We start from the raw sequence: 56852 nt of genomic DNA on the forward strand, positions 1-56852 counted from the left end.
CCGCCGAAATCTCCCTGCGGGAGGAGAAGATGAGGCTCAAGGAGCGGGAAGCCTACCTGCAGTCCCAGGTCAACGACCTGTGGCGCACCCTGCCTGCCACCCAGAGTGAAGAGGAGGATAAGCAGGCGCCCAGATTCCCGGCCGATCCCCAGGAGAACCTGCTCTACTTCATCGAAAAGAACGCGCCGCTCCTTGAACCCTGGCAGCGCGAGGTGGTGCGCATCGTTCGCAAGATCTCTCAGTACTTCTACCCTCAGAAGCAGACTCAGGTGATGAACGAGGGGTGGGCCACCTTCTGGCACTACACCATCATGAACCACCTGTATGACGAGGGCCTGGTGACCGACCGCTTCATCATGGAATTTCTCCACAGCCACACCAATGTGGTGATGCAGCCGGAATACAACAGCCCCTACTACAGTGGCATCAATCCTTACGCCCTGGGGTTTGCCATGTTCCAGGACATCCGCCGCATCTGCGAAGATCCGGACGAGGAGGACAAGCGCTGGTTCCCGGACATCGCCGGCTCCAACTGGCTGGATACCCTGCATTTCGCCATGAACAACTTCAAGGATGAGAGCTTCATCTCCCAATACCTGTCGCCCAAGATAATGCGCCAGTTCAAGTTCTTCACCGTGCAGGATGACGATCGCAAGAGTTATCTCGAGGTGGGCGCCATCCACAATGATGAGGGCTACCGGGAGCTGAGGCAGAACCTGTCCGCCCAGTACAACCTCTCCAACCTGGAGCCGAACATCCAGGTGTGGAACGTCAAGGTCCGCGGAGACCGTTCACTGATCCTCCGCTATCAGCCCCACAGCCGCATCCCCCTGGCCGACAGCAAAGATGAGGTGATGAAGCACCTGCACAGGCTGTGGGGGTTCGACGTCTACCTGGAGGAGGAGAAGGACAATGGCAATACGGAGATCATTGCCCGAAGCCTGGCCAAAGCAGAAGAGTAGCCGATCGGACGCCCAGTCGAGCTTGCTGCAATGGCAGCGGCCGTGACGCCATCGGATTCAACAAACCACAAAAAAGCCCGCATCAGCGGGCTTTTTTCAATCAGCGAGTCATGGATTTACTCGGCGATATCCTTGGGCATGTCGGAGCGAATCCTCATCCACAGCTTACCGGACTCAATGCCGTACTTGCGTACGATATGGGGCACCTCATCGGCATCCCCCTGCTCGGCGCACTTAAGCAGGTCCTTGTAGTAGTTGCGGGCCAGATCCCGGGCCGCTTCCTGGCTGAAGTAGTAACGACCAACCCTGCTGTACAAGCCCTTGAACCCGTTCAGGATCAAGGCGTAGATGGGGTTGTCTGAGGCCATGGCCAGAGAGTGGTTCAGGTTGTAGTCGTAATCGGAGAATGCACCGGGATCATCGTGGATGTCGCTCCACTGAGACAACACTTCCTGGGCGCGCACCGGGTTGTAGCGCACTGCGGAGCGGATGTAGATGGCGCTGATGTTGGTGCGGGCTGAGAGCAGTTGATCCATCAGCTCTGGCACCCCGTCCTGATCCAGGCGGGCGATGGTTTCCAGGATATTGAGCCCGGAAGTCTCCCAGAAGTTGTTCACCCGGGTCGGTTTACCGTGCTGAATAGTCAGCCAGCCATCTCTGGCCAGGCGCTGTAAAACTTCCCTCAAAGTGGTTCGGGTTACCCCGATCAGCTCGGACAGTTCGCGCTCCGCTGGCAGTATGGTTCCAGGTGCGAACTTGTTGTTCCATATGGATTTTACGATGTACTCTTCGGCAAATCCTGCTGGACTCTGCGCTTTTATTATCATAGTCACGGGGGCCTTACGACTCTTGAACAAGGTGTAATTGATTTATCTTAGCAAATAAAGAACAAATGCAAAAATGCGATCCATTCCCCAAATATTTAACTAAATTGAGTTCGTTCACAACTTTAACATGCTATCCGGTGGATTCGCAGCCAGATTAACTGTAAAAAAGTGGTCGAACCTTAGCATTATCAAATAATGATAAGGATTTTTGATATTCGGTGTCAGTTAACGTTAACCACAAATCCGAGTATGATCGCCCATCTGTCTGCGACACCACAATAAAATCGATAATATAGTAAGGAAGGGAGCTATGGCACTAAGTCTACGCCAAGCCTTTTTTCACAACTTCTTAGGCCAGGCGCCTAAGTGGTACAAATTGGCAATCATCGCCTTTTTGGTGATCAACCCGATTGTCTTCGCGATCGACCCCTTTATCGCCGGCTGGCTGCTGGTGATTGAGTTCATCTTTACCCTGGCCATGGCTCTGAAGTGCTACCCGCTTCAGCCCGGCGGCCTGCTGGCCATCGAAGCTGTGGCCATAGGCATGACCTCACCGGCAACCGTGCTCCATGAGCTGGAAGCCAACCTGGAAGTGATTCTGCTGCTTATCTTTATGGTGGCGGGTATCTTCTTTATGAAACAGCTGCTGCTGTTCATCTTTACCAAGCTGGTGACCAAGGTCCGTTCCAAAGCCTTGCTCTCCCTTGCCTTCTGTTTCTTCTCTGCGGTACTTTCTGCCTTCCTCGATGCTCTGACTGTAATCGCGGTAATCATTGCAGTTGCCATCGGTTTCTACACCATCTACCACAAGGTGGCGTCGGGTAAGGATTTCACTCAGGATCACGACCACAACAACGACGAACAGGACAACCTGTGTAAGGATGACCTGGAGCAGTTTCGTGGCTTCCTGCGTAACCTGATGATGCATGCCGGTGTGGGTACTGCCCTCGGTGGCGTATGCACCATGGTGGGTGAACCTCAGAACCTGATCATTGCCGCTCAGTCCAACTGGAACTTCGCCGAGTTCTTCATACGCATGTCTCCGGTAACCATGCCTGTGCTGGCTGCCGGCCTGCTGACCTGTGTACTGGTCGAGAAGTTCAAGGTTGTGGGTTACGGCGAGCAGCTGCCTGAAAACGTCCGTAAGATCCTGGTTGACTACGCCGAGTATGAAGATAAGCGCCGTACCAACAAGGACCGTGCCATGCTGATCGTTCAGGGCCTGGTCGGCCTGTGGCTGGTGGTCGGTCTGGCTCTGCACCTGGCGGCGGTAGGTCTGATTGGTCTGTCTGTGATTATTCTGACCACCTCCTTCAACGGCATCATTGACGAGCACTCTCTGGGTAAGGCGTTTGAAGAGGCCCTGCCCTTTACCGCCTTGCTGGCCGTGTTCTTCTCCATCGTTGGCGTGATCATCGAGCAGGGTCTGTTTGCTCCGGTAATCACCTGGGTACTCTCCTACTCCGGTAAGACCCAGGCGGTAATGTTCTTTATCGCCAACGGCCTGCTGTCCATGGTGTCCGACAACGTGTTTGTGGGAACTGTGTACATCAATGAAGTGAAGACCGCCCTGCTGGAAGGCAAGATCACCCGCGACCAGTTCGACATGCTGGCGGTGGCCATCAACACAGGGACCAACCTGCCCTCCGTTGCTACCCCCAACGGCCAGGCTGCCTTCCTGTTCCTGCTGACTTCGGCTCTGGCCCCGCTTATCCGCCTCTCCTACGGCCGCATGGTGATTCTGGCTCTGCCCTACACCATAGTGATGTCTATTGTGGGCCTGGCGACCATCGAGTTTGGCTTGCTGGACAATCTGACCCAGTACTTCTATGAAGTGCACTGGATCAATCACCACTCAGTTGCAGAAGCCGCAGCCGGTGCCATCAGCGGTGGCCACCACTAAACGATAATGATTTAGAACTGCATATTGCCTTCTGATAGAAACGCCCTCACAATTTGAGGGCGTTTTTGTAAGTTTTTCAGGAGTCATCATGCTGGACCAAGCCCGACAATTCACCTCTGAGCGACGCAGTTGGTTGCTGCTGGCAGCCTCAGCCCTGGCATTGGAGCTGATCGCCCTGGTGTTTCAGTACGGCATGGATCTCAAGCCCTGCGTCTACTGCATCTATGTGAGACTGGCGGTGTTTGCCCTGATGCTGGTGGCGCTGATCACCGCCATCCGCCCCGATTTCAAGCCCTTGCGCACTCTGGGCTTTCTCGGCTGGGCCGGCACCAGTGCCTGGGCCCTGTCACTGAACCTGACGCTTCATGCCAAGCAAACCGCCCCACCGACTTTGTTTGGCTCTACCTGTGATGCCATCCCCAACTTCCCGCTTTGGGCGCCTCTGCATGAGTGGATTCCCAGCGTATTCATGCCCACTGGAGACTGCAGTGACTCCCCCTGGTCTTTCCTGGGCTTGTCCATGGCCCAGTGGCTCATCGGCCTCTTTGCGGTGAACCTGGTGCTGTGCCTGCTGTTCTGGCTGACCACCCTCAATGAAAAGAAAAAAGGTGGTGAATGCTGCGGAGGCAGCTGCCACTAGTGGCCATTGACCTTTCACCCTCTACTTCCTGGTGACGTCAAAGGTTTGAACATCAGCCAGTTAAGACAAAAAGAAAGGGCTGCCATTGGGCAGCCCTTTTTCCATTCGTGAGTCCCATTCTGAATAGGGCTACACATTGGAGATCTATTGTGGGCAATCCAATAGAAGCAAGGCTCTAACCAAAACAGCGTATTCCCCCTGACTTGACCACTCGTCGTCAGAGCCTTATCAAGCCAGAAACATTGACAAAATAGCCCTTCTACAGTCCATCAGAACACCACCTGAATTCAGGTATGCAAACACCAGTAACAATGCATAAAAAGTCAGTTGCCACTGACAACTGACTTTCTCAATAACAATCAACGCATTCTAGGTTAGTTGTACTGTATGCTTCCTAATCCAGCATGCTTATATCAACAGAAAAGGATCTACTCTTCAACCTTCGGCTCTATCTCATGCTCAAAGCCATGGCAGGTTCCACAGGAATATGGATCCGGAAAAGTCTTACTCAGGGCAAAGTCACTGTTATGACTTGGATACCAAAGATCACCATACAAGCTTATTTCTCCTTCTCTATCCACCGGAACTGTTGCCCTTGTTAGCTGATTAGCAACGTTTTTGGATGCTGGAATAAACTTAGGCAGGCTGGCATCACCGTGCTTATCCATCCACAGTCGCTCTAAACCATTCTTATTATTGGTATTGTGACACCAGAAACATCTTGCTGCCCGATTGTGCCCCTGTGGCGCACCGTTAGAACCATGGCAAGTAGCACAATAATATGGCTGCATATAGTCAAAACCATCAACACTATTTACTGGCCAAGGTTGCCCGCCATGTCCAAGCTTATTATCAAAAGTTTTTTTGTGGCACTGAGTGCAGTCCGCGATTTTCCAGCCAAAGTGGCTTTCATCCAGAATGGAGGCACTTCCAATTTTTGTTTCTTTTGTAGCAGCGTGCATAGGGCGGAGCAAGGCTATACCAGTTACATCTTCAGTTGGAAATAGTGACTGTTCTCCCTTAACCCCGAGTGTTTGCACTGTATGCTGGAGTTCATTCTCTGCCATATACACTTCAATTGTGTCATCTTTTTGTAGATCCAAGTCTGTACCATTTCTAGCTTCTCCTTGCAACGAACCGAGTCCGACAAACTGATAGGGGTAAGACATAATGTTATTGCCAACAATATTATTTACCTGATTGCCCCCTATCGCATTGTAACTGCTCCACTCTTTAATACAGATCACTGGGTCTACCGGATTGACTGCGACACCAATCGTACCGTCTTCATTGAAAGTCGTTGAGCCGTCCTTGTTAAAGTTACATGTGGGTACAGTACCACTAAAATCACCGTTTGTTGCCAATTCTCCATGATAAGGCATTCCTCCGGACCAACCACCGTAGTTACCAGTCCATGGGGTGTGCATAATAGTGAAACCATCAACCTTGGCGCCTGAACTCATCGTTGCCCACCAAGTAAATCGAATGTCGGCACCGGTCTGTTCGGCAAGCGACAACCAAACATCCATTGTCGACAATACGCCTTCCTGAAACACATCACTTCTCATGTTATGCGCTGTTACTTCAAGATTTGTCGCTAAGATTTCGAATTCAGATGGTGGGTTTAAAAAATCCTTATTCAAATCAAAGTGAAGAACATAAGGTATAATGAATTTTCCTCCATTATTTGCAAGGCGCTGCTGCTCCTGTTTCCATACCCAGTGAAGGCGATTTATCATTTCATCTGAATATACGGTGAAGCGATAGCTTTGTTCCTCACGTAGCCAGTATTGATCCATCCTCGAATACTGTACAGCCAGACGCGCTCCGGCATACTGCTTATTTTGTCCCAAAGACTGCTTAAGCGCATAGTGCCAATTAGCACTGTTAAAGTAATCACCATCGTTTGAGTCAAACTTTCCATCACCATTCATATCCCAAGAAATACGATATTCATAGGTATCATATGCTGATTCTTCAGGCGTAAGAATTGATTCCACTCCACCTTCCCAACGCATATCTTCACGAGTGCCGACCAAGTATCGAAGCAAATCAAATGGGCTGTATGCACCGGGTTTAAAGATGTCTGGTCTTGAAGATCCAGCACCCAGCCCATCAGGATTGGTCGCTAAATATGTTATCATGTCCTCCATGCTGACTCTGAACACAGGCCCAGATTCTGTATTTTGGATCTCTGGAGTAGCCAATTTTGCATCCGCCGGATTTACACCACCATCACCGTTAATGTCGTGAGAAAGATCGCCCTGAAACGCCTTTATAACCCCCAGACCAACCCAGGGTTGAATCTGATCATCCAGTGTACCTAGGACGACATTCACTTCGCCTTCAAGATGATATGGCGGGAGCTCCATGTAAGGAGTTTCGACATAATTCCATGCGGAGTTGTCAATCTGTGGGGTTGGCGGCTCATCAGCGCCAATAACTTGATCATCACTATCCCCACCGCAAGCAGTAAGCCCCAGCATAAGAGGCAAAAGAACTGCCACCTTTATCTTTTTCATCGCTTGTCCTTTCCGGTTCAACCGGCTTATCATTAAAACGCGACTTCAATTTCAAGCGATTAACGACAAAAAGAACACTGTAAAAGTTACTAGGAAATAGCTTAAAAAGAAGATGAATATGAGTTACATCACATGATCTACTTTTACAGTAAAAGGTGTTTCTTAGCCAAACTAATAAGTTCAGCTTTGTTGGTAGCTCCAAGTTTCTCTTTGGCCCGATCCACATGATAATTAACACCACGAGGAGTAATATAAAGATGCTCAGAGATTTCTTTACTACTCAATCCTTGAGCAGTCAATTTCAGAACTTGAATTGTTTTTCTCTTAAAGAAACCGTTGAGAAGATGAGGATTAGTTCGATCGGGATACTTGCTTGAGAAATAATAGTGAATAAGATCCAAATGCTGTAACACCCAGTTTTGTGACATCTTCTCCTTAAGTTCCCCTTCAGGTAGAGTTGAGTGTATCCAAAAGAAGCCCATTGATTCATCAATTAATTTGTGGCTGTAGTACTCACAAGAGCTAATATAACCGGCCTCTTGAAACCATTTATCTATCTTTCTAGTTAAATCTTCATGCCCTCTGTGAACTGCACCAAAACGCGCACTGTCTGGCCAACGCCCTTCCAATTCGAACGCAAGAAGGACATCTGGATATTTTGATACCAACATGGTCGACTTGACAACATTCTCATAGAGTTTTTTATTCGAACATAGACCGCCATCTACAACACACTTCTGGATGAGCTTAGGGATTTGCCTGTCAGTTCGACGTTTTCCTTCTCTTGTATAGCCATTGCCCTGTTTTGGCATCGGAACATAGGCAAGATCACAAAAATCCAATACCTCCGCTTTATCTCTGAAATCCGACAAAATCGACATCCGCACCTCGACTCCACTACCTTAAAAGTCACTATAGCCGATGCCCTAAAAACTCTCCAGACTGGAGAACCTATGGGCGACAACTGTTCACTTAGTGCATAATCATCCAATTCAAGAGCACTCAAATACACTGTCAAAGTTAACAGTTAACTGGGAGATTAGTGGAATCGTTTGATTAGAGTCACAGAGCTTCAGTTGAAGTTATTCACGATGGCATCAAGGGTCTTTGCGCATCAGCCGGATCGGGCAAAAAGAAAGGGCTGCCATTGGGCAGCCCTTTTTCCATTAGGAGCAATTAATCCAACTTAAAGCGGCTGACTATCCCCAGGAGCTGGGTATTGACCGCAGCCAGGCTGTTGGCTTCATCCAGAGTCTGGTTTCCGCTGTCGGCCAGTTTCAGTACCATCTCGCGGATGGCGGTCATGTTGCGACTGATCTCCTGAGACACACTGCTTTGCTCCTCAGCGGCAGTGGCAATTTGCGAGCTCAAATCGTTGATGTCCGAAACAAAGCTGCTCATGGTTTCAAGGCTGCCTGACACCTCCTGGGCGCCGCTGGCCGTCTCTTCGCAGGTCTTTTTGGTGCCGGCCATCGCCGTCACCACCCTGCTGGATCCTTGAAGCAGCACCTCCAGGGCCTTTTCGATTTCAGCGGTGCTCTGCTGGGTCCGGCCCGCCAAGGCCCGAACCTCTTCTGCCACCACGGCGAAGCCACGACCCTGAGCGCCAGCCCGAGCCGCCTCGATGGCCGCATTCAGCGCCAGCAGGTTGGTCTGATCGGCGATTTCACCGATCACCTTGAGGATGGAGTTGATGCTGTGGGTTTCGTCACTCATGCTCTGAATGTTCCCCGCCGTCGCCTCGACCTCACCCACCAGAGCGGTCACCGAGCTCTGGGCCTGAGCCACGATCACCTTGGACTGCTCGCCCGTCTGGTTGGCTTCGCGGGTGTACTGAGCCGCTTCCGCGGCGCTGCTGGCCACGGTCTCGGCGGTAGCGTTAAGCTCCTCCATGGCCGTTGCCACCTGATCCGTTTCAGACATATGGCTGGCCAGAATCGCCTCATTCTCCTCAGCCTGGGTCTTGAGCACGTCGACGCCATGGGCCAGTTCACCAGTAACCTGGCGCACCTCCAGCATCATGGTCTGCAATGACCCGACTACGGTGTTGATGCCGGTGGCGATCTGGCCGAGATCGTCTTCGGACCGCACCTCCAGTCTCTGGGTCAGGTCCCCTTCCCCCTCAGCCAGATCCTGAACCCGCTCCTTGAGTGCAACAATGGGGCGATAGAGGTAGTTCAGCATGACCACCAACACCAGGGCAGAGATCAGAGTACTGATGACACCGGTGAGCACCACAGTCTGATTCGCCTCGGAGACAGAGGCATAGACCACGTCCTTCTCCACGGCGATCAGGAAGTACCAGGAGTTGCCTCCGGGCAGAGGAATCCGATTGGCGATCACCAACTTGTCGATGCCATTGAGCACATACTCAGAGTAGAGACTGTCGCTGGTCAGCACGCTGTTGGCCTGCTCGCCCAACCCAGGCACCGCAGACAAGGGGGTCTGCACCGGGGCAAACTTGGAGGTGGTGGCGATGATATTGCCACTTTGCTCGGCGAGGATGGCGATGGTGCCGGGAACCAGTTCAACCTGACTCAACACCTTGTCCAGCTCGCTCACCGCCAGGCTGGCTGCCACCACACCCTGAGTTGTCGGTTTCACTATGGAGAGGTAGGGTGTGTTGTCCCCAGGCACAAAGTAGACGTCGGTGACCTGGGTATCACTGCCGGAGCGGCCCACCTGGTACCAGTGGCGGCCAGTCACATTCTGACTGGCTTGCAGCACCCCTTGAGGCCAACCTTTAAAGGAGCGGGACGCGTAGCCTTCACCACTCTCCAAGCCCAGCATCATCCCGGGGAGACCGGTCACCAGCTCCCCCTCCTTGAGGGCCGAGAGATACTGATGCTCGCCCCAGTCCCGGTGATCATCAAACAGCTCGGCCATGCCATCTACAGCACGATGACCTCGCTCCACCAGCTCATTGATGGCCGAACTCTCGTGACTCACCGCCTGCTCCATGGAGAACTTCACCTCCTGGCTGACGGCGTGGCTCATGTTTCTCGCTGAAATCACACTGGTCGCCGCCAAAGCCAGCACCAGCAGACCCAAAGACATTGCCATTAAACTGGCTTTAAAGCTCATTCCTTTCATAGATCCATCCGTATGGATTAATTTACTTCCAACCCCAATTAAGACTTCATTCGCACTCTTGGAATAAACCTATAAAGCTCAATTTTGGCACCGGACGAGCTTTAGACCCAACCAGTGTCATTTATTTGCTTTTGGCATTTTTTTGGCGCGATTAGAAACGGTATCTAACATGTACAAGACAAGCTGACCAGGCACAAAGCCGACACAGTGAAGAGATGTTAAAAATCAGAAATTTTATGCAACACAACTGACACACCCTTATATATCAGTCACATGCGATAACGATCACCTTCTACCTGCCTAGTCAGCATAGTAATATCACACTAGGAACAGGGAGTGCACATAAAAAGTGTGACCTATTGAACCTTATTAAAGGAGAAAATAAATAGAGTTATAATACCGCATTCGCCCTGCCATATATCTATATTCCTGACAAGAGGAAATTTTGCATATTTACTTTATCTGACAGTCACAAAATAAATATACCACCTCGATCTATTTAACTGATCAAGACAGTCGATTTAAATCTACTTTTCTGATCAGAAGATTAAAGAAATTCAATAAGCGAATTCAATAATTTTAATTTCATTATGTCGGGCAGTTTATTTGTTAACGAATGAGAAGTTATATCGGTTCTGAAATAACAGGGAAAAAGTCATAAAAAAGGCGTGCCAAGCACGCCTTTTTTATTCAACAGTCTGTCAGTCCACATCATCCAGTGGCCACACCACAATGAAGCCGATAAGATCCGGGTCAGGCCCCACATCCAGCTCACTGAGCACCTTGCGGCGAACCGACATCCCCTGCTGATGCATTTTAGATTTACTTCCGGTGATAAGAGGGTGCCAACTGGGTAACCCTCTCCCCTCATGAAGACGACGGTAGGCACAGCTGGTGGGCAACCAGGCGATGGTCCCTACATTGTCGGGGGTAACCTTGTAACAGTCCGGCACATAGTTGAAACGGGTGTCGTAGCGACTGCACTCACAGGTTTTGTCATTCAGCAGCTGACAGGCGATATTGGTGAAGTACACCTCTTCGGTATCGTCATCAATCAGCTTATTCAGGCAACACTTACCACAGCCGTCACAGAGTGCCTCCCACTCCTGTTCACTCATCTGGGTTAGGGGTTTATGCCAAAATGGTTGCTCTGCGCTCACCGCTCTACCTCTACTACTTATCGACCACGGCCCTTTGGGCGCGGCATTATAGCGATGATGGCAAAAAATTTCACTAGGGTGTACTTTTCTGAGGTGGTAAGAGTTTGGCCAAGAGCGGACCTAATCGAGGCAAAGCAGGCCGGTGCTGACATCAGCCACCGAGATCAAAAAAGGGGGCGGTCGCCCCCTTTTGGTGTTACTGAGAGAACTTTATCCTGTCTGCCAGGTGACCGACTGCGGCAACAAAGTAATGACTGCGATTCCAGCGCATCAGGGCATCATAGTTGGCATAGGCCAAATAGCTGCGCCCTTCGGCATCATCCGGTTGCACCAGAGACGCCTGAATCTCCCGGGACGGCAGATCAGAGCCATCGAAGCGACGGACCCCCAGTTTCTGCCACTCAGACAGAGACAACTTAACGTTCAGTCCAGTCTGCTCCTTTTTCACAGGCTGAGTGAGCGTCACCTGCCTGGCCCAGGTCAGATCATCACGCCAGCCAACCTGTTTCAGATAGTTGGCCGCAGAGGCAAAGACATCGGCCTTATTGTTCCAGATGTCCTTTTTGCCATCACCGTCGAAATCCACGGCATAAGCCAGGAAGGAGGTGGGCATAAACTGACACTGACCCATGGCACCAGCCCAGGAGCCTTTCATCTTATCGGCACTGATGTGCCCCTCTTCGAGGATGGTCAATGCGGCAAAGAGCTGCTCTTTAAAGAACGCCTCACGCCTTCCCTCATAAGCCAGAGAGGTGGTGGCCCCGATAACAGAAAAATTGCCGGTGTAGCTGCCGAAGTTGGTCTCAATCCCCCACAGGGCAACAATGAACCTGGGTTGGACGCCATAGGCTTTGCCAACTTTCTGCAACAACTCACTGTGCTGCTTCATCAGTTTTCGTGCCTTGGCAACCTTCCAGTCCGGAACCGCCTGAGGCAGGTAGGTATCCAGGGTTTTCTTGAATTCGGGTTGATTTCGATCGGCCTTGATGGCCCTTTTATGCAGCTTAATGCCGGCAAACGCAGAATCTATGGTGCCGGAGCTGAAGTTGCGCTCCGCGGCCTCTTGCTTCAGCTGCCCCACATAGTCTTCAAAACTCACCTTATCTGCTGCCTGCAACGGCAAAGCCATTGCCAGACCCAGTGTCGCTAGCCATTTGAGTTTCATCGTTGCTCCCTAACCTTGGGTTCACTCTTCCTGTTGTGACTTGAGCCACTCTTTATGGGACTTCAATAGATCCTCTTGCGGCGGAGGCAGCTGCAGATAGAATCCCTTGTCATTCAACCCCTCTCGCACCTTATCGATGTCTGCCTGGCCCAGTTTGCCGATCTTTGACAGAGGCAAAATCATCACAAACTCGGGCCTGCCAAACATCTCCAGCAGCGGTTCCGGAACCTGAGAAAAGTCGTCCCGCTTATTGATAAAGAGGTAGGTGTCGAGCTTCTTAGTACTTTTATAAATCGCGCAAATCATAAGTATTCTTGTCTGTTCAGCGGCTTGCTGACTGTTGATGTTAGCCACTATAGCATGGCCACGGGTAAACCCAATTCAGCGTTTCTGATGACGCTCACGGTTTTCCGTCTTCTGCCGTTCCCCTTTCTTGAGCAGCAGATAGATAGCGCCATTGCCACCGTGCTGCCTCAAAGCAGAATGGAATGCCAGGACTTCAGGCATCTGTGGCAGCCAATGGGCGACGTAACTTTTAAGCAGCCCTTTAAAAGGGCGGGTATGCATCCCTTTGCCATGGAGTACCAGGGCGGTTCTGACCTCCACCCGTTGGCAATCCTTGATGAACTGTAACAAAGTCTGTTTGGCCTGAGCGACACTCTGGCCATGCAGATCCAACCGGGCATCCACCTGGTATTTCCCCAGCCTCAGATTCTTATATACACCGTGCTGAACCCCGTCCCGAGCAAATCCGATCGGGTCCTCCGGCTCAACAGGAGCCACCCCCTCGTCACTGACACCATCAACGTTGCCACGGTCATCGGTTTGAGCTGCAAACCTTCGTGCCAATTGAGCTTCTGTGGGTCCTTGCTTAGGTTGCAAAGGGCTGCGTTTGTCCTGTTTCCCTATGGGTTTAACGTCGGCCATAGCATCCAGAAACTCATCCATCTCGTTTGATTGCATATTAGCCTCCGCTAAGGTGATAACTCTGTTAGTATACCCAATCCAAAATTGGCGTTGAGTGACTGACGGTCTGACCGCTCACCATTTGCCCACGGGAGTCAGGGCTCTCGTGTCAAACTTTGTAATGGTTTCAACCTTTACAGATTTTGCCCCCTACGGCGATAGTAAAGGTGTGTATTAAAGGTGGAGCACGATACGTGCGCATTCTAGCCCTGATGTTGACCCTGGTGACGGCTCTGCCCGTCTTCGCGGCCGACGTCAATAAAGAGATTAATCAGGTCTACGACAACATCAGTCAGGCCTACAACGAGTTGGACACCGATCGCCTGGTGCAGTTCTACAGCGACGGTGCCTGCTTGATCAGTGCGTCCAAAGAAGAGGGTCTGCTCTCGGGCCGGGATCAGATTGCCAAAGGCTTTGGCCACTGGTTTAAGAAGATCAAAAAGCGCGGGGCGGAACTTAAAGTTCACTACCGGGTGGTCAATCGCCGGGTCTCTGACGGTACGGTGACCGATGCGGGTTACTATCTGGTTGTGTACACCCCCGACCGCAGCACCGAACAACCTGCCAGCGAATTTGTTGGCAAGTTCATCATGAGTTTCCAGAAGGACCATGCGGATCAGTGGCGCATCATTAGCGACTCCGCCAACCGTACCAAGGTGAATCGCTTCCTGGATGCCAAGCGCAAAGAGGGGCTCTTTTACGAAGAGTACCGACCTGCCGCCGCCCAGGACCAGGAAAAACGCAGCCGATGAGCCCTTGTTATTGTGGCAGCACCCTCCCCTTTGAGAGTTGCTGCCAGCCACTTCTTCTCGGCGAGACACTCGCCGCTACCCCTGAGCAGTTGATGCGTTCCCGCTACACCGCTTTCGCCACGGCCCAAGCCGGTTATCTTTTGGCCACTCATGATCCTGATACACGGCAGGGGTTGACCGAACAGGCGCTCAAACAGAGCTGCGAAAAGAGCGACTTTGTGGGTTTGCAGATTATGGATGCCCCGCCTTATCAGCAGGACAAGGGTGAAGTGGAGTTTCGAGCCTGGTACCGACAAGGTAACGAGATCCTCGCACTCTGGGAGCGTTCCCAATTTCGTCGCCAGGATTCCAGGTGGTATTACTGCCGTGGTGACATTCGGCCCTCCATCAAGCTTGGCCGGAATGATCCCTGCCCCTGCGGAAGCGATAAGAAAGCCAAGAAGTGCTGTCTTTAAGCGGAGTTTCTGCAAAAAAAAGGAGTGCCTTGGCACTCCTTTTTCAATTCTAAGTCTTGTTAACCAGCCAGAGTCATCTCGAAGATGATGCGCTCTGCCGCGCAGCTGAAGATCAGCTTTCCAGTCAGTACATTGTTCTCAGCATCCCACTGAGTGTCGGTATCAACCTCAGCGAAGCGAGCTTTGGCCTTTTGAACATAATCGTCGAAAAAGCCCATTGCAGACTGCTCATCGGAACCCTGAACCGGCAGAGTCAAAATGTTGTCCTCTTCCGAAATGATGGCGCCAATATCCATATAGCAACCGCAGGTATCGCAACCAGCGCCCTTATTCGTAATGCTCATCTGTTACCTCTGAAAACTGATGGGGATTCAAGCTAGAGTATAGCCTTCAAGAGCGGGCCTCTGATTTGATGGAGATCACATTGGTATAACCAATTTACCGATTGGGTCAATTGGTTATACCAATGCTCCCGCCTGCAGACGCTGAGCCGCCAGCAACTGCTCCAAACGCCACTGACCAGGCTGCCTCGCGGCCTGAACCTGAGCATCCTCACGCTTGACGCTGGGAGAGCAATTATCCAGGGCCTGTTGCATGGCAGCGCTGTGGCTTCCCTGATACACCAGGGCATCAGGATCCAAACAATGCTGCAGGCGACTTTGAGACAAGCCGGATTGATGGAAGGCACTGGCAATGCGACAGCTGCGCTGTGCATCTTTGTACTGAGCCTTGGCTTGCTCAGGCTCTGGCAGGGCAAAGCGCTGTCGCAGATCCTGTTCCTGCTCTACGGTGGGTTTTGGTAGTTGAAATTCCGCATGCAGACGGACGTCTTGCGACAACATGGCTAACATTAAGCCAAAGTCGCTACGTCTCTCTGTTTGAATGGCCTGACTCAGGGAATCCCCGAGCTGCCACTCATTGACCAATATGGCCTCAGCCTGCATAGAAAACATCCAAAAATCATGAGTTCAGTCTCTTTATCGGCCTAACGACATAAAACTTTAGGAAAAAGTTGGCCTAAAGGCTTTACACATGCGAAAGCTTTGCTACTATAGCGCCGCACTTGTGGAGGGGTTCCCGATTGGCCTCAAAGGTAACGGCGAACAGACATGTCTGATTCCCTGGCCACACGAGCGCTGTGTTAGATAGAAGCACGTTAAACAATCTGTCTAGAGAATTCCGTGGAGGGGTTCCCGAGTGGCCAAAGGGATCAGACTGTAAATCTGACGGCTCCGCCTTCGAAGGTTCGAATCCTTCCCCCTCCACCATCATTCGTCGCCCCGACTATGATCGTGGATGACACACAAACCCCGTGGAGGGGTTCCCGAGTGGCCCCAAAAGGTAACAGCGATCAGACTCGTCTGATCCCCTGGCCACACGGGCATCGTGTTAGATAGAAGCACGCTAAACAATCTGTCTAGAGAATTCCGTGGAGGGGTTCCCGAGTGGCCAAAGGGATCAGACTGTAAATCTGACGGCTCCGCCTTCGAAGGTTCGAATCCTTCCCCCTCCACCATCATTCGTCACCACGACCCTATGGTCGTGGAAGACAAGCAAACCCCGTGGAGGGGTTCCCGAGTGGCCCCAATGGGTAACAACGATCAGACTCGTCTGATCCCCTGGCCACACGGGCATCGTGTTAGATAGAAGCACGCTAAACAATCTATCTAGAGAATTCCGTGGAGGGGTTCCCGAGTGGCCCCAATGGGTAACAACGATCAGACTCGTCTGATCCCCTGGCCACACGGGCATCGTGTTAGATAGAAGCACGCTAAACAATCTATCTAGAGAATTCCGTGGAGGGGTTCCCGAGTGGCCAAAGGGATCAGACTGTAAATCTGACGGCTCCGCCTTCGAAGGTTCGAATCCTTCCCCCTCCACCATCATTCGTCACCACGACCCTAGGTTCGTGGAAGACAAGCAAACCCCGTGGAGGGGTTCCCGAGTGGCCAAAGGGATCAGACTGTAAATCTGACGGCTCCGCCTTCGAAGGTTCGAATCCTTCCCCCTCCACCATCATTCGTCACCACGACCCTATGGTCGTGGAAGACAAGCAAACCCCGTGGAGGGGTTCCCGAGTGGCCAAAGGGATCAGACTGTAAATCTGACGGCTCCGCCTTCGAAGGTTCGAATCCTTCCCCCTCCACCATCCTTCTTAAAGCGCTGCTCCTTCGGGGCGGCGCTTTTTTCATTTAGCATCTGGTGTCCACTCCCGTGGCTCCCAGCTATGTGCCCTTCTTGACGAGGATTTCGACAATTTCTGTCCATGCGGCGAACTCCACTGAAGTGATGGGGGAAATTGCGGGGTTCCTGTTCAGTCTCATGGCGATTTGCTCGCCAGCATCCCTTGTGACCATTACAATCCCTTGAAGCTTTAACGATGAGATTGCGACATGAAACACCCTATCGTGGTCACCGGCAGCCAGGGGTTGCTAGGCCAATGCCTGGTTCAGACTCTGGCCCGGCATGGGCCGGTCATTGCCCTGGATCATCTGCCAGCCAATTGCACCCTATTTGAAGACCTTGATGTCACTCAGGTGCAACTGGACCTTGCCGACAGCAACGCAGTCATTCACTGGTGCCAATCTCTGACCGGTCCCATCTCAGGGCTGGTCAATAACGCCGCCATTGCCAACCCTTATCACCCTGGCCTGGCCAAGCTCACACTGGAGCAGTGGAATCGTGTCCTGGCAGTCAATCTTACTGCACCCATGTTTCTGGCCCAGGGCTTGAGCCCTCTGATGGAGTCAGGTGGTGCGATCGTCAATATCGCCTCGACCCGGGCCCTTCAGTCCGAGCCCAACAGCGAAGGTCATGCCGCCTCCAAAGGAGGTTTGGTGGCCCTGACTCACGCCCTTGCCGCCAGCCTGGGCCCCCGAGTGCGAGTGAACTGCGTCAGCCCGGGCTGGATCAGTGACGGACAACAGCTGACGCAAACAGACCACCAACAACACTGGGCCGGACGAGTGGGTAAGCCGGAGGATATCGCCGAAGCCGTATCGTTTCTGCTCAGTGATAAGGCGGGATTTGTTACCGGCCAGAATTGGGTGATAGACGGCGGCATGAGCAAAACCATGATCTATCAGGAGTAGCAATTGGGACGCATGTTCGTCACACTGTCGCGATTGCCCACTATCAGTCCCAACAATGACCGGAATTAACCTGCTGATACTCATTGCCCTCTCCGCCATCTGGGGAGGCTCTTTCCTGTTGCTGCGTATTGGGGTTCCACAGTTTGGACCGGTGGCTCTGATTGAGTCGCGGCTTGCCCTGGCCGCCCTGTTCCTAGGCATCATGGCACTGGTGGTAGGGCGCAAGTTGCAATGGCGCAGCCGATGGCGCCACTACCTGCTACTGGGCGGCATCAATTCTGCCCTGCCCTTCCTGTTATTGGCCTTTTCGGCGCAAACCCTGTCTGCATCGCTGATGTCCATTCTCAATGCCACTACTCCCATCTGGGGTGCAGTACTGGCTGCAGTGTGGGGAAGGACACCTCTGACCGGAACAACAGGACTGGGGCTGATTCTGGGTACTGTCGGTGTCGCCATTTTGGTGGGATTTGACGCCATCACTATGACACCTGGCGCCCCACTGGCGATCGCCGCCAGCCTGAGCGCCTCTCTCAGCTATGCAGTGGCCAGCATGTACGCCAGAAGCCGTACCCAAATTGAGCCTTTTGACAACGCCCATGGCAGCCTCTGGGGCGCCACCTTGCTGGTGCTGCCCCTGGCACTGATGCTGCCTCCCCCCTCCATGCCTCAACCTTCCATGTGGGGGGCAGCGATCACTCTTGGCGTACTGTGCACCGGCATCGCCTACCTGATGTACTTTCGGTTGGTGAAAGAGGTCGGCGCAGCCCCAGCACTGACGGTAACCTTTCTGGTGCCGGTTTTTGGGGTGCTCTGGGGGCACTGGCTGCTGGACGAGGTCCTCGGCCTACACACACTGGCAGGCTCTGCACTGGTGATCTGTGGTACGGCCCTGGTCACCGGCTTTTCACCTCGCAGCTTGTTTCAAAAACGCATCCGGCACTGAGCCAACTACACTGAGGGACAAGGTTAAATGACGGAGTCCCTCCATGTCCGACCATGAATTTGCCGCAGCACTCTCCCCCACTCAGGATCGCGCCGCAGGCGCCATTTTAGGCTCGCTGATAGGCGATGCACTGGGGGTTGGCCCCCATTGGTATTACGACCTGAAAGAGCTCAAGCAGGCCCACGGCACCATTAATGGCTATGTGGCGGTTCAACCTGGGCGCTATCACGAGGGAGTAGCGCTAGGTGATGTGTCTCAGACCGGGCAGTTTCAACAATTGCTCTTGGAGAGCCTGGTGGCCAGAGGTCGCTATCAGGAGGAGGACTATATCCGCCGGCTAGAGCCACTGCTGGACACCCTCGATGGCGAACCTGAAGGGGGGCGTTTCACCGAACAGCCAGTGCGGGATATCTGGTATGCCCTCAAGATAGAGGGCAAACATTGGCATGACGAGGACTTTCCCTCTCTGGCGGACACGTCAGAAGCGGCACAACGGGCGGTGCTGATAGGCGCCCGCTATCAAGGCGACCTGATGCAGGCGGGACTGCACAGCGCTGCCTGTGCCCGGCTGACCCACGGGGATCCCGCCATAGTGACCGCATCCACCGCCTTTGGCATCGTCATCGACGCTCTGGTGGCAGGCATGCCTTTGGACGGTGCGCTGGGGAACAGGATGCGCGGCTTGATTCAGCAAGGACTGTTGCCCTTTACCCATGCAGTGTTAGTGGAAGAGCGCAGTGAGGGACACGCCCCTGCCCGGGCGAGCCGGGAGTTGCCATTCCCCGATGTATTCCTTGGCATGGGATGGTGGATTCAGGCGGCACAAAGTCCCCACATCCAGGTTGAGCCACCTGAGGCGGTGGCCCAGATTTACGGCATGGCCTGTTCCCTCACCATGTTGATGCCCGCCGCCTTTTTCCTGGCGGCCCGCTACCCGGATTCATTCGAGACTCCGGTGATGGTGGCGATCAACAGTGGCGGCAACAACATGGCCAGAGCGGCGATGACCGGTGCCCTGTGCGGCGCCCACCTGGGCCTGAGTGCCATCCCCAAACGGCTGATCACCGGACTTAAAGATCATCAGCGCTGGGTCAATGACGCCATCCAGGTGGCGAGGGATGGTGGGTAGGAAGAAGGGCCAGGGAGCGGAAACCTCCCTGGCAGTATCTGATTAATCTTGCTGACGGCTACGCTGCAGTTCTTGGGCCAGCTCCTGGCTCACTGCCTGGATTTTGGGCATGGCGCTTTGCACCATTTGCTGCGAAGCAAGCATTGCCTCCTGTGACACCAGAGGCAACTTGGTGATGATGGACTGACCGGTTTCGGTCTTGTAGAAGGCCAACATCTCGCGAATTTCGTTCTCGCTAAAGTGCTTTTGATAGATATCGACCATGAGGGGGCTCATCTTCTGCCAGCTCATCTCCTCCTTGAGCACCCTGGTCATCTTTTTGTAGTAGCGATCGAAGATCTGCTGCTCCTCAGGCTTTATGCCCATCTGGGCAGACAACCCTTGCATCATCCCTTCCATCTGATCGTAGGTGGCTTCAACAATGCTCTCCATCTGCATCACCTCCACCAATTCATCGATCATCGCCTGTTTAGACTGGGGCTCGGCACTGAGGCCAAAGGGGAGCAAAAACAAAACAACGGCCAGAAAACGCTTCATAACACCTCTCAATCAACAAAGACCATTTCTTTGTATCCATTTGAATTAATGAAGCAATTTACACTTACACCCGACTTCTTTCAAAGGAGTTGCTCTGCCAACCCTTCAATTTTTGACTCAGGCCCATAAAAGAAAAACTGTCAGGCAGCTTTACACCGGATTCAGTAGCCGCTGTTGTCCTGCTCCTTCAGCGGCGTCAGCAGATACCCCAGACCGTTGTGTTTTATCTCCAGCAGCAACGCCAGCTTCTCGCCCAGATCCCCTGAAGGCCAACCTTTGTTTTGCATCCACACCAGATAGGCGATGGGCAATTCCGCCATCACCACCCCCTGATACTTGCCAAAAGGCATCCTTCTGGTGGCCAACTCTCTTAACACTTCGGACTGCATTGGGTACCATGCTCGCTTGATTTGAATAATGGGATCATAAAGATGTCACGTCGTTGGGTAAACTGGGCCATCGCCCAGATCGAAGCAGATTTTCAGCGCAGCGCTGATACGCACCTCATCAAACTGGAGTTGCCCTGCCTGCCAGAGGTCGACCTCTACCTGAAAGATGAGAGCACCCATCCCACCGGCAGCCTGAAGCACCGCCTGGCTCGCTCCCTGTTTCTCTATGGGCTGAGCAATGGTTGGATCACTGAGGGCACCCCCATTATCGAATCCTCTTCCGGTTCCACCGCCGTGTCCGAGGCCTATTTTGCCCGTCTGCTGGGGCTGCCCTTCATTGCGGTGATGCCGCACTCCACGGCGCAAAAGAAGATCCGCCAGATTGAGTTCTATGGAGGTCAGTGCCACCTGGTCGAACCCAGCCAGATCTACGTAGAGTCAGAGCGCCTGGCCCGAGAGATGAATGGGCACTACATGGACCAGTTCACCTACGCCGAACGCGCCACCGACTGGCGAGGCAACAACAACATTGCCAACTCCATCTTTAATCAGATGGAGCGCGAGCGCTTCTCCATTCCACGCTATGTGGTGATGAGTCCAGGCACAGGCGGCACCTCGGCCACCATCGGCCGCTACATCCGTTACCAGAAACTGGATACCGAGCTGTGTGTGGTGGATCCGGACAACTCTGTCTTTTTCGATTATTACCAACAGGGCGATGCCGCCATCAGCACCGACAGTTGTTCCCGCATTGAGGGGATCGGCCGTCCGCGGGTTGAGCCTTCGTTTATTCCGGGCGTTGTCGACCTAATGCGCCAGATTCCCGATGCCGCTTCCGTAGCCACCGTCCATTGGCTTGAGAAGGTGCTGGGCCGTAAAACCGGAGCCAGTACCGGGACTAATCTCTATGGCGCCCTGCAACTGGCGTCTGAGATGGCCGCGCGAGGCGAGTCCGGATCCATTGTCACCCTGATCTGTGACAGCGGAGAGCGTTATCTCGACAGCTATTATGATAGTGACTGGATTGCGGCCAACATCGGTGACATCCAGCCCTACCTGGCTAGGCTCGAGGCCTTTGCCCAAACAGGAGAACTTAAGTGACCGCAGTAGTACGCAAAGCCGTTGTGGTATTCAGTGGTGGCCAGGATTCCACCACCTGCCTGGTACAGGCATTGAAACAGTATGATGAAGTACACGCCATTACCTTCGATTATGGTCAGCGCCACCGGCTTGAAATTGAGATTGCCCAGCAACTCAGCGCCGATCTGGAAGTCGCCGCCCACAAGGTGCTGGACGTAGGGGTGCTCAATGAGTTGGCCATCTCCGCCCTGACCCGGGACGATATCCCGGTGGATCACGGCCTGGCAGACAATGGGCTGCCCAATACCTTTGTTCCCGGCCGCAATATTCTGTTCCTCACCCTGGCCGGCATCTATGCCTACCAGATTGGTGCAGAGGCGGTGATCACCGGCGTTTGTGAAACCGACTTCTCCGGCTACCCGGATTGCCGCAACGACTTCATCAAGGCGATGGAATCTGCGCTGGTACAGGGCATGGATCGTCCCCTGCAACTGATTACGCCTCTGATGTGGCTCAACAAAGCAGAAACCTGGGCCATGGCCGATCACTATGGTGCTCTGGAGCTGGTACGGGATGAAACTCTGACCTGTTACAACGGCATCAAAGGCAGCGGCTGTGGTGATTGCCCCGCCTGCCACTTGCGCAGCCGCGGATTGGAGGAGTATCTGGCGAACAAGGCATCGATTTTGGCTGATACCCGCAAGAAGGCCCAGCTTGTATAGTGATCGCTGGGGTTTCCCCTCCCCAAACCAATGGGGCATGCCCCTGGCCCTTGCCTTGACGGCCATTGGCCTCTACCTGAGCCCGGCGCTGACCGAATCACTGATCTGGTCGCGCAGTGGCCTGGAGCAAGGGCAATGGTGGCGCCTGGTCACCGGCCATTTGCTGCACAGCAACGGATACCACCTGCTGATGAACCTTGGCGGCATGGCGGTGATGCTGGGGTTATTTCAGCCACATTTCCGCGCACGCCCCCTGGCTCTGCTGACCCTGTTCAGTGCCGTCTGCATTGGGCTTGGGGTCTACTGGTGGGTGGATGGAACACAAACCTATGTCGGTCTCTCGGCCATACTGCACGCCTGGTTCGCCTACTTTGCCATCCTGGATTGGCGCAGCGGCAGTCGACTGGGACCGCTGCTGCTGATCGGAGTGCTGGCCAAGGTGATTTGGGAGAATGTGGTGGGCGCCAGCGGTGACCTAGCCACCCTGATTCAAGCCAGGGTGGCGGTGGAAGCCCATCTCTACGGCGTGATCTCCGCCCTACTCTATATGGGCATCAGTCAGTGGGCCCGCCGGCGACAGGTTGAAGCTACCAGGTAACGGAGTAACTGCCTTTACCATTGCCCTCTTTAAAGGCCAGGGCCATCTGACGATAGGCCTGCTCATAGTCCCCTTCTACGGCTGCTTCATAGGCCAGGTTATCGCGAACCGCCTCGCGGATCTGGCCTGCTGCTGTGGGGTAGTCTCTCAGAAGCTGATTGATGTCAGGCTCTTCGGGTTGATCGTAGTTCCAACTCATCTGACTGGAATCAAAGGGTGACGCCAGGTGTCCAAACGGCATCAGTTCGGCGCGATGACTGTCTACGGCTCGAACGCTGGCCTGATCAACGTCGGGCGCACCGAAGATCAACGCCGCCAGTGCCGCCACGGCGAACAGGGTGGTTCCCAGAAGTTTACGCATGGTCTGCCCCTCTCCTGCCGGCAGAGCGAACTCCTCCCTGATACTACGCCGCATTCAGTGCGGCATTTGGCCCTGACCGGTGTCATGCCGAAGGCCGCGCTCCTACGGCCTGGGTATGACTTAAGTATGGGCTATCCGGCCGCCAGCTGCTCCCGCAGAGACTCGATTTGATCACGCAGCGCAGCTGCCTGCTCAAACTCCAGATTACGGGCATGTTCATACATCTGAGTTTCCAGAGTTTTAATCTCTTTGGCCAGCGACTTGGGATCCACCGGCTTATAGTGAGATTTGGGCTCCGCCACCTTGCGTTTGGCACTTTGCCCCGGCCGGCCACCGATATCCATGACATCGGTGATCTTCTTATTGAGCCCTTTAGGCACAATTCCGTTAGCCTGGTTATAAGCGTTCTGCTTATCACGACGACGATTGGTCTCATCCATGGCCCGGCGCATGGAACCTGTTACCTTATCCGCGTAGAGAATCGCCTTGCCGTTGATGTTGCGCGCGGCACGACCTATGGTCTGAATCAGCGAGCGATCCGAGCGCAAGAAGCCCTCCTTATCCGCATCGAGAATCGCCACCAGAGAGACCTCAGGCATATCCAGTCCCTCTCGCAACAGGTTGATGCCCACCAGTACATCAAACTCTCCCAGGCGCAGATCGCGGATGATCTCCATCCGTTCGACGGTGTCGATGTCCGAGTGCAGGTAACGCACCTTGATGCCATGCTCATCCAGGTACTCAGACAAGTCCTCCGCCATACGCTTGGTCAGGGTGGTGACCAAGACCCGCTCCCCAAGCTCGATGCGCTTGCGGGCCTCTGACAGCAGATCGTCCACCTGGGTGGCCACTGGCCGCACCTCCAGCACCGGGTCCAGCAAACCTGTGGGGCGCACGACCTGGTCAATCACCTCATCATGGGATTTCTCCAGCTCGTACTTACCCGGTGTGGCGGAGATGAATATGGTCTGCGGGGTGATGGCTTCAAACTCTTCAAATTTCAGCGGCCGGTTATCCATGGCCGAGGGCAAGCGGAACCCATACTCCACCAGGGTCTCTTTGCGAGACCTGTCCCCTTTGTACATGGCGCCGACCTGAGGCACGGTAACGTGGGACTCATCTATCACCAGCAGGCCATCGTCGGGAAGGTAGTCCAACAGAGTCGGTGGCGGCTCCCCTGGTGCTCGGCCGGAAAGATAGCGGGAGTAGTTTTCGATGCCTGAGCAGTAGCCCAACTCCAACATCATCTCAACGTCGAATTGAGTACGCTCCTTGATCCGCTGAGCTTCAATGAGTTTGTTGTTGTCCAGCAGGAATTGATGGCGCACCTTGAGCTCCGCCTTAATAGACTCAATCGCCTCCAGCACACGTTCTCTGGGTGTCACATAGTGGGTTTTGGGGTAAACCGTTGCCCGGGCCACCTCCTTCTCCAACGCCCCGGTTAGGGGGTCGAACAGAGTGATGCGCTCAATCTCTTCATCGAACAACTCCACGCGCACCGCATGTCGCTCAGAATCGGCGGGGAAAATGTCTATCACTTCGCCTCGAACACGGAAAGTGCCGCGCTCAAACGCCATGTCGTTTCTGGTGTACTGCAATTCCGCCAGGCGCTTGAGGATGTCTCTCTGGTTGATGATGTCGCCCTGACGCAGGTGCAACAGCATCGCCATATAGGCATCGGGATCGCCCAGACCATAGATGGCCGAAACCGATGCCACCAGGACCACATCCTTTCTTTCCATCAGTGCCTTGGTGGCGGACAACCGCATCTGCTCGATGTGATCGTTGATGGAGGCATCCTTCTCGATGAAGGTGTCCGACGCAGGCACGTAGGCTTCGGGTTGGTAGTAGTCGTAGTAGGAGACGAAGTACTCCACTGAGTTTTCGGGGAAAAACTCTTTCATCTCACCGTAGAGCTGGGCAGCCAGAGTCTTGTTGGGGGCCATGATGATGGTTGGCCTGCCCATCTGGGCAATCACATTGGCCATGGCAAAGGTCTTACCCGAGCCGGTCACTCCAAGCAGGGTCTGATGAGCCAGGCCGGATTCGAGACCATCGACCATTTTGGCGATGGCCTCAGGCTGATCGCCAGAGGGCTTAAAGGGGGCATGCAGCTTAAAGGGACGACTCATTCGCTTCCTCTGCGTTGATGGACTTAGCGGGACACAGCTGTGTGTTGACGATTCGCCAGGCGATGTAGGCCGTAATGAAATTGGCTGTGGTCGCGCCAACGAAGACACCGGTTAACCCCGCGATCTTACCACCGATGAAGGCGAGAGGCAGGTACATCGCGAACAGCCGAATCATGTTAAGCCCCAAAGCTCCCATGGGCCTGTGAAGGGCATTGAGACTTGAGTTAGACAGGATAACCACACCCTGAGCGCCATAGGCCAATGGCAGAATGACCACCAACAAAGCGATGATGCCAGCCACCTCAGCATCCTGGCCAAAGGCCGAACCAATATGATCGGCCATCAGAAACAGCAGCAGATAGAGTACGGCCTGGAAAAGCATCACGAACTTGATGGTCCCCTCGTAGGCCGCTCTCACTCTGTCATGGCGCCCCGCCGCATAGTTCTGGCTGATGAAAGGCGGCAGAGTCATGGACAGGGTCAGGATCACCATGGTCACCAGAGACTCCAATCTGCCACCCACACCAAAGGCGGCCACGGCTTCTTGGCCGTATTGGGCAATGATGGCGGTCATCCCAGCCATGGCTACCGGTGTCAGCATATTGGACCCTGATGCAGGCAACGCGATGTGCAAGATGGTTTTGGCGGCCTTGATGCGACAGGACCAATTGGCCTTCCAGGCGATGGCTTTCATCTTGCCGAACAGCATGTACAGGATAAATACCGAACTGACGCCGTAACCAATGACGGTCGCCAAAGCGGCACCCTGCAGTCCCATCTCGGGGAAAGGGCCCAGGCCGAAGATGAGCAGAGGATCCAGGGCGACGTTTACCGCGGCGCTCAGCGCCATGACCAGGCTGGGTAACCGAGTGTTGCCGTTGGCTCGCATCACCGCGTTACCCACCATGGGGAAAGCAACGAAGATGCCCCCCAATAACCACACATCCATAAATTCGCCGATAACCGGCAAAGTCTCGGGGGTCGCTCCAATCAGCAGAAAGATGGGGTCGTGCAGCAGCCACACCACCAAACACAGGATCAACACCAGGGCTCCGGAGAGGACCACTGCGACACCACCCTGATGTTTGGCCAACAGAGTATCGCCCTGACCCAGGGTATTGGCTACGGTGGCCGACGTCCCTACTCCTAATCCGATAACCAGGCTGATCACCGTAAAGGTAACCGGAAAGGTAAAACTGAATGCGGCCAGTTGTTCGGTTCCCAGCATGCTGACGAAATAGGCATCAACAAAGTTGAAGCTCATCAGCATCGACATGGCTATCAACATAGGCCAGGTCATACGCCAAAGTTGGGTCGAAACACTGCCCTGAGTCAGGTCATGGAAGGTTGATCGGCTCACGAGGCCTCCAGAGGTTCAATATCTGTCAAATTGGGCTGCTTCAGAACAATATCCGGCAAATAATACACAGAGGGGACATCGGCGATTAAACACACAATTAAATCTGTCTCATTTCTAGACCATTTTTCGACAACTTTTGTAAGTCATTGATTATTAAGGGTTCGAACTTACTCACAGAGTGCCATCAAATTTTAACAAAGCCCATGATTTCGGGCCTTAGAGCAGTTTGCTGAAGGTTAACTAACACACTTATCCACAAAAACAGTGGATAACGTTTCAAACCCCTTGAGCCGTGCGGTCTAGAGAGATGTCAATAGTTCAGGGTCGAACATGAGAAAAAACTTAAGCTGAAGTAATGGCATGGAGATTGCGCACCCATTTTCCCAGCAAAGTCGCTGATGACTTCAGCAAAACAAGCTCTCAACTACCTAAATTTTAAGTAGTAATAACCCATCTCACAGGTAGGAATTGTAGCATCGAATGGTGCACTAAACAGGTGCAAAATTTGCTAACAAGGTATTAGGAAAATCGAAAGGATGACAAGAATGTGGTTCAAATGCCACCAATGGGTCGTTTTGCACCCTTTTTGAGACGTCACCGCACCAAGGCAATGAAATTTTGGCAAGTTATCGATGACACCAAGCCACAGTGAAAAACCAAACAGAGTTAGTGTAAATACGCACTCGGTTCACCTGAATACAAGGGTTAAGGCCCTATGGTTGCCAAACAGCAGCCATGCAGAAAGATCTTCTAGAGTATCAGGGCATTTCCGGCCATTTATCGTGCCAGTCAGCGAAAGACACAATGACATTTGGCGCGAAGCGGCAACAAATAGAAAAGCCCAGCTCTTTCGAACTGGGCTTTCAAAGGTGGCTCCCCCTGCTGGACTTGAACCAGCGACATATGGATTAACAGTCCACCGTTCTACCGACTGAACTAAGGGGGAATTGCATTGTTCGGTGTTTTGCCTCACCTCTGAGGCTTCTCTGCGAAAGAGAAGTTGAAATTGGTTGCGGGGGCCGGATTTGAACCGACGACCTTCGGGTTATGAGCCCGACGAGCTACCAGGCTGCTCCACCCCGCGTCCGAATTGTTATTCTGATGACTCGTCGTTTCACCAAAATAATAAAGTGGCTCCCCCTGCTGGAGTTAACGGGGGCGCCCAGCTCAGCGACATTTGTCGCGTAGCGGCAACAAAATCTGCACCGCGGCACTCACAAAGAGTTGAGCCAGTAATGTGGCTCCCCCTGCTGGACTTGAACCAGCGACATATGGATTAACAGTCCACCGTTCTACCGACTGAACTAAGGGGGAATCGATTGTAGAGTGTTTACCCTCTCTCCAGAGAAATTGGTTGCGGGGGCCGGATTTGAACCGACGACCTTCGGGTTATGAGCCCGACGAGCTACCAGGCTGCTCCACCCCGCGTCCGAATTGTTGTGCCTCACCTCTGAGGCTGCTCCTCTAAGAGGAGTTGGTTGCGGGGGCCGGATTTATACCGGCAGGCGCCCTGCGACGGCCTGAGGGTTATGACAGAACCCTACTCCTCACTTCCTATGCAATTGGTTGCGGGGGCCGGATTTGAACCGACGACCTTCGGGTTATGAGCCCGACGAGCTACCAGGCTGCTCCACCCCGCGTCCGATTTGCACCTTCAGTTGATGGCGATTGCCGTTCCCTGAAAGCGGGGCGCATAATAAAACCCACTGCGTCCCGAGTCAACCAAAGTGCACTAAAATTTTCGGTTTCAGCAACTGTTTGAGCAGCAAGTAGCCAAGAGGGATTTTTTAGAAACAGAATTTAAGAATCATGGGTTTAAAACTAATCAACCCACTCGGCTTTAAGACAGCGGACGCCTCTTGGCGCCCGCCGAGGCCATCAAAGACGGCAGATTTGGATTGCCTAGTCAGGCTTCATAGATCGCGAAAGATCCATACCCCACCACCCGCTCTCTGTCACCTGCGGTGTCGCCGGAGTTCAGGTACTCGACTCGACGAATCTGCATGCCTCTCTCTTTGGCCAGAAGCACCAATCCATTAATTGCCCGGCAACCACAAGCCTGGTCACCATGAAGCCCCCCATGCAGGGTTTCAATCTGGCGGCAGGTGAGACCATCTTTGTTCTTTGCCTGATCGTAATCGAGGAAATGACTGAGATCTGAACTGACCACAATCAGGGTCTCATCGCCTCCCCAGACTCGCTTCAACACTTTGGCCACCAAGGACGCGGACGCATCACCCACCACCAGAGGCACCAGCTTGGCTTTCTTGAAGCAGTGCTGAATGAACGGCAGTTGCAACTCCAGGGAGTGCTCCCTGGCATGGGCATCTTGTCGAATCTCCACCCCTTCCATCTCAGCCAGGTGCTCACAACATGCGGCGTCCAGCTCGAGATCACCCAGGGGGGTAGCAAAGGCATCGGATTCGGGCAGTGCCAAACCGTCGAAAGCGACTCTGTGACTGGGGCCCAGCAGAATGACCCTGGTGATTCGCGGCGCCACAGCTTCCATGGACCCATAAAGGTGGCCGGCAACGGCGCCGGAATACTGAAGACCGGCATGGGGGGCGATGATCGCCTTGGGAACACCTAGGGCAAAAGTGGGCTGGACCAGGTCAATTAACTGCTGATCCAACACCATTGCATCGGCAGGATAGAAACTGCCTGATACCGCAGCAGGACGTACATTCATGACTCCCTCCTCACAGCCTGAGAGGTATACTTTTAAGAGTACGTCAAAACGGCGAAGTTTCCTTATGGATAAGCCCAACGCCTCCCTTGGGGGAGTACACCCGACCCTTTACTGGCATCCCCTGGAAGATGGCCGGGTTCAGTGCGACCTTTGCCCGAGGCACTGCCAGTTGCGCGAAGGCAAGCGCGGCGCCTGTTATGTGAGGGCCAACAGCGACGGAGCCATAGTCCTAACCAGCTATGGACGCTCCAGTGGATTTTGCATCGACCCCATAGAGAAAAAGCCGCTCAATCACTTTCTTCCGGGTACGTCAGTCCTCTCCTTTGGTACCGCAGGGTGCAACCTAAGCTGTGAGTTCTGCCAAAACTGGCACATCAGCAAGTCTCGCCAATGGGATACCCTGGCAGATAAAGCCTCCCCCTCTCAACTGGCCAAGACAGCCCGTGCCCACCACTGCGACAGCGTGGCCTTTACCTACAATGACCCGGTGATCTTCATGGAGTATGCCGTGGATACGGCCATGGCCTGTCATGAACTGGGGATCAAGTCGGTTGCGGTGACGGCAGGGTATATCGATGAACGACCCAGAGAGGCGTTCTTCCAGCATATGGATGCCGCCAACGTGGACCTGAAGGGGTTCACAGAGCGTTTCTATCGAAAGCTGTGCCATGGTGAGCTTCAACCTGTACTGGACACCCTCATCTACCTGAAGCAGGACACAAACGTCTGGCTGGAACTGACCAATCTGCTCATTCCCGATGAAAATGACTCTGCGAAAGAGATTGAATCCATGTGCCAATGGATAGCAGACAACCTGGGTCCTGAAGTACCCATTCACTTTTCCGCCTTCCACCCGGACTTTCATATGCTGGAGAAGGCCCCCACCCCGAAAGCCACATTGGTCAAGGCCAGGCAGATCGCTCTTGAGGCGGGCCTGAACTATGTCTACACGGGGAATGTTCACGACCAGGCCGGTGACACCACCTGGTGTCCTGGGTGTGGCAAGCCTCTTATCAGGCGCGACTGGTACCGGCTGGAGCAATGGAAGCTGCAGCAGGGACGTTGTCCCGACTGCCATCACAAAATACCCGGAGTGTTTCGGCCTGAACCCGGTCACTTTGGCCGCCAACGGATTCCCGTGAGAATGACCGGTGCACTAGACTGAAGCCGCGTCGGTTTCGCTGAAGCTGATGGAATGGTATCGATACCAGCGAATCTCATCGCTCCAAAACTCCGGAGCCAACCCTCCTTTGCGCTTGAGCTGCGCCACGAAATCCTTTGGCTCTGGAAGTGACTCCCAAACTGCGGGCAGGAAGGTCGCATGATATCGACCGCATTCCAGAGTGAGTCCATCCAGACCTGGTCTCAGGCTCTGCAAAAGCTCAGTCTCGCTGGACACCGTCAGAGGTTCAGACGGCGTCAATATGGAGATGCTCAGCCTAATCTCAGGCCACTCATCGAGTGTCAATGCTGAGAAGCGGCTGTCGTCAAACGCCGCTGCAACCGCCATGCGCTGAACGCCTTGCCACAAAGGATGGCGAGGCTCCAGGGTTCCGACACACCCCCTGAGCTCATTACCAATCTTGAGCGTGACGAAGCAGGCCATCACTTGGTTCAAGGTTGAATGCTCAATGTCCATCTTACCCACGGAGATTCCCAACCGCCTTGCGATTGCGTGTCGCGCCAGAGTGAGCAGGGTAGATTTCTGCTTTTGAGTCAGCGATTCCATTCTCTCCTCCTTAAGAATCAGTATGACGCCAGCCGCCGGTTGTGGCCATCGGCAATGGCTGTGAAGCCCCTGGCGAGCTGAATGCCCAATGTCATCCGCCGAGACCAGGCCCGTTAACATTGACACAACCTCCACTCTCCACCGCCGCTGCTACCACTGGTGTTTTTACCCTGGCTTGACCGGATTTATAACGAATTCTGTCCCTATCGATAATGTTGTCTTGTTGTTACACTGAGCCGAAATCGTATTCGACAATGCGAAAGGCAGACCACGAACCATGATAGAGACGAGCAGCCATCCCCTGACCGAGCTGTTGAGTATTGGGTCGTTCGGAGTGTCCCTCTATATTGCCTGGCAGATCCTGACTCTAAAATCACGAGTACTGGTCTGGCGGGAACGGCTGGCCTTTGTTGCCCTGACCCTATGCATTGCGGGTCAGCAGCTTTGCTACGCCTACATTATGCCCAGCTCAGATCTGGCGCTACAAAGTACGGTGATGAAGTGCCAGACGGCGCTTCTCCCTTTTCTGTTAATCAGTCTGTTTCTGTTCATCGCCTACTACAGCCGCCAAAAACGGATACACCCCTGGGCCATTGGCCTGAGTATCGCGTGCGCCGGTCTGTTTCTGGCCAACATGCAGGGGCCCCTGCCCCTGCGCATCGGTTCCCAGGTTTCCTACGAGCCCGCCCTGCTTCCCTGGGGGCAAACCGTCTATATGCTCAGAGGCGCACCGGGTGACTCAGGCCTGGTTGCACTGGCCCTGGGGCTAGGCCTGGTGGGCTGGGGCTGGTCCCGCTGCTCAGCCATGCGCCAAAGTGGACGCCGTCAGCCGGCAACGCTGTTGGCCTGTGCCCTGGCGCTTCCAACTCTCACCCTCGCCGGTGAGTGGCTGCTGGCGTCCCCCCTGCTGTACTGGCTGGACACCTCAGGCCTGAGCCTGTTCATGATGGCCTTGCTGATGTCACAAGCCGTGGTCCGAGAGCAGGCTCAACCCACCTCCGACAAAGACAGTTCGTCTTCGTCTGTATTGGATTCGCCGCCAGCAAATCCCCAGTGGGATATCGTGCTGGATCAGGCCCCTGCCTGCATGCAGGTGCTGAACCTGAATGGTCGGGTGATCAAGACCAATCAGGCGAGTCGTCGCTATTGGAAACGAGACCTGTGCGATGACGAACAGGACTTTCTGCTCAATCTGTTAGAACTCCAAGATCTGGATCTCGAAATCTATTTCGCTGATCTGCCCGAGGGGGAACACCGAGATTTCGCCACCCTGCGACTGGAACAGGGCAAAGAGTACGGCGGACTGGTACCCGACAGGACAAGATGGCTGAAGTTCAGAGCCTATCCGCTTCGTTCAGACGATGGCGCCACCCTGGGTGTGGTGATCTATCACATCGACGTCACCAACGAATACAACGCTGAAACCGCCATCAGGGAGATCGCTCGAGGGCTGTCTGACAGCTACGGCAGCCAGTTCTTCGACAACCTGGTGCTGACCATGGCCAAGCTGTTTAACGCCAAAATGGCCTTTATCGGACTGCAAACCCATAAAGGCAGCTGGAATCAGATCACCACCTACGCCATCTGTTCCGACGGTCAGATTATTGAGAACTTCACCTATGACCTTGCCGACACACCCTGTGAGAACGTGGTGGGACGACAAACCTGCGTCTACGAAAGCCATGTGCAGCAACTCTTTCCTGAGGACCTGATCCTTCAAGACCTTGGCATCGAGTCCTACATAGGTACTCCGATCCACGACCCCGACAATCAGCCCATCGGCATCATGGTAGTGGTGGACACCAAACCCCTAACACAGGTGAATCAGGTGCAGGAGATACTGGAGATCTTCGCCGCCAGGGCAGGCGCGGAGCTTCAGAGGCAGAGCGCCGAGTCCAGCATGAGGCAGATGGCCTATCAGGACTACCTGACTCGCCTGCCCAACCGGGCATTGCTGCACGAGCACCTGAGGAACAACCTGGAGCACTGCCGAACCCAGGGCAAAGGTGCCGCCATGTATCTGCTGGATCTGGATCATTTCAAGACCATCAATGACACCCTGGGCCATGATGTGGGTGACGAAGTGATTCGGGGCGTAGGGCGAAGACTGAGAGAGCACCTGGATGACTCCATCTTTGTCGCCCGTATGGGCGGTGACGAATTTGTGGTGGTTCAGTGCTGTGAACCCGATCAGGAGGAGATTCAGGCCAGGGAGATGGCAGACAGGCTGATCGCCCTGATGACCAAACCACTCCAGGTGGGCGACAGACTGCTCAATGCCGGATGCAGTATAGGTGTGGTGCTCTACCCTGATGATCTGCCGACCCACAGGCCCACCGAATTGGATCTGCTGAGATTCGCCGACATCGCCCTGTATCAGGCCAAAAACAATGGCCGTCATCAATACGTGGTGTTCCGCTCCGAGCTCCAGGACAAGATCAACGATCGTATCCAGATAGAGAGGGGCCTGCGAGACGCCCTGGAGCACGACGGATTCGAGCTGCATTTCCAACCTCAAATCCGCAGCAGTGGCGAATTGGTCGGCGTCGAGGCCCTGCTGCGCTGGAACAGAGCGGATGGCCGCCCCATCTCTCCCGCCTGTTTCATTCCCATTGCCGAAGAGACCGGGCTGATCCTGAAGCTGGGTGCCTGGGTGTTTAGCGCCGCCTTCAAGCAGGCGGCTCTCTGGCAAGCTCAGGGCTGCTGCCCCAAACGAATCTCCATCAACGTGTCTGCCTGGCAATTCGCCCAGAACGACTTTGTGGAGCAACTGATGACTCAACTGGAGCAGACCGCCGTCGACCCCAGCCGCTTTGTTCTGGAGCTTACGGAGTCTGCCCTACTCCAGGATGTACCTGAAACCATTAGCAAACTTAAGCTGATACGCCGAGCAGGGTTCCAGATCTCCCTGGATGACTTCGGTACCGGTTACTCCTCTCTCGCCTATCTTAAGGATCTGCCCCTGGACGAGCTTAAGATCGACAAGTCCTTTGTGGATGAGCTGACCCAAGGCACCAGCCAGCCGCTGCTGGAGTCGATGATTGCCATCGGCCAGCACATGCACCTTGGGGTCATCGCCGAAGGGATAGAAACCGAGCAGCAAAGGGTGCAGCTGGAGTTGATGGGCTGCCATATCTTCCAGGGCTTCCTGTACGGCCGCCCCATGCCCGCAGAGCAGCTGCAGCAGTGGATGACTGACAGCCCCTCCAAAATTCAGGCATAGAAAAGGGGAAGCCACCGGCTTCCCCTGATTGCAAGGGTTCGCCTTATCCCAGCTGCTCGGCAGCCTGTGCAGAGCCTTTGCGGCTGCGCATCTGGCTGACGCCTACCCCCACCATCACCAGAGCACAAGCGCCCAACTGGACCATGGTCATGCGCTCATCGAGAATGAGGTAGGCCAGCACCAGGGTGAAGACCGGAATAAGGTTGACGAAACTGGCAGCACGGGTCACCGGCATATGAGCAATGGCATAGTTGTAAAGCAGGTAGGCTCCCAGGGTGACAAAGGCTCCGAGGAATACGATGGCGGTCACCCCCTGATGGTCCCAGTGCCAGGGGTTGCCCAAAGTCATCGCCAGCGGTGTAAAGAAAATCAGGCCAGCGAAGGACATCAACGCCGTCAGCGTCAGTGCCGAGTAGCGACTGCTCAGGTGCTTGAGGCACACGCTGCAGATGGCCGCACAGAGCATGGCGCCAAACTCCAGCGCATTCCCCAGCATGGGGTTGGGCGCCGCGTCGGAACCATGTCCGTCGGTGCCCAGCATCAGTACACCACCAATGGCAATGCTCAGGCCAAACACCGCGATGCGACTCAGGCGCTCTTTCAGGAAGATAAAGGCCACCACTGCGGTAAGCAGAGGTGCCAGGGAGGTCACCATGCCCGCCTGGCCGGCACTGGTGTACTGAAGCGCCATGGCCTCAAGTATAAAATAGAGGCAGGGTTCGGCCGCCACCAGAATCAACAGTACCTTCCAGTCACCGCTTCGATACTCGAAGCGCATCACCCGCTTCCACATCACCAGAAAGCAGAGGGTTGCCACCCACATACGGCCGGCAATCACCGTCCAGGGGTCATAACTCACAAACGCCAGCTTCAGGGCAATAAAACTGCTGGCCCACAGCACCATGGCAAACACCAGTGCACATTCGGCAACTCTTCCTTTCACATCCTCTCCACAGTCACATCAGGGTTTGAACTTAAGGTCCAAATTCGCGCACATCTTAGAGATTCCCGATGACATTTGCACCCCAGAGCGCGGGCCATTCCTGACGCCGACTGTTAGCCATTCGGCGCGGGCGCATAACTAGGGAGCAGGAGTCACTGAAAATCTAAAAACAGCGCAGTTCCGACGACTGTTCACTCATAAGCAGCATTTTTCTGTGAAAACTCAATTACGTGACCCGCTTAACAGTTCCCTTTATCTGGACTCACTCCCCAACAGCAAAACTTTTACCTGCTCGCCACATCTCGCCACTGCGGTGCCATTTCAGAAGGGTGCGCCAGCGTTGCCGGGGCCTTTTTGCCCACAGTGCCCAGAAAAAGGGCAGTGCAAGCTACTGAAAACGAAGCGAAGCTGCTCAATATATCCACCGAAGTCGCTATTAGACGATCTTCTGTGAATAACCCCATTGCTCCTCAGTTGTTTATGACCAATCAATTACCGATAATAGGGGGCTAAATGTAATCCGAGCCTCATTTCCATGTCAGAGTATCTGCTGTTACTGGTTGGCACCATCTTGGTGAACAACTTCGTTCTGGTGAAATTCCTGGGTCTGTGCCCCTTTATGGGGGTATCGGGTAAGGTGGAGTCCGCCATCGGCATGTCCATGGCCACCACCTTCGTCCTGACCCTTGCTTCATTGTGCAGCTATCTGATCAACCAGTACCTGCTGATCCCCTTCGACCTGGTGTACCTTCGCACTCTGGCGTTTATCCTGGTGATCGCCGTGGTGGTTCAGTTCACCGAGATGGTGGTGCGTAAGACCAGCGCCTCTCTGTACCGGGTGCTGGGCATCTACCTGCCGCTGATCACCACCAACTGTGCGGTGCTGGGTGTCGCCCTGTTGAATGTTCAGGAGCAGCACGATCTGTTTGGCTCGCTGATCTACGGCTTCGGTGCTGCCGTAGGTTTTTCTGTGGTGTTGGTGCTGTTCTCCGCCATGAGAGAACGGCTGGCCGCCGCCGATGTCCCCGCTCCCTTCAAGGGCGCGTCCATTGCAATGATTACAGCCGGTCTGATGTCCCTGGCCTTTATGGGCTTTACCGGGCTGGTGAAATAAACGATGAGCAGTATTTTAATCGCCATTTTTGTACTCGCCGGGCTTGCCCTGGTGTTTGGTGTGGCCCTCGGGTATGCCGCCATCCGCTTCAAAGTGGAATCGGACCCCGTGGTGGAACAGATTGACAACACCCTGCCGCAGACTCAGTGCGGACAATGCGGCTATCCTGGCTGTCGCCCCTATGCGGAAGCGATAGCCTCTGGCCAGGCCCCCATTAACCTCTGCCCTCCGGGTGGTGATGCCGTCATCCAGAAGCTGGCGGATCTGATGGGGGTCGAACCCGAGCCTCTGGAAGGCGGAGAGCAGGTTGAGCGCGTGGCCTATATCCGCGAAGAGGAGTGCATTGGTTGCACCAAGTGCATTCAAGCCTGCCCGGTAGATGCCATTGTTGGCACCGGCAAGCAGATGCACACCGTCATTGCCAAAGATTGTACCGGCTGCGATCTGTGCGTAGCCCCCTGCCCCGTCGACTGCATCGACATGATTCCAGTGAAGACCACCAAACAGAACTGGAACTGGGATCTGAACCGCATCGCGGTCACCGAGGTGGAGTGAGTAAAGAATGATTCAGACCCTGATTGAAGAGATCGACAGCGGCAAACTCTGGAGTTTTCCTGGAGGCATCCACCCACCGGAAAACAAGGAGCAGTCCAACCAGACGCCCATCGATTTGCTGCCCCTGCCGGAACTGTTCTATGTTCCGGTCAGCCAACACATCGGCCAACCGGGCAACCTGCTGGTCAAAGTGGGTGACACGGTCAAGCGTGGCCAGCCCCTGACTCAAGCACAAGGCGCCATGAGCCTGCCTGTGCACGCTCCCACTTCAGGCACCATCGAAGCCATCGGCGACTGGGACGCCGCCCACCCCTCGGGCCTAAAAGAACTGACCATAACACTGCGTGCCGATGGCCAGGATGAATGGTTTGAGCGCCACCCAATCAAGTCCCTGGATGAGCTGAGCCAGGAGGCGATCCTGGAGAAGATCCGCCTGGCCGGCATTGCCGGATTGGGCGGTGCCACCTTCCCCAGTCACATCAAGCTGGCGCCTCGCAAGCCTATCGAGGTGCTGCTGATCAACGCCGCTGAGTGCGAGCCCTACATTACCGCCGATGACACCCTGATGCGCGAGTTTGCCGCGGAGATCGTTCAAGGGCTGCGGGTTCTGGACAAGTTGCTGAGCCCCAAACGCATTCTGTTTGGCATCGAGGACAATAAGCCTCAGGCCATCGCCGCCATGGAGCAGGCGATCAAGAACAGCCAGTTCGATCCCAAGCGACTGCTGGTGCGGGTGATCCCGACCAAGTACCCCTCTGGCAGTGAGAAACAACTGATCCAGGTGCTCACTGGTCGTGAGGTGCCCACTGGCACCATCCCAGCTGAGATGGGCATGGTGATGCAGAATGTCGGTTCGGTGTTCGCCATCAAGCGCGCCATCTTCAATGACGAGCCACTGATTGAGCGGGTGGTGACCGTGACCGGCGAGCGCAGTAAACAGCCCGGCAACTACTGGGTTCGTCTGGGGACACCCATAGACTGGCTGCTGGAGCACACCCGATTTAAGCCTCAACTGTTTGGTCAGAAGGCGATCATGGGGGGGCCGATGATGGGCTTTACCCTGCCAAGCCTCAAGGCACCGGTGATCAAATCCACCAACTGCATCCTGGTGCCCAGCCGCAAAGAGCTGCCCGGCCACGCCAGAGAGCTGGCCTGTATCCGCTGCGGAGAGTGTGCCAAAGCCTGCCCGGCACAGCTGCAGCCACAACAGCTGTATTGGCATGCGCGAGCCAAGGAGTTGGATAAGGCCCAGGCGCTGAACCTGCGTGACTGCATCGAATGCGGCGCCTGCGCCTATGTTTGCCCATCAGACATTCCACTGGTGCAGTACTACCGAGTGGCCAAGGCCGCCATCCGTCACGAAGAGCAGAAACAACAAAAAGCGGAGGCCGCCAAGATCCGCTTCGAAGCCCGACAGGCACGCCTCGAGGCGGAGAAACAGGAGCGCGAGAATCGCCACAAGGCTGCCTCCGCCAGACGCCGTGGCACCACGCCGGCTCCAGAAAGCGACGCGGTCCAGGCGGCCCTGGCACGCATCAAGAAAGCCAAACCTGAGGCCACAGAGGAACACAAGAGTGGCGAGCAGGATATGGCGGCACTGCGCGCCCAACGGAAAGCCCAGGCCCGCGCCGCCAAGGCTCAGAAAGCGGAAAGCGGAGAAGAAACTCCAGCCCCAGATTCACGTCAGGATGCCGTAGCGGCCGCGGTCGCCAGAGCCAAAGCCAAGCGCGACGCCCAGGCGTCTCAAACTGAGGATCCGAAGAAAGCTGCGGTTGCTGCCGCAGTGGCCAGGGCCAAGGCAAAACAAGCTGCCGACCAGAATGGGCAATCTGAGCCCGCACCGGCCGAAGACAAGCGCAAAGCCGCAGTCGCCGCTGCCATCGCCAAGGCCAAAGCCAAGCAGGCCGGCGTTCAAAACGAACAAGCTGAGCCCGCACCGGCCGAAGACAAGCGCAAGGCCGCTGTGGCCGCTGCCATCGCCAAGGCCAAAGCCAAGCAGGCCGGCGTTCAAAACGAACAAGCTGAGCCCGCCCCGGCCGAAGACAAGCGCAAGGCAGCAGTCGCCGCAGCCGTCGCCAAGGCCAAAGCCAAGCAGGCCGGCGCTCAAAGCGAACAAGCTGAGCCCGCCCCGGCCGAGGACAAGCGCAAGGCGGCGGTGGCCGCTGCCATCGCCAAGGCCAAAGCCAAACAAGCCGCCGCCCAGGGTGAACAAACAGAGCCCGCCCCGGCCGAGGACAAGCGCAAGGCCGCGGTGGCCGCCGCCATCGCCAAGGCCAAAGCCAAACAAGCCGCCGCCCAGGGTGAACAAACAGAGCCCGCCCCGGCCGAGGACAAGCGCAAAGCCGCGGTGGCCGCCGCCATCGCCAAGGCCAAAGCCAAACAGGCCGCCGAGCAGGGTGAACAAACAGAGCCCGCCCCGACCGAGGACAAGCGCAAGGCCGCGGTGGCTGCCGCCATCGCCAAGGCCAAAGCCAAACAAGCCGCCGCCCAGGGTGAACAAACAGAGCCCGCCCCGGCGGAGGACAAGCGCAAGGCCGCGGTGGCCGCTGCCATCGCCAAGGCCAAAGCCAAGCAAGCCGGCGAGCAACAACCCCAGGGCGAGACAGCTGACACCCAGTCTCCAGACTCCGAGGCCAGTGCCGAAGATGCCAGAAAAGCCGCGGTTGCCCGGGCCATTGCCAAGGCGAAGGCCAAGCAAGCCGCAGCTAAAGAACACGCGCAGCAAGATGCTGCCTCAAGAACGGACGAGCAGTAAACGATGGCTTTTAAGATCGCCTCCTCCCCCCATGCCACAGTGCATACCAAGACCCATCAGGTGATGCAGAGGGTGGCTCTGTGCACCCTGCCTGGTGTTGCCGCCCAGTGGTACTTCTTCGGCTGGGGCAATCTGATACAGATAGCCCTGGCCATCACCGTTGCCGTGCTGGTGGAAGCGCTGTTTATGGTGGCGCGCGGCCGTTCGGTGAGCAGCGCCATTGGCGACTACACCGCTGTGCTGACCGGTCTGCTGCTGGGGATCTGCATGCCCTCCCTGGCCCCTTGGTGGATTGTGGTTCTGGGTAGCCTGTTCGCCATTGCCGTGGCCAAACAGCTCTATGGCGGACTGGGCCAGAACCTGTTCAACCCCGCCATGGTCGCCTATGTGGCCCTGCTGATCTCCTTCCCTGTACAGATGACCGCCTGGATGCCCCCTCAGGCTCTGGCTGCCAATGTCCTGAGTTTCGGCGACTCTCTGCAGATGATCTTCCTGGGCAGCAACAGCCTGGAACTGACCATTAGCCAGTTGGCTGTGGGTGTGGACGGGGTCACCATGGCCACACCTCTGGACACCCTCAAAACCGATCTGACCCTGGGTCTGACCGCCGGAGAGAGCTTCTCCAAACCCATCTTCGTGGATAATCTCGGCGTAGGTTGGGTCTGGGTGAATGCCGCTTTCCTGCTGGGGGGGCTGATCATGCTCCAGCAGAAACTGATTCGCTGGCAGATCCCGGTATCCGTGCTGCTTGCCCTGGGGCTCAGTGCCATTCTCGGCACCATGTTGCACCCCGACGGCACCGGCGGCCTGATGTTCCACTGGTTCTCAGGTGCGGCCATGTTTGGTGCCTTCTTCATCGCCACCGACCCGGTTACCGCCGCCAGCAGCCCCAAGGGCCGGCTGATCTTTGGTGCCATCATCGGTGTGCTGGTGTTCGTCATCCGCAGCTTTGGCGGTTACCCCGACGCCTTTGCTTTTGCCGTACTGCTGGCCAACATGTGTGCGCCTATGATTGACCACTACACCCGACCACGCACCTACGGACACGGGAGCCTCTGATGCTGAACTCCATGAAACGTAATGGCCTGGTGCTGGCGCTGTTTGGCATGGCGGCCACCGCCCTGGTGGCGGTGACCCATCAACTGACCGAAGACAGGATCTACGAGCAGCAGCAAAAGCAGCTGCTGAAAACCCTGCACCAGATTCTGCCTGCCGAGGAGTACGACATCCCTCTGCATCAAAGCTGTCACCTGATCACCAGTCACCAGTACCTGGGCACAGAGGAGCCTCAGCGCGCCTTTCTGGCACTCAAAGAGGGGCGCCCTGTGGGCCTGGCCATGGAGACCACGGCCCCCGATGGTTACAACGGTGATATTCACCTGATTGTGGGCATCGACTGGAATGAAAATCTGTTGGGGGTTCGCACCCTGAGTCACAAGGAAACCCCCGGGCTGGGCGATGGCATCGAACTGCGCAAGTCTGACTGGGTGCTGAGCTTCGCCGGGTATCGCCTGAAGGATGAGAAGGACAAGCGCATCAGCGTCAAAAAGGATGGCGGTGAATTCGATCAGTTTACCGGCGCCACCATCACCCCACGCGCCTACACCAAGGCGGTGCGCAACACCCTGAACTACGTGCGCCGCTTTAAAGAAGAGATCCCCTCTGCCCCCCAGTGTGGAGAGAAACGATGAGCCAACTCAAAGAGATCGCCTGGCAGGGCTTGTGGAAGAACAACCCTGGTCTGGTTCAGTTACTGGGACTCTGTCCCTTGCTGGCGGTGAGCAATACCCTGACCAACGCCCTGGGTCTGGGGCTGGCCACCATGGTCGTGCTGATCGCCTCCAACATGCTGGTGGCCGGTCTGCGCAAAGGGATTCCCGATGAAGTGCGCATCCCCATCTACGTGATGATCATCGCCGCCCTGGTGACCTGCGTGCAGCTGCTGGTTAACGCCTATGCCTATGGCCTCTACCTGTCATTGGGGATCTTCCTGCCTCTGATCGTAACCAACTGCGTGATCATTGGCCGGGCGGAAGCCTTCGCATCGAAGAACTCGGTGGCTCACGCCGCCTTCGATGGCCTGATGATGTCTCTGGGCTTCCTGTTGGTCTTGTGCCTGTTGGGCGGGGTGCGTGAACTTTTGGGTCAGGGCACCCTGTTCGATGGCGCCGAGTTGCTGCTGGGGGATTGGGCCACCGCCCTGCGCATTGAGCTGTGGCAGGTGCAAAGCCCCTTCCTGCTGGCCCTGCTGCCTCCAGGTGCCTTTATTGCCATGGGCCTGCTCATCGCAGCCAAGAACGCCATGAATGACAAGGTCGAGTCGGCCTTTGCCCAGAAAAAGGAAGCCGTTAAGATTGAGCGTGCCCGGGTCACCAACTGATCCGGCAGCGCACACAGGCTCTGAACAGGGAACGCAAACACATAATGAATAAAGAGAAACGGCTGGAGATCCTGACCCGGCTCAGGGACAACAACCCTCACCCCACTACCGAACTGGAGTTCTCTACCCCCTATGAGTTGCTGGTGGCGGTGGCGTTGTCCGCCCAGGCCACCGACGTAAGCGTCAACAAGGCTACCCGCCACCTCTTCCCCGCCGCCAACACGCCTCAGGCGATGCTGGATCTGGGCGCAGAAGGGGTAAAGGAGTACATCAAGACCATAGGTCTGTACAACACCAAGGCGGAGAACGTCATCAAGGCGGCACAGATCCTGGTGGATAAGCATGGTGGTGAAGTCCCCGAGGACAGAGCAGCCCTGGAAGCCCTGCCTGGGGTCGGCCGCAAGACGGCCAATGTGGTGCTGAACACCACCTTTGGCTGGCCCACCATTGCCGTGGACACCCACATCTACCGGGTGTCCAATCGCACCAAGTTTGCCATGGGCAAAAATGTGGATCAGGTGGAGCAGAAACTGTTGAAGGTGGTGCCTGCGGAATTCAAGGTAGACGTGCACCACTGGCTGATTCTTCATGGACGCTACACCTGCCTGGCTCGCAAACCCAGGTGCGGCAGTTGCATCATCGAGGACCTGTGCGAATTTAAGGAAAAGGTCTACCCAGAGGAATAATCACCCAGCCGGACACAGTCCGGCTTTTTTATCTGCGAACAACGTTTGCGTTGCTATTTTACAGGCGAAAGCGCGTCATTCTCGATCCGGTCTCGTATGAAGAGCCAGCCAATTAAGCAAACAATAAAAACGTTATAAAAAATTAATTAAATCACTCGAGCAATACACTTAAGCCGCTCAGATTCCCCGCAGCTCACAGAAGATAAGGCAAGGATGAGCAGGATCTCACACCCAGGTTGGGCCTGTATGGCCTGTATGGCCTGTATGGCCTGATAGGCGGTTTGAACCTGATGGCACCGGCCTTCCGCTCATCCATTCACTCAGCACGTTACTCTTACTTATTGCCACTCGGTAGCTTAGCTGAATTGCAGTGCTCACTCCGTCCGCCCCTGCCTCGAAGCCAACACCCGATCGCCATGACTGCCTGCAGTATGTTCTTTGAACCGAAGACGAACTTTTTTGTAAAAGTTTCAATTTTTTTGTACTAAAGCTCCCTTTTAACATTTGCGTTATCTATGCCGTTTTTCGCATAGAGAATCGCCAACAAGATAGACCAAAACCCTGCCCATTCTAACCTTCAAAATCGGACGGAAAATTCACAAGCGCATAGTTATGCAGAGCGCAAACTTTAATAAACTCTTAACCAAAAACACCAATTGCAAAACAACCCCGCCCGCTAATTTACCCCCTTTACATTGTTTGTTACTTTACCTTCAATTTTCACTGTAAAAGGTTGTTCGTTATGAGAAGTCTTAAAGATTGGCAGCTTAGTCCCATCGCTACTGCTGTCATAGCTTCCACGCTATTGTTAACTGCATGTGACGGTGACGACGGCAATGACGGTCTTAATTCGCTGGTTACTCAGACAGAGATCGGTAGCACCGACCAATGCACATTTGGCGGCGTGCGAATCGACAGCGGCGTGGATACCGATAGAAATGGCACTCTGGATAGTGGCGAGATCAACTCCACCAGTTATCTGTGTGAAGAAGACGGCTTCTGGTTACAGCTGCTGCACTTCGCCGATATCGATGGCAATGAAGCCACCGCACTGGACACCGTAGACGAGTTCTCCGCTCTGGTTGACGGCTTCCGTAATGACGAAAGATACGGCCTGGATACCCTGGTGCTCTCCTCTGGCGACAACGTCATTGCGGGCCCTCGCTGGTTTGCTGCAGAAAACAGCGACGTACGCGCCATCACCGGCAGCAACGAGCCCGGTCATGTGGACCACCTGTGGATGAACGAGTTTGGTGTTGCTGCCACTGCCTTGGGCAACCATGACCTCGACCAGGGCCCAGGCGAACTGGTTGACGCAACCTCCAGTGAGTCCAAGAACGGCGTGACCTTCCCAGGCACCCAGTTCCCCTATCTGGCCGCTAACGTAGATTTCAGTGCCGACGAAGACTTCACCGACATCATCGGCCAAGATGGCGAAGACGCCAGCCTGCTGGGTGGCAAGTTTGCCGGCAGCGCCATCGTTCGCCTCGGCGGCGAGCGAGTGGGTATTGTTGGCGCCTCCACCCCAGACCTGCCTAACATCACCTCCACCGGTGACCTGACCATCGCCGGCAGCACCTCTGAGATCGCTGAACTTGCTGCTGCCCTGCAGCCCACCATCGATGCCCTTACCGATGCCGGCATCGACAAGATCGTTGTCGTTGCACATATGCAGCAGATCAGCATCGAAAAGGCTCTGGCCGGTGCCCTGAAGAATGTCGACATCATTGTCGCCGGTGGTTCCAACACCCGCATGGGTGACTCCACTGACACCCTGTTCCCCGGTGACACCGAGTTTGCCGAGGATTATCCTTTCCAGACCACCGACGCCGACGGCAACCCCACTCTGGTTGTGAACGTTGACGGTGACTACAAGTATCTGGGCCGTCTGGTTGTTGCGTTCGATAAAGCTGGCCACGTCATTCCCAGCCTGCTGGACAAGAACCTCAATGGCTCCTGGGCCAGTACCGAAGAGAACGTCAATCTCGTAGACGGCGTCAGGAACGCACGCGTCATTGAGACCCGTGATGCCCTTCAAGGGGTGATCTCCAGCCAGTTTAACAACGTCATCGGCCACACCGACGTGTACCTGGAAGGACGTCGCGGCGAAGTGCGCACTCAGGAAACCAACCTGGGTAACCTGACCTCCGACGCCATGATCGCCTATGCAGAGCAGTGCACCGAACTGACCAATGTACTGGCGCTGAGAAACGGCGGCGGTATCCGTGCTGAAATCGGTAACGCTGTGACCACAGGTCTGACTACCGAGTTCTTCCCTCCATTCAACGATGGTCTGGAAACGGCCAAGCCTGGTGATGTCAGTGAAGGTCACATGCGCAGCACCCTGCGTTTCGACAACGGCCTGGTGGTTGTTGATGTGACTGGCGCTCAGCTTAAGGCGCTGCTGGAGCATGGCGTAGCAGCCACAGCCGCTGGTGCAACTCCGGGTCAGTTCCCGCAAGTGGGCGGCATCTCCTTCGGCTTTGATCCTGCACTGGAAGCCGGTTCCCGTATCACCGACCTTTGGGTTGATACCGACGACAACAACATCCCTGACACCGCCCTGTACACCGCAGGCGAAGCCCAGGCTGCTGCTGCCGACACCTACCAGGTTGTGACTCTGAACTTCCTGGCCAACGGTGGTGACCAGTACCCCTTTGCTGACCAGTCCACCAACCGCAGACAGCTGTACAGCTCTGTTGGCTTCGGTGACCCCGATGCGGATGACAACGACCTGCCAGACTTCCCTGTCCTGACCTCCTGTGACAACGGTGCTCAATCTGACTTCAGCTACACCGGTGGCGAACAGGATGCGGTTGCTGAGTACTTCCTGGCAAACTATGCCGATGCCGCCAACGGCTTCGACATTGCGGATACTGCCCCTGCCGATGACCGCAGAATCCAAAACCTGAGTGTCATCAGCGAGTTCGTGGCTCCTGTGACCCCATAAGTCCATCAACGACTTGTCAAAGCCCCATGGTGCCAGAAGCACTGTGGGGCTTTTTTCATCGTCGTCCTTGGGCATCACTTTGAGAAAAAGTGGAACTTGAAAGCTGAGAATCGGCAGAAGCGGACGGCCACACCTTCGTGGAACGGCTCAGGGCGGCAAAGACAATGGGACGAATACCGCCACTTAGTCCATGCGGTTCCCCAGATTGCTGACCAGGTGAATCAATCCTCCCGGGGCACTGATCCAAAACCCCTTATCCCCATCCGGCAGAGGCGCAATCTCGTCACGGCGCACCACACCGTGCTGAGCCAGATAAAAGGCGGCGTCCGCTTCATCCGCAGTGGCCAGGTGCAGCCAGATCTCTGTGCGGCTAATGCAATCCACTTCACACAGAACCAATCGGAGTGCGCCGAAGCAAAACGCGTGAGCGCCAAGTGAGGGTTTGCAGAAATTCACGTCCTCCTCGAGCTGGAGGATATCGCGGTAGAAGCTCAGGGTCTGGGTGAATTCGTGGGGAGGGATGCGCACCAACAGAGTGCTGCCCCCTTCGAATCTGGGTTTCATAGTGCATCCTTGCCAAACAGGTCGAACCAATCATAGTCCGTTGTCATCCCCTGTTCATATTCCATTCACTTATATTCTTACTATTGAAAAACCTTACTGGCGCCCCCACTCCATACCCAAGAGCCAGCAACGAGTCAGCCAATTGAACTACCCTATCCACGCATACGACCAGCACGGCAGCCTTAAGGCGCCAGTCTGGCTCTATCTTTTGCTGGCGTTTTTTGCCCGAACCTGGCTGCTGCTGGCCATCGCCGCCGCCAGCCGAACCACAGGCTCAGATATTCTGGCGCTGTTTTATCCTGATACTCACCATTTTTACCTGGGTCTGGGCTCGGGATTACCTGTTATCGTCCTGATGATCTGCGGCCGACTCAAAAGCGACAAACACCCTGCCCTTGCGACCCTGTGGCGTCATGGCCGCTGGTTGCTGCTGGCCAACTGGCTGGCTGACCTCAGTCTGCAGTTGTCTGGCGTTCTGCACCTTCGGGGGGAGATCGGCCTCTATCAGAGCCTGCCGCTGTTAGCCAGTTTCTGGTTTGGCTGGTACCTTTTGAAGAGCCGCAGAATCGGGGACTATTTTGATGGTGCTCATGTCCTGAGCCACGGGGTTACCCGGGGTTAGCACCTGGCCCAACCTTTTGTTTACAATGACCGTTTCGACCAACTGGATACACATATGGATATGCTGACTGACTCTCTTGCCGGAATTGGCCCCTTCTTTACCTATCTGGTGATTGGCCTGGCCCTGATCGCCCTGTTCAAGGTGATCTACTCTGCCCTGACCCCCTACGATGAATGGGGACTGGTAAAACAGGAGCAAAATCAGGCGGCCGGCATCGGCATCGGTGGCGCCCTCATCGGCTTTACCCTGGCCCTGGCTGCTGCGGCGGCCAACTCAGTTTCTCTGGTGGATTACGTCCTCTGGGCAGGTGTTGCCCTGGTGGCCCAACTGCTGGCCTTCACCGTAGTAAGACTGGTGATCCTTCCCGGCCTGGTGGAAAAAATCGAACAAAACAACATTGCCGCCGCCATCGTGCTGGCTGCCATTAACATCTGTGTGGGCCTGCTCAATGCGGCCTGCATGAGCTACTAGGAGCAGATTGTGAAACGAAGTCGTTCTGTCCTCTCCCCGAGATTTAAGAAACAGGCCACGGCACCGACGGCCGCCGCGGTCAGCGTCTCCCTGATGTTGTCCGGCTGTAGCCCCGCCCCCAAGCAGGAAACTGCCCAGGTCTACAAAACGGCGGAGGAGTGCATCCTGGTCAATCCGGATCAGGAGCAGCTGTGCCGGGACGTATTTGGCGAGGCCATGGCTCTGGCCGAGGAAACCGCCCCACGCTTCAACTCCCTGGCCGACTGCGAATTGGAGTTTGGTGCCGATCAATGCATGGGCGGCGGTGAATTCGCCGGCTCCCTGGCCGATGGCGATCAGTACGCCGAAAGCAGTGGCGGTGGAGGCTGGTTTATGCCGATGATGTATGGCTACATGATGGGCAGTATGCTGAGCGGCTCCTCCCGCAAGTACCGCTCGGCGCCACTCTACAGCTCCAAGAACGCCCGTTCCCCCATGTACGGCAAGCTGGTGACCGGCGCCGGCGATACTGTCGGCCGGGCCAACGACCGGGTGGTGCGCACCTCCCCCAACAACTTCACCCCCAAGAAGGCCACCACGGTGACCCAAAGGGGCGGCTTCGGCAAGATTGCCCGGGTGAAATCCACTCAAGCCAGAAGCAGCACCAAGAGCAGTTCCAGGGGCTGGGGCGGCTGATGCGTCGAGAACTCATTTCCCCCAGAGCCCACTGGCAGAGCCAGGCCGAAAGCTACGGCTTTAACTTCCATACCATGTATGGCGAGCCCTACTGGGATGAGAGCCGCTACTACGCCTTCACCCTGGAGCAGATAGAACGGGATCTGGAAGATCCCACCACCGAGCTGAACCAGATGTGCCTGGAGGTGGTGGACAAGGTGATGGCCAGCGAGGAACTGCTGACCAGGTTCGCCATCCCCAGGGAGCACTGGGAGATGATCGCCCGCTCCTGGCGCCTGAGAGACCCCTCCCTCTATGCCCGTATGGACCTGGCCTATGACGGCAACGGCCCGGCCAAAATGCTGGAGAACAACGCCGACACCCCCACCAGCCTGTATGAGTCCGCCTTTTTTCAGTGGCTGTGGCTGGAGGACCGCCTCAAAGACGGCACCTTGGCCCCCGGCAGCGACCAGTACAACAGCATCCAGGATAAGCTGATTGAACGCTTCGCCGAGCTTAAGAAGAGCTGGCCTCCGGTGCCACTGCATTTCGCCTGCTGTCAGGATACGGACGAGGACAGAGGCACAGTTCAATACCTTCAGGACTGCGCCGAAGAGGCGGGCTTCGACGCCTGCTTCACCTTCATCGAAGAGATCGGCCTGACGCCCCAGGGTGGCTTTGTGGATGGCCAGGATCGCCCCATTCATGCCGCCTTCAAACTCTATCCCTGGGAGTTTATGCTCAGAGAAGAGTTCGGCCAGCATCTGAACAAGAGCCAGACCCGCTGGCTGGAACCAAGCTGGAAGTCGGTGCTCTCCAACAAGGCCCTGCTGCCGATGTTGTGGAAACTGTTCCCCAACCACCCCAACCTGCTGCCCGCCTACTTCGCCGATGAGCTCCACCTGGCCGGTGAAAGCAAGTTGGTAGAGAAACCCATCTACTCCAGAGAAGGTGCCAATGTCCGCATTCTCGAAGGGGGCCAGGCGGTGGCGGACAGTGACGGGCCCTACGGTGAGGAGGGCATCATCTATCAGGCATTCCACCCCCTGGCCCGCTTTGGCGAGGATTACGCCCTGATTGGGTCCTGGCTGGTAGGCGATGAAGCCGCCGGCATCTCGGTTCGGGAGGACTCAAGCCTGATCACTCAGGACCTCTCCCGCTTCGTGCCCCATATCATCCTGCCCTGAACACCAGCCCCTGAGGGTGACTCCCGGGGGCTGTTTCCTACCCGTCTCACTTTAGGATGCGATGGATGAGAAGGATCTCAATTGCACTGCTGGCCCTCGTTGGCCTGTTTGCCAGTGCTGCCCAGGCAAACTCCCTGGCCCAAACCCTGAACGATCTCTATCTGGAAGATCAGCAGGACAAACAAAGCGGCGCCTACAGCTACTACAGGGACCAGCAGCGCCTGGAGTCGGTCCAGGCCCTGCTAGAGAACAACAGACTCACCCAGGCCAAGGAGTACTACCATGCCGCAGTGATCTTTCAGCATGGCAGTCGCAGCGAACACTACCGCCGAGCGCATACCCTGGCCCTGGAGGCGGTAAGACTTGAGCCTGGCTTTATGGAGGCACGATGGCTGGCCTGCGCCGCAGAGGACAGGTACCTGCACAGCCTGGGAAAGCCTCAGGTATGGGGCACTCAGCAGAGGTTCACCGGCAGCTGGACGCTGGAGCCGTTTGACCGCAGTGCGAAAAGCGATAGGGAACGCCAAGCAAACGGTGTTTCGAACCTGGAGGCCATCGATTCGCACATCGAAACACTCAATGGCACCGAACTGAAATAGATCCGCTGACCGGGCATACTTTGTTGAATTACCGGCTTTGTACCATGCTTACTGACTGGAGACTCTGGGCCACAGGGAGGTGAGCATGAAGTGGGCATTCATCGATTATGAGAACATCGGCAATCTGGATAAAGTGGATCTCAGTGCCTACGACCGAGTCGTGCTGCTCCTTGGCGCCAAGCAGCCCAAAGTGGATCTCGGCTCCCAGCGATACCACTCTCCCATTGAATTGACTCTGGTCCAGGTTCAGGAGGTTCAATCCAACAATCTGGACTTTCACCTGAGCTATTACCTGGGCAAGTTTGATGCTCTGGAATCCCCCAATATCGCCTTCGATGTGATCAGCAATGACAACGGCTTTACCCCTCTGGTCGCCCACATCCGCAGCAATGGACGCCAATGCAACCAGGTCCGCGTAAGCACGGCCCCGCTTAATCCAGACAAGATGCTGCAACTGCTGATCTCAATCCCCAAAAACAAGCGGCCGAAAACCATCGCCACCCTGAAAAACCACATTGCCGCTCATATGAAAATCCAGGGGAACGATGTCGCCATTCAGAATCAGTTTCAGCAACTGATCGCCGACAAGGTCATCCGGCTCTCCGGCGACAACATTCAGTACAACTGAGCCAGCCCCAGACACAACAAAGCCGCCAAAGAGGCGGCTTTGTTCGGTTTTGGCCTTCCTTAGAAGATAAAGGAAGCCAGCACCACGATCATGCCCAGAGAGCCCACAACGGCGCCCAGCGCGAATTTCAGGTTAGTGTCCATCAACATCACTCCTTAGCTCAACAACGGTTGACACCAGCTTACGCCCTGTGGTGGGTGACTCAAGTGAGCTCAATCACATCTGTTATCTGGATCACACTGATAATCTTGTTCACTTTAATCGAAAAAATCTTCAGCTGCGTAGCACCACCGCGGTGGCCAGGGCGATGAAGATCAGGGCACTGGCTCGGTCCACCCACAGGGCGTTGGACTTGAGCCAGCCCAGCAAGCCAGTGCGACCGATGCCCAAGGCGACGGCGGCATACCACAAGGCATCGATGCCGCCGGCGGTGGCCATCATCACCAACTGGTCACTCAGGGTCAGATCTTCACGGACAAACTGACTGAACAGGGCCAGGAAGAAGATCGCCAGCTTGGGGTTGAGGAAGGCCACCATAAAGCCACCACCAAAGCCCACAAACCGGCTCTTATGGGCCTTAGGCTCGTCGGCTTCCACGGCGGGTTTGGCTCTCAGGATGTTAAAGGCCATATAGAGCAGGAAGGCGGCGCCGGCGTACTGCAGCCCCTGAAACAGCCAGGGGGTCTGGCTTATCATCAGCCCAAGGCCCATGGCGGTGATCAGCGCATACAGGGCCACGCCCAGGCCGTGGCCGATGGCGGTATTGAGGCCGGTGGCGGTGCCCCTTTGCACCGTATTGTTGATCACCAGGGCCAGGCTCGGACCCGGGCTGATGGCACCCAGTACGCAGATGGTGGCCAGGGGCAGCCAGGTGGTAAAACTCATTGCTCTTTCCTATCTGAACGTCAATGACACCAGCATAATCCGCGTCAGAGATGCCACAAAGAGATATCTACTCATCACAATCATTCCAAATGCTCATGCCCATTGGCCACATAACGGCGCAGGTGCCCCTCCAGCAGCGGCTGGGCCAGTTGCCGAAACCAACGGTGGGCCGGGTCCTGATCAAACCTCTGGTGCCACAACATGCGATACCCCTGCCTGGCCAGAGTAAAGGGCAGGCGGCGAACCGTCAGGGGGACGCTTTCGGCCAGCTGTACGCCGATGTGCAGTGGAGTGGTCAACAGGGCATCGGAATGACACAAAATGCCGACGGCAGCTTGAAAGAAAGGCACTTCGGCCCAGATCTGCCTCTGCTGACCCAGGGTTGCCAGGTGACGGTCCACCGGGGTGTCTTTATCCCCTCCCCCGCTCACCAACAGGTGGCGACTGTCCAGGTACCCCTCCAGGGTCAGCTCCCCTGTCGCCAGGGGGTGATCCCGCCTCAGTAGCACCGCCAGTCCATCTTCCCCGCCGGGCCAGTGGCTCAGGCTGTCGGGCACCTCCTGTTCCTCCAGTATGGTCGAGACCAGGTCGATGGGCAGGTCCGCCAGCCGGTGCAGATGCTCCCGCTGCCACAAGCGATACTTCAAGGTCACTCCTGGGGCCTGACGCGCCACCTCGGCGGCGATAAAGGGGTAGATGAACTGGGCCACATAGTCTGAGGAGGCAAACACGAAAGTGCGCTGGCATTGGGCCGGGTCGAAGGCGGGAGGCTGATAAAAACCCTCAAGCTGTTTCAAGGTTTCAGGAAGAACCTGTTTCAGCTCCTCGGCTCGCGGGGTGAGCAGATACCGCTGACCGTCACGAATCAGCAAGGGGTCCTGAAAGTCGTCGCGCAGTTGAGCCAACGTCTTGCTGACCGCCGACTGGGTCATGTGCAGTGCCTCTCCTGCCCGGGTCAGGTTAGGGGTATGAAGCAGCACGCTCAGCACTCTGAGCTGATTGAGATTATGACGCATGAAAGGGTCCGATGCCGACATCCGAACCCCCTATATACCCCAAAAACCTTCGGTGACAAACCACCGGGTTGGCGGCGGGGTTAATCCAGTCTCTGTAACTGCATCAGGCTCATCACAGCCAGCAGGGTGAAGAATGCCGGGTCGCTCCAACCAAAACCGGAAAACACACCCAAGACGCTGGCATACAGGGTGATGGCGACTCCGAACAGGTTGGTGATCAAGATGCCGGTGAGCACCCGCTTAAGGGTGTCGGGCTGGGTCAGATCCCGCAACAACCAGGTCAACGCCGCGAGGCCGCCAAGAAAGATGCTGTTGTGCTGCGACAGAAACAGGGCATCGCCGTCGGCGATCTCCAGCCCATACAGCGGCCAGAGCTGGAGGGGTATCAGCAGTAGCGCCAGGGCAAAGAAGCCATAGACAATGCTGTGAAAGGTGAGAAATTGTTTACTGGTCATCATAGGCTCCACATTTTCCTCTGGTGAGACCACACTCGGCTGTGGCCATCAGTCCACCCGATCTTACTTGTGGTTTTTCGACAGTAAAGTGAAAAATTTTGTGGCCTGATGTCGATTTTGTAGACACCAGGCCACAGAGCCTAAGACTGGATCTAACGCTGTGTCGGTTGCTGATCGTAGCTCAACACCAGGCCGCGGCTGTCTACGTCCATCTCCATGATCAACCTGGCATCCATCTCACTGTAGGTTGCCAATTCGGCAGCGGCTTCAGGCTCGATGGCACTGAGCAACTGCATCATGGGCTCAAGGGCACGGCGATAGTCCATGACCATGGAGAACAGGCCATTGGGGTTTGCGGGCTGACTGGCCAAGTTTCGGGCCACCGCTTCCGATTTGGCCCCGGAATAGATCAGCAGGTGCTCCCCTGCCTGCTCAACGGTCATGGTCTGGGGCAGAGGTTGGCCCATCACCTGGTCCATCTGCTTCTTCTCCCCTGGGGCGACGTTGACCTCAGCCAAGGGCGGGAAAGCGGCGGCGCCTGTGGCAATGATCTTGCCTGGATCTTTGGCAGAGAAGCTCATCAGCATGTCCACGCTCTTGAGCATCTCGTTGCTCATGCCCTGCTGATCCAGAGCATAATCAAAGATGCTCAGGCTTATGCCTTGAACCCCATCGGTGAATCCAGCGAACAGGCCCAGAGTTTCCGGCGGCATCATCTTCAGTTCATCCTGGATCTCACCCAGGGCCTGACACTGATATTCCTGCTCCAGCCACTGATTGCGGATGGTGGTCAGGCTTGCCTGCAGATTGTCCGCATTGATCCCAAGGGCGGCACTGAGCAGCGGGCCATCGGCACCTTGACCCAGATCTGGCAGGAAGCCTCGCATCTGAGTCAGCGCATCGATGATCACGCCATTGTTGGACTCCACCACCATCTGACCTTCCATCGCCAACTTGCCGCTCTCCAGGCGATAGTCGTTTTCAAAGGAGGTACGAGACCAGTTACCGGCAATGGCCGACCACTCATTCAGGCACTCAGAGTTGCGGAAAGACACCACCTCGGAAGGGTTGTCGATGAGCTTGGTCAACTGACGAGCGAACTCATTGCCATCCTGGCTGAACAGCCCGGTCACCAGCTGCTTGTGGTTGATGAAACCCAGGTTGTCACTGGAGAATCCGTTGCGCTTCTTGATTTCAGCCACCTCGCCACTGTCCGCCAGGGAGTTGGCCGGCTGGGTCACGCCCAGCGCCTGTTTGATCTGCGCTTCACCGACGAAAGGCGCCCCCAGGGTCAGAGTCAGCTCGCCCTGATGATGAGCAACCCAAAGCTCAATCACCTCGCCGGTATCGTCCAGATCCAGAGGATAAACCCGCGCCTGCCTGTCACCCAGGGTGCGCACCTCATGACTCTGGCCACTTTGCTGCTCGAAGCCATCCAGGGTAGCAAACAGTTTGTCAGGATGGGCCAGACTGGATTTCAGTACCGGAATCATGCCCAGCGCATAGGTATAGCCGGTCACCTCATCCGCCAGGCCATAATCCTCGATGAACCTGTCCGGACTGGTCAGGGTTTCTGCGTAATGGATAAACCAGCTCATCAGGAAGCGGGCCGAGGGCTGAGTCACCTCCTCCAGCTCCTGCTTCATCATCGCCAGCTCCTGCTCACTCATCAGCGGAGCCGAGTACTGCTCCAGCTGCGCCCGCAATGGGAAGGGGGTCACCTGAGCCGCAAAAAAGACCGTATCCGCCGGAACCTGCGCCAAGATGCCAGAGCCACTGGTTTGAGTCTGATTGATGTAGACCCCTCCAGCTATCACGGCGGCGGCAATAACGGTCAAACCCAGTTTTTTCATCATTCTCTATCCTTGCTGTTCTGATTAACGCCATCACTCCGGCGGAATGCATTCAATTACAACAATACCTTAGCCGGATGTCACCGCCTAAATGCGACATTGGCGACTTGGCTCCTTGTGCGCACCAGATTGCAGTAAATATCACACTGTCACCCATGGCAAATGGGTTGTCACCATCGGCCAATGCCCGAAAACGCTGCCGCCGATAGACTGGCCCCATCAACTGCACAGGAGAGAATCATGAGTCAGAACATCGCCCTTATCACCGGAGCCTCCAGCGGCATCGGCACAGAACTGGCCCGTCACCATGCCCAACAGGGTGGCGACCTGGTGTTGGTGGCCCGCAGCGAATCTACCCTGAACCGACTCAAGGAGGAGTTCGAGCGAGACTATGGCATCAAGGTCTGGGTGCTGACAGAGGATCTTTCCCAACCCGGTTCGGCCCAGCGGGTGTTTGAAGCCACCGAAGCGTTGGGCATAGAGGTAGAGCTGCTGATCAACAACGCCGGCTTCGGCGGCCACGGCCGTTTCCATCAGCGCGACCTCGGCGAGGATGAAGCGATGATGCAGCTGAATATGGCCACCCTCACCTCTCTGACCCACTGCTATCTGCAGGTCATGGTGCAACGGGGTCATGGCAAAGTGCTCAACGTGGCGTCAACCGCCGCCTTTATGCCGGGCCCACTGCAGGCGGTGTACTACGCCACCAAGTCCTTCGTGCTCTCCTTCTCTCAGGCGGTGGCCAAGGAGCTGGAAGGCAGTGGCGTCACCGTAACCGCCCTGTGTCCGGGCGCGGTGGACACCGGCTTTGTCAGGCGAGGTAACCTGGAAGGGGTGGAGATCTTCGACAAAGCGGCGACGCCCGAGTCCGTGGCCTTGTGTGGATACGACGCCATGATGAAGGGCGAACTGGTTGCCATCAACGAACGTCAGCTGAGCTTCATGCTCAACTGGGTGGTGCCGCTGCTGCCTCGCAAGTGGGTACTCGCCCTCTCCCAGAGGGCGATGGAAAAAACCGCCTAGCACTGGCCAAACAGGGCCGCAAATGCGGGCCCTGAGGTATCAGCCTGACTGAGGCCGGGCCCGCTCTATGATGGCCCGACAATCGATGCCACTGGGCAGGTTGCCAAAACAGTATCCATGACTCTCCTCCAGCCGGCTGCGGCAGAAGGCGTCCACCACCACTTCATTGCCGCTGCGAATCAGCTGGGCTCCCTGGAATCCCAGGGCCAGGCGCTCCATCACTGCCCGGCCGCGATACTCCATGTCCCCCAGATCCGTCACCATAGACCCCAACCTGTCCAGATAAGCGTCGTAGAGCCGATGGCCCCCACGGGCCTGTCCCAGCTCCTCCATGAACACCTCGGCTACCGCTGGCGTCTTGGAGATGGCCCGCATCAGATCCAGGCACTGAACGTTGCCACTGCCCTCCCAGATGGAGTTGACTGGCGCTTCCCGATAGAGCCGGGGAAGGATGCTCTCCTCCACATAACCGACGCCCCCCAGACACTCCTGGGCCTCACCGATCTGACTGGTGGCCCGCTTGCAGATCCAGTATTTGCCTACGGCGGTGGTGATGCGCACCAGCAGCCGCTCCGCTTCACTGGCCTGGTTGTCCAGGGCCCGTGCCACCCGGCCGGTCATCGCCAGGGCCCCCTCCACTTCCAGACAGAGATCCGCGGCCACATTCTGCATCAAGGGCTGCTCGATAAGGCGTTTGCCAAGGACGCTGCGATGGGCAATGTGATGGGTCACCTGGGCCACCGCTTGGCGCATCAGGGCGCTGGAGCCAATCATGCAGTCGTAGCGGGTCAGAGCCACCATCTCGATGATGGTGGCCACACCGCGGCCCTCCTCCCCCAACCGCCAGGCCAAGGCATCGCGAAACTCTATCTCGGAGGAGGCGTTGGAGCGATTGCCCATCTTCTCTTTAAGGCGCTGGATCTGCAGCGCATTCTTACTGCCGTCCGGACACCATCTGGGCATCAGGAAACAGGTGAGCCCCCCTTGGGCCTGGGCCAGCACCAGGAAAGCGTCGCACATGGGCGCCGAGCAGAACCATTTGTGGCCGGTGAGGCGATACAACTCGCCATCAACCTCATCGGC

At 55.7% G+C, this 56852-nt stretch carries 53 protein-coding genes and 10 tRNA genes (2 of these 63 cut by a window edge); 33 read left to right on the top strand and 30 right to left on the bottom strand.

Annotated elements, in window-relative coordinates; genetic code table 11:
* Nucleotides 1-962 carry the 3' portion of a SpoVR family protein gene (locus QUE41_RS12215; protein ID WP_286339319.1) on the top strand. 547 nt of this gene lie to the left of the window's left edge, so the window shows 962 of its 1509 coding nt (coding positions 548-1509); its start codon lies beyond the left edge, outside the window; the stop codon is at nt 960-962.
* Between the two features lie 116 nt (nt 963-1078).
* On the opposite strand, the gene fadR is transcribed toward QUE41_RS12215, so the two are convergent.
* Nucleotides 1079-1789: a fatty acid metabolism transcriptional regulator FadR gene (gene fadR, locus QUE41_RS12220; RefSeq protein WP_286342939.1), complete on the bottom strand. Its 711-nt coding sequence runs from the start codon at nt 1787-1789 to the stop codon at nt 1079-1081.
* 310 nt (nt 1790-2099) lie between these two features.
* Between fadR and nhaB the strand changes: the two genes are divergently transcribed.
* Together nhaB and dsbB are read left to right on the top strand one after the other, a co-directional pair.
* Nucleotides 2100-3692: a sodium/proton antiporter NhaB gene (gene nhaB, locus QUE41_RS12225; protein WP_286339320.1), complete on the top strand. Its 1593-nt coding sequence runs from the start codon at nt 2100-2102 to the stop codon at nt 3690-3692.
* Nucleotides 3693-3780: 88 nt separating this feature from the next.
* Nucleotides 3781-4332, top strand: coding sequence for a disulfide bond formation protein DsbB (gene dsbB, locus QUE41_RS12230; RefSeq protein ID WP_286339321.1), 552 nt, complete (start codon nt 3781-3783; stop codon nt 4330-4332).
* 428 nt (nt 4333-4760) lie between these two features.
* Here the strand turns inward: dsbB and QUE41_RS12235 are convergent, their stop codons facing one another.
* The 7 genes from QUE41_RS12235 to smrA form a co-directional block, all read right to left on the bottom strand.
* Nucleotides 4761-6854 (bottom strand): cytochrome c3 family protein, encoded by a 2094-nt coding sequence (locus QUE41_RS12235; protein ID WP_286339322.1) that lies wholly within the window; start codon nt 6852-6854, stop codon nt 4761-4763.
* Between the two features lie 143 nt (nt 6855-6997).
* Entirely contained in the window at nt 6998-7735 is a 738-nt protein-coding gene (locus tag QUE41_RS12240) for a helix-turn-helix transcriptional regulator (RefSeq protein WP_286339323.1), read from the bottom strand.
* 295 nt (nt 7736-8030) lie between these two features.
* The gene (locus QUE41_RS12245) at nt 8031-9947 is read right to left on the bottom strand and encodes a methyl-accepting chemotaxis protein (RefSeq protein WP_286339324.1); all 1917 of its coding nucleotides are present in this window, start codon (nt 9945-9947) and stop codon (nt 8031-8033) included.
* 701 nt (nt 9948-10648) lie between these two features.
* Nucleotides 10649-11107, bottom strand: a complete 459-nt coding sequence (locus QUE41_RS12250; RefSeq protein ID WP_286339325.1) for a YcgN family cysteine cluster protein — start codon at nt 11105-11107, stop codon at nt 10649-10651.
* A gap of 196 nt (nt 11108-11303) precedes the next feature.
* Nucleotides 11304-12272 (bottom strand): lytic murein transglycosylase, encoded by a 969-nt coding sequence (locus QUE41_RS12255; protein ID WP_286339326.1) that lies wholly within the window; start codon nt 12270-12272, stop codon nt 11304-11306.
* A gap of 21 nt (nt 12273-12293) precedes the next feature.
* A complete protein-coding gene (locus QUE41_RS12260; RefSeq protein ID WP_286342940.1) occupies nt 12294-12578 on the bottom strand; it encodes a YcgL domain-containing protein in 285 nt (94 codons plus the stop codon).
* A 75-nt stretch (nt 12579-12653) separates the two neighbouring features.
* A complete protein-coding gene (gene smrA, locus QUE41_RS12265; RefSeq protein WP_286339327.1) occupies nt 12654-13235 on the bottom strand; it encodes a DNA endonuclease SmrA in 582 nt (193 codons plus the stop codon).
* A 197-nt stretch (nt 13236-13432) separates the two neighbouring features.
* On the opposite strand from smrA, the gene QUE41_RS12270 reads away from it, so the two are divergent.
* Nucleotides 13433-13990, top strand: coding sequence for a YybH family protein (locus QUE41_RS12270; RefSeq protein ID WP_286339328.1), 558 nt, complete (start codon nt 13433-13435; stop codon nt 13988-13990).
* Entirely contained in the window at nt 13987-14445 is a 459-nt protein-coding gene (locus QUE41_RS12275; RefSeq protein WP_286339329.1) for a YchJ family protein, read from the top strand. The genes QUE41_RS12270 and QUE41_RS12275 overlap by 4 nt, the downstream gene beginning before the upstream one ends.
* A gap of 59 nt (nt 14446-14504) precedes the next feature.
* Here QUE41_RS12275 and QUE41_RS12280 read toward each other — a convergent pair whose 3' ends face one another.
* Both QUE41_RS12280 and QUE41_RS12285 read right to left on the bottom strand, forming a co-directional pair.
* Nucleotides 14505-14789 (bottom strand): DUF406 family protein, encoded by a 285-nt coding sequence (locus QUE41_RS12280; protein WP_286339330.1) that lies wholly within the window; start codon nt 14787-14789, stop codon nt 14505-14507.
* A gap of 114 nt (nt 14790-14903) precedes the next feature.
* Nucleotides 14904-15389: a VC2046/SO_2500 family protein gene (locus QUE41_RS12285; RefSeq protein WP_286339331.1), complete on the bottom strand. Its 486-nt coding sequence runs from the start codon at nt 15387-15389 to the stop codon at nt 14904-14906.
* 239 nt (nt 15390-15628) lie between these two features.
* Between QUE41_RS12285 and QUE41_RS12290 the strand changes: the two genes are divergently transcribed.
* The 8 genes from QUE41_RS12290 to QUE41_RS12325 all read left to right on the top strand — a co-directional run bounded on the left by QUE41_RS12290 (nt 15629) and on the right by QUE41_RS12325 (nt 19609).
* Nucleotides 15629-15713 (top strand) — tRNA-Tyr (locus QUE41_RS12290).
* Nucleotides 15714-15876: 163 nt separating this feature from the next.
* Nucleotides 15877-15961: transfer RNA gene (locus QUE41_RS12295), tRNA-Tyr, on the top strand.
* A gap of 282 nt (nt 15962-16243) precedes the next feature.
* Nucleotides 16244-16328, top strand: a tRNA-Tyr gene (locus tag QUE41_RS12300).
* Between the two features lie 48 nt (nt 16329-16376).
* A tRNA-Tyr gene (locus tag QUE41_RS12305) sits at nt 16377-16461 on the top strand.
* A 48-nt stretch (nt 16462-16509) separates the two neighbouring features.
* Nucleotides 16510-16594: transfer RNA gene (locus QUE41_RS12310), tRNA-Tyr, on the top strand.
* A gap of 244 nt (nt 16595-16838) precedes the next feature.
* On the top strand, nt 16839-17537 hold the full coding sequence (locus QUE41_RS12315; protein ID WP_286339332.1) for an SDR family oxidoreductase: 699 nt from the start codon (nt 16839-16841) through the stop codon (nt 17535-17537).
* 55 nt (nt 17538-17592) lie between these two features.
* Entirely contained in the window at nt 17593-18480 is an 888-nt protein-coding gene (locus QUE41_RS12320) for a DMT family transporter (protein ID WP_286339333.1), read from the top strand.
* 43 nt (nt 18481-18523) lie between these two features.
* Nucleotides 18524-19609: an ADP-ribosylglycohydrolase family protein gene (locus QUE41_RS12325; protein ID WP_286339334.1), complete on the top strand. Its 1086-nt coding sequence runs from the start codon at nt 18524-18526 to the stop codon at nt 19607-19609.
* Nucleotides 19610-19651: 42 nt separating this feature from the next.
* On the opposite strand, the gene QUE41_RS12330 is transcribed toward QUE41_RS12325, so the two are convergent.
* Nucleotides 19652-20146: a DUF2059 domain-containing protein gene (locus tag QUE41_RS12330; protein ID WP_286339335.1), complete on the bottom strand. Its 495-nt coding sequence runs from the start codon at nt 20144-20146 to the stop codon at nt 19652-19654.
* 161 nt (nt 20147-20307) lie between these two features.
* Nucleotides 20308-20523, bottom strand: a complete 216-nt coding sequence (locus QUE41_RS12335; RefSeq protein ID WP_353506847.1) for a DUF3820 family protein — start codon at nt 20521-20523, stop codon at nt 20308-20310.
* A gap of 54 nt (nt 20524-20577) precedes the next feature.
* Here QUE41_RS12335 and QUE41_RS12340 point away from each other — a divergent pair, with 54 nt between their 5' ends.
* From QUE41_RS12340 to rrtA, 3 genes are read left to right on the top strand one after another with little or no spacing between them, the layout of a single operon-like run.
* Nucleotides 20578-21636, top strand: a complete 1059-nt coding sequence (locus QUE41_RS12340) for a PLP-dependent cysteine synthase family protein (RefSeq protein WP_286339337.1) — start codon at nt 20578-20580, stop codon at nt 21634-21636.
* A complete protein-coding gene (gene queC, locus QUE41_RS12345; protein WP_286339338.1) occupies nt 21633-22337 on the top strand; it encodes a 7-cyano-7-deazaguanine synthase QueC in 705 nt (234 codons plus the stop codon). The genes QUE41_RS12340 and queC overlap by 4 nt, the downstream gene beginning before the upstream one ends.
* Nucleotides 22338-22374: 37 nt before the next feature.
* Nucleotides 22375-22935 carry a rhombosortase gene (gene rrtA / locus QUE41_RS12350; protein ID WP_286339339.1) on the top strand — a complete coding sequence of 187 codons (561 nt, stop codon included), beginning with the start codon at nt 22375-22377 and terminating at the stop codon, nt 22933-22935.
* Here the strand turns inward: rrtA and QUE41_RS12355 are convergent.
* From QUE41_RS12355 to amrB, 9 genes are all read right to left on the bottom strand, one after another.
* On the bottom strand, nt 22925-23296 hold the full coding sequence (locus QUE41_RS12355; RefSeq protein WP_286339340.1) for a death domain-containing protein: 372 nt from the start codon (nt 23294-23296) through the stop codon (nt 22925-22927). The two genes, rrtA and QUE41_RS12355, sit on opposite strands and share 11 nt — an antisense overlap.
* A gap of 131 nt (nt 23297-23427) precedes the next feature.
* Nucleotides 23428-25428, bottom strand: a complete 2001-nt coding sequence (gene uvrB, locus QUE41_RS12360) for an excinuclease ABC subunit UvrB (protein WP_286339341.1) — start codon at nt 25426-25428, stop codon at nt 23428-23430.
* Nucleotides 25412-26728 (bottom strand): MATE family efflux transporter, encoded by a 1317-nt coding sequence (locus QUE41_RS12365; RefSeq protein ID WP_502876024.1) that lies wholly within the window; start codon nt 26726-26728, stop codon nt 25412-25414. The genes uvrB and QUE41_RS12365 overlap by 17 nt, the downstream gene beginning before the upstream one ends.
* Before the next feature lie 930 nt (nt 26729-27658).
* Nucleotides 27659-27734: transfer RNA gene (locus QUE41_RS12370), tRNA-Asn, on the bottom strand.
* A 61-nt stretch (nt 27735-27795) separates the two neighbouring features.
* Nucleotides 27796-27872: transfer RNA gene (locus QUE41_RS12375), tRNA-Met, on the bottom strand.
* Between the two features lie 154 nt (nt 27873-28026).
* Nucleotides 28027-28102 (bottom strand) — tRNA-Asn (locus QUE41_RS12380).
* A gap of 37 nt (nt 28103-28139) precedes the next feature.
* Nucleotides 28140-28216, bottom strand: a tRNA-Met gene (locus QUE41_RS12385).
* 135 nt (nt 28217-28351) lie between these two features.
* Nucleotides 28352-28428 (bottom strand) — tRNA-Met (locus tag QUE41_RS12390).
* A 266-nt stretch (nt 28429-28694) separates the two neighbouring features.
* Nucleotides 28695-29477: an AmmeMemoRadiSam system protein B gene (amrB, locus tag QUE41_RS12395; protein ID WP_286339343.1), complete on the bottom strand. Its 783-nt coding sequence runs from the start codon at nt 29475-29477 to the stop codon at nt 28695-28697.
* Between the two features lie 64 nt (nt 29478-29541).
* Here amrB and amrS point away from each other — a divergent pair, with 64 nt between their 5' ends.
* The gene (gene amrS, locus QUE41_RS12400) at nt 29542-30642 is read left to right on the top strand and encodes an AmmeMemoRadiSam system radical SAM enzyme (RefSeq protein WP_286339344.1); all 1101 of its coding nucleotides are present in this window, start codon (nt 29542-29544) and stop codon (nt 30640-30642) included.
* Here amrS and amrA read toward each other — a convergent pair.
* Complete coding sequence (amrA, locus tag QUE41_RS12405) at nt 30634-31206, bottom strand: AmmeMemoRadiSam system protein A (RefSeq protein WP_286339345.1); 573 nt, start codon at nt 31204-31206, stop codon at nt 30634-30636. The two genes, amrS and amrA, sit on opposite strands and share 9 nt — an antisense overlap.
* A 277-nt stretch (nt 31207-31483) precedes the next feature.
* On the opposite strand from amrA, the gene QUE41_RS12410 reads away from it, so the two are divergent.
* Nucleotides 31484-34429 carry an EAL domain-containing protein gene (locus QUE41_RS12410; RefSeq protein ID WP_286339346.1) on the top strand — a complete coding sequence of 982 codons (2946 nt, stop codon included), beginning with the start codon at nt 31484-31486 and terminating at the stop codon, nt 34427-34429.
* Nucleotides 34430-34472: 43 nt separating this feature from the next.
* Here QUE41_RS12410 and QUE41_RS12415 read toward each other — a convergent pair whose 3' ends face one another.
* Entirely contained in the window at nt 34473-35372 is a 900-nt protein-coding gene (locus tag QUE41_RS12415) for a DMT family transporter (protein ID WP_286339347.1), read from the bottom strand.
* Between the two features lie 535 nt (nt 35373-35907).
* Between QUE41_RS12415 and rsxA the strand changes: the two genes are divergently transcribed.
* The 8 genes from rsxA to QUE41_RS12455 all read left to right on the top strand — a co-directional run bounded on the left by rsxA (nt 35908) and on the right by QUE41_RS12455 (nt 45812).
* Nucleotides 35908-36486 (top strand): electron transport complex subunit RsxA, encoded by a 579-nt coding sequence (rsxA, locus tag QUE41_RS12420; protein ID WP_028110565.1) that lies wholly within the window; start codon nt 35908-35910, stop codon nt 36484-36486.
* Between the two features lie 3 nt (nt 36487-36489).
* Nucleotides 36490-37041 carry an electron transport complex subunit RsxB gene (rsxB, locus tag QUE41_RS12425; RefSeq protein ID WP_286339348.1) on the top strand — a complete coding sequence of 184 codons (552 nt, stop codon included), beginning with the start codon at nt 36490-36492 and terminating at the stop codon, nt 37039-37041.
* A 7-nt stretch (nt 37042-37048) separates the two neighbouring features.
* A complete protein-coding gene (gene rsxC / locus QUE41_RS12430) occupies nt 37049-39796 on the top strand; it encodes an electron transport complex subunit RsxC (protein WP_353506848.1) in 2748 nt (915 codons plus the stop codon).
* A gap of 3 nt (nt 39797-39799) precedes the next feature.
* Nucleotides 39800-40855, top strand: coding sequence for an electron transport complex subunit RsxD (rsxD, locus tag QUE41_RS12435; protein WP_286339349.1), 1056 nt, complete (start codon nt 39800-39802; stop codon nt 40853-40855).
* On the top strand, nt 40855-41487 hold the full coding sequence (rsxG, locus tag QUE41_RS12440; protein ID WP_286339350.1) for an electron transport complex subunit RsxG: 633 nt from the start codon (nt 40855-40857) through the stop codon (nt 41485-41487). Before rsxD ends, rsxG begins: the two co-directional genes overlap by 1 nt.
* A complete protein-coding gene (locus QUE41_RS12445) occupies nt 41484-42176 on the top strand; it encodes an electron transport complex subunit E (RefSeq protein WP_286339351.1) in 693 nt (230 codons plus the stop codon). The genes rsxG and QUE41_RS12445 overlap by 4 nt, the downstream gene beginning before the upstream one ends.
* 44 nt (nt 42177-42220) lie before the next feature.
* A complete protein-coding gene (gene nth / locus QUE41_RS12450; RefSeq protein WP_286339352.1) occupies nt 42221-42862 on the top strand; it encodes an endonuclease III in 642 nt (213 codons plus the stop codon).
* A gap of 742 nt (nt 42863-43604) precedes the next feature.
* Complete coding sequence (locus QUE41_RS12455) at nt 43605-45812, top strand: bifunctional metallophosphatase/5'-nucleotidase (RefSeq protein WP_502875883.1); 2208 nt, start codon at nt 43605-43607, stop codon at nt 45810-45812.
* A gap of 183 nt (nt 45813-45995) precedes the next feature.
* Here QUE41_RS12455 and QUE41_RS12460 read toward each other — a convergent pair whose 3' ends face one another.
* Nucleotides 45996-46376 (bottom strand): VOC family protein, encoded by a 381-nt coding sequence (locus tag QUE41_RS12460; protein ID WP_286339354.1) that lies wholly within the window; start codon nt 46374-46376, stop codon nt 45996-45998.
* Nucleotides 46377-46518: 142 nt separating this feature from the next.
* Here QUE41_RS12460 and QUE41_RS12465 point away from each other — a divergent pair, with 142 nt between their 5' ends.
* The 6 genes from QUE41_RS12465 (at nt 46519) to QUE41_RS12490 (ending at nt 50537) form a co-directional block, all read left to right on the top strand.
* Nucleotides 46519-46998: a DUF2919 domain-containing protein gene (locus tag QUE41_RS12465; protein ID WP_286339355.1), complete on the top strand. Its 480-nt coding sequence runs from the start codon at nt 46519-46521 to the stop codon at nt 46996-46998.
* Between the two features lie 54 nt (nt 46999-47052).
* On the top strand, nt 47053-47469 hold the full coding sequence (locus tag QUE41_RS12470; protein WP_286339356.1) for a DUF350 domain-containing protein: 417 nt from the start codon (nt 47053-47055) through the stop codon (nt 47467-47469).
* A 9-nt stretch (nt 47470-47478) separates the two neighbouring features.
* Nucleotides 47479-48144 (top strand): DUF1190 domain-containing protein, encoded by a 666-nt coding sequence (locus QUE41_RS12475; protein ID WP_286339357.1) that lies wholly within the window; start codon nt 47479-47481, stop codon nt 48142-48144.
* Nucleotides 48144-49310 (top strand): glutathionylspermidine synthase family protein, encoded by a 1167-nt coding sequence (locus QUE41_RS12480; RefSeq protein ID WP_286339358.1) that lies wholly within the window; start codon nt 48144-48146, stop codon nt 49308-49310. Before QUE41_RS12475 ends, QUE41_RS12480 begins: the two co-directional genes overlap by 1 nt.
* Nucleotides 49311-49375: 65 nt before the next feature.
* On the top strand, nt 49376-49909 hold the full coding sequence (locus tag QUE41_RS12485) for a hypothetical protein (RefSeq protein ID WP_286339359.1): 534 nt from the start codon (nt 49376-49378) through the stop codon (nt 49907-49909).
* Nucleotides 49910-49994: 85 nt separating this feature from the next.
* Nucleotides 49995-50537, top strand: a complete 543-nt coding sequence (locus tag QUE41_RS12490; RefSeq protein ID WP_286339360.1) for a PIN domain-containing protein — start codon at nt 49995-49997, stop codon at nt 50535-50537.
* Between the two features lie 59 nt (nt 50538-50596).
* On the opposite strand, the gene cydH is transcribed toward QUE41_RS12490, so the two are convergent.
* From cydH to QUE41_RS12515, 5 genes are all read right to left on the bottom strand, one after another.
* On the bottom strand, nt 50597-50686 hold the full coding sequence (gene cydH, locus QUE41_RS12495) for a cytochrome bd-I oxidase subunit CydH (RefSeq protein ID WP_136853662.1): 90 nt from the start codon (nt 50684-50686) through the stop codon (nt 50597-50599).
* Nucleotides 50687-50810: 124 nt separating this feature from the next.
* Nucleotides 50811-51422, bottom strand: coding sequence for a LysE family translocator (locus QUE41_RS12500; protein ID WP_286339361.1), 612 nt, complete (start codon nt 51420-51422; stop codon nt 50811-50813).
* An 80-nt stretch (nt 51423-51502) separates the two neighbouring features.
* A complete protein-coding gene (locus QUE41_RS12505; protein WP_286339362.1) occupies nt 51503-52438 on the bottom strand; it encodes a LysR family transcriptional regulator in 936 nt (311 codons plus the stop codon).
* A gap of 80 nt (nt 52439-52518) precedes the next feature.
* Nucleotides 52519-52893 carry a hypothetical protein gene (locus QUE41_RS12510; protein ID WP_286339363.1) on the bottom strand — a complete coding sequence of 125 codons (375 nt, stop codon included), beginning with the start codon at nt 52891-52893 and terminating at the stop codon, nt 52519-52521.
* 152 nt (nt 52894-53045) lie between these two features.
* Nucleotides 53046-54749: a hypothetical protein gene (locus QUE41_RS12515; RefSeq protein ID WP_286339364.1), complete on the bottom strand. Its 1704-nt coding sequence runs from the start codon at nt 54747-54749 to the stop codon at nt 53046-53048.
* A 237-nt stretch (nt 54750-54986) separates the two neighbouring features.
* Between QUE41_RS12515 and QUE41_RS12520 the strand changes: the two genes are divergently transcribed.
* Entirely contained in the window at nt 54987-55769 is a 783-nt protein-coding gene (locus QUE41_RS12520; protein ID WP_286339365.1) for an SDR family NAD(P)-dependent oxidoreductase, read from the top strand.
* A 39-nt stretch (nt 55770-55808) separates the two neighbouring features.
* Here QUE41_RS12520 and QUE41_RS12525 read toward each other — a convergent pair whose 3' ends face one another.
* Nucleotides 55809-56852, bottom strand: partial view of an isovaleryl-CoA dehydrogenase gene (locus QUE41_RS12525; RefSeq protein WP_286339366.1) — the 3' portion only. It continues 609 nt past the right edge of the window; 1044 of the gene's 1653 nt are visible here — the last part of the coding sequence; its start codon lies beyond the right edge, outside the window; the stop codon is at nt 55809-55811.

Source organism: Ferrimonas sp. YFM (genome assembly GCF_030296015.1).
In the GTDB taxonomy this organism is placed as follows: Bacteria; Pseudomonadota; Gammaproteobacteria; order Enterobacterales; family Shewanellaceae; genus Ferrimonas.

What these genes read in the sequence shown, in the direction of transcription:
- QUE41_RS12445 (WP_286339351.1), top strand. Translation starts at nt 41,484, where the DNA reads ATGAGCCAACTCAAAGAGATCGCCTGGCAGGGCTTGTGGAAGAACAAC.
- QUE41_RS12410 (WP_286339346.1), top strand. Translation starts at nt 31,484, where the DNA reads ATGATAGAGACGAGCAGCCATCCCCTGACCGAGCTGTTGAGTATTGGG.
- QUE41_RS12520 (WP_286339365.1), top strand. Translation starts at nt 54,987, where the DNA reads ATGAGTCAGAACATCGCCCTTATCACCGGAGCCTCCAGCGGCATCGGC.
- QUE41_RS12480 (WP_286339358.1), top strand. Translation starts at nt 48,144, where the DNA reads ATGCGTCGAGAACTCATTTCCCCCAGAGCCCACTGGCAGAGCCAGGCC.
- QUE41_RS12315 (WP_286339332.1), top strand. Translation starts at nt 16,839, where the DNA reads ATGAAACACCCTATCGTGGTCACCGGCAGCCAGGGGTTGCTAGGCCAA.
- smrA (WP_286339327.1), bottom strand. Translation starts at nt 13,235, where the DNA reads ATGCAATCAAACGAGATGGATGAGTTTCTGGATGCTATGGCCGACGTT.
- QUE41_RS12470 (WP_286339356.1), top strand. Translation starts at nt 47,053, where the DNA reads ATGGATATGCTGACTGACTCTCTTGCCGGAATTGGCCCCTTCTTTACC.
- QUE41_RS12365 (WP_502876024.1), bottom strand. Translation starts at nt 26,728, where the DNA reads ATGACCTGGCCTATGTTGATAGCCATGTCGATGCTGATGAGCTTCAAC.
- QUE41_RS12285 (WP_286339331.1), bottom strand. Translation starts at nt 15,389, where the DNA reads ATGCAGGCTGAGGCCATATTGGTCAATGAGTGGCAGCTCGGGGATTCC.
- fadR (WP_286342939.1), bottom strand. Translation starts at nt 1,789, where the DNA reads ATGATAATAAAAGCGCAGAGTCCAGCAGGATTTGCCGAAGAGTACATC.
- QUE41_RS12340 (WP_286339337.1), top strand. Translation starts at nt 20,578, where the DNA reads ATGTCACGTCGTTGGGTAAACTGGGCCATCGCCCAGATCGAAGCAGAT.
- QUE41_RS12505 (WP_286339362.1), bottom strand. Translation starts at nt 52,438, where the DNA reads ATGCGTCATAATCTCAATCAGCTCAGAGTGCTGAGCGTGCTGCTTCAT.
- QUE41_RS12500 (WP_286339361.1), bottom strand. Translation starts at nt 51,422, where the DNA reads ATGAGTTTTACCACCTGGCTGCCCCTGGCCACCATCTGCGTACTGGGT.
- QUE41_RS12460 (WP_286339354.1), bottom strand. Translation starts at nt 46,376, where the DNA reads ATGAAACCCAGATTCGAAGGGGGCAGCACTCTGTTGGTGCGCATCCCT.
- dsbB (WP_286339321.1), top strand. Translation starts at nt 3,781, where the DNA reads ATGCTGGACCAAGCCCGACAATTCACCTCTGAGCGACGCAGTTGGTTG.
- rsxD (WP_286339349.1), top strand. Translation starts at nt 39,800, where the DNA reads ATGGCTTTTAAGATCGCCTCCTCCCCCCATGCCACAGTGCATACCAAG.
- rsxG (WP_286339350.1), top strand. Translation starts at nt 40,855, where the DNA reads ATGCTGAACTCCATGAAACGTAATGGCCTGGTGCTGGCGCTGTTTGGC.
- QUE41_RS12255 (WP_286339326.1), bottom strand. Translation starts at nt 12,272, where the DNA reads ATGAAACTCAAATGGCTAGCGACACTGGGTCTGGCAATGGCTTTGCCG.
- QUE41_RS12515 (WP_286339364.1), bottom strand. Translation starts at nt 54,749, where the DNA reads ATGATGAAAAAACTGGGTTTGACCGTTATTGCCGCCGCCGTGATAGCT.
- uvrB (WP_286339341.1), bottom strand. Translation starts at nt 25,428, where the DNA reads ATGAGTCGTCCCTTTAAGCTGCATGCCCCCTTTAAGCCCTCTGGCGAT.
- QUE41_RS12280 (WP_286339330.1), bottom strand. Translation starts at nt 14,789, where the DNA reads ATGAGCATTACGAATAAGGGCGCTGGTTGCGATACCTGCGGTTGCTAT.
- QUE41_RS12275 (WP_286339329.1), top strand. Translation starts at nt 13,987, where the DNA reads ATGAGCCCTTGTTATTGTGGCAGCACCCTCCCCTTTGAGAGTTGCTGC.
- cydH (WP_136853662.1), bottom strand. Translation starts at nt 50,686, where the DNA reads ATGTTGATGGACACTAACCTGAAATTCGCGCTGGGCGCCGTTGTGGGC.
- rsxA (WP_028110565.1), top strand. Translation starts at nt 35,908, where the DNA reads ATGTCAGAGTATCTGCTGTTACTGGTTGGCACCATCTTGGTGAACAAC.
- amrB (WP_286339343.1), bottom strand. Translation starts at nt 29,477, where the DNA reads ATGAATGTACGTCCTGCTGCGGTATCAGGCAGTTTCTATCCTGCCGAT.
- rrtA (WP_286339339.1), top strand. Translation starts at nt 22,375, where the DNA reads ATGCCCCTGGCCCTTGCCTTGACGGCCATTGGCCTCTACCTGAGCCCG.
- QUE41_RS12510 (WP_286339363.1), bottom strand. Translation starts at nt 52,893, where the DNA reads ATGACCAGTAAACAATTTCTCACCTTTCACAGCATTGTCTATGGCTTC.
- QUE41_RS12320 (WP_286339333.1), top strand. Translation starts at nt 17,593, where the DNA reads ATGACCGGAATTAACCTGCTGATACTCATTGCCCTCTCCGCCATCTGG.
- QUE41_RS12490 (WP_286339360.1), top strand. Translation starts at nt 49,995, where the DNA reads ATGAAGTGGGCATTCATCGATTATGAGAACATCGGCAATCTGGATAAA.
- QUE41_RS12485 (WP_286339359.1), top strand. Translation starts at nt 49,376, where the DNA reads ATGAGAAGGATCTCAATTGCACTGCTGGCCCTCGTTGGCCTGTTTGCC.
- QUE41_RS12455 (WP_502875883.1), top strand. Translation starts at nt 43,605, where the DNA reads ATGAGAAGTCTTAAAGATTGGCAGCTTAGTCCCATCGCTACTGCTGTC.
- nth (WP_286339352.1), top strand. Translation starts at nt 42,221, where the DNA reads ATGAATAAAGAGAAACGGCTGGAGATCCTGACCCGGCTCAGGGACAAC.
- QUE41_RS12355 (WP_286339340.1), bottom strand. Translation starts at nt 23,296, where the DNA reads ATGCGTAAACTTCTGGGAACCACCCTGTTCGCCGTGGCGGCACTGGCG.
- nhaB (WP_286339320.1), top strand. Translation starts at nt 2,100, where the DNA reads ATGGCACTAAGTCTACGCCAAGCCTTTTTTCACAACTTCTTAGGCCAG.
- QUE41_RS12325 (WP_286339334.1), top strand. Translation starts at nt 18,524, where the DNA reads ATGTCCGACCATGAATTTGCCGCAGCACTCTCCCCCACTCAGGATCGC.
- QUE41_RS12330 (WP_286339335.1), bottom strand. Translation starts at nt 20,146, where the DNA reads ATGAAGCGTTTTCTGGCCGTTGTTTTGTTTTTGCTCCCCTTTGGCCTC.
- amrA (WP_286339345.1), bottom strand. Translation starts at nt 31,206, where the DNA reads ATGGAATCGCTGACTCAAAAGCAGAAATCTACCCTGCTCACTCTGGCG.
- QUE41_RS12245 (WP_286339324.1), bottom strand. Translation starts at nt 9,947, where the DNA reads ATGAAAGGAATGAGCTTTAAAGCCAGTTTAATGGCAATGTCTTTGGGT.
- QUE41_RS12235 (WP_286339322.1), bottom strand. Translation starts at nt 6,854, where the DNA reads ATGAAAAAGATAAAGGTGGCAGTTCTTTTGCCTCTTATGCTGGGGCTT.
- amrS (WP_286339344.1), top strand. Translation starts at nt 29,542, where the DNA reads ATGGATAAGCCCAACGCCTCCCTTGGGGGAGTACACCCGACCCTTTAC.
- QUE41_RS12260 (WP_286342940.1), bottom strand. Translation starts at nt 12,578, where the DNA reads ATGATTTGCGCGATTTATAAAAGTACTAAGAAGCTCGACACCTACCTC.
- rsxC (WP_353506848.1), top strand. Translation starts at nt 37,049, where the DNA reads ATGATTCAGACCCTGATTGAAGAGATCGACAGCGGCAAACTCTGGAGT.
- QUE41_RS12240 (WP_286339323.1), bottom strand. Translation starts at nt 7,735, where the DNA reads ATGTCGATTTTGTCGGATTTCAGAGATAAAGCGGAGGTATTGGATTTT.
- rsxB (WP_286339348.1), top strand. Translation starts at nt 36,490, where the DNA reads ATGAGCAGTATTTTAATCGCCATTTTTGTACTCGCCGGGCTTGCCCTG.